We start from the raw sequence: 57671 nt of genomic DNA on the forward strand, positions 1-57671 counted from the left end.
GCACTGGATCCCCCGCTCCCGCCCCGACCAGGTGTCCGCGTGGATCACGGAGTTCGTGACGTCCGTCGAAGGCGGCCGGACCCCCGTCCGGGCGACCGGGAAGCACGCCGACCGGTTCGGCGGACAACTCGTCCTCGTCACCGGCGCCGGCAGCGGCATCGGACGGGCCACCGCGTTCGCCTTCGCCGAGGCCGGCGCGCGCGTGGTCGCCGTCGACCGGGACGCCGAGTCCGCCGCCCGCACCGCCGAACTGTCCCGGCTGCTCGGCGCCCCCGAGGCCTGGGCGGAGACCGTCGACGTCTCCGACGAACAGGCCATGGAGGAACTCGCCGCCAAGGTCGCCGCCGAGTACGGCGTGGTCGACGTCCTGGTCAACAACGCCGGCATCGGCCTCGGCGGCCCCTTCCTCGACACCACCACCGAGGACTGGAAGAAGGTCCTCGACGTCAACCTGTGGGGCGTCATCCACGGCTGCCGCCTCTTCGGCCGGCAGATGGCCGAGCGCGGACAGGGCGGCCACATCGTCAACACCGCCTCGGCGGCCGCCTACCAGCCCTCCCGCGCACTGTCCGCCTACGGCGCCTCCAAGGCCGCCGTCCTCATGCTCAGCGAAAGCCTGCGCGCGGAACTGGCGGGCCGGGGAATCGGTGTCTCGGCGATCTGCCCCGGCTTCGTCAACACCTCCATCACCTCCACCGCGCGCTTCGCGGGCGTCGACGCGGACGAGGAGAAACGCCGCCAGAAACGCACGGCCCGCCTCTACGAGCTGCGCAACTACCCACCCGAGAAGGTCGCCGACGCCGTCCTCGGAGCGGTCGTGCGCAACCAGGCCGTCGTACCGGTCACCCCCGAGGCCCGCGCCGCGCTCGCCCTGTCCCGGTGGGCGCCGAGGGCACTGCGGGCGATCGCACGCCTGGAGCCGCCGCGATGAGCCACCGGATCGCCCCGCGCCGGGTGGCCTTCGACTGGTCCCGCACCCCCTTGCACTGGATCCCCGGCGAACCCACCGCCACCCACGTCATCAACGTGCTGCACCTGCTGCTGCCCGCGGGGGAACGCTGGTTCGTGAAGGTCTTCAAGGAGGGCCTGCCGCTGGTCACGGACCCCGGACTCCGCGCCGACGTCAAGGGGTTCATGGGGCAGGAGGCCACCCACAGCGTCCAGCACACGCACGTGCTGGACCACTTGGCGGCGCAGCGGCTCGACACCGCCGCCTTCACCCGGCACGTCGACTTCCTCTTCGAGCGGCTGCTCGGCGAGCGCCCACCCCTCGACGCACCGGTCCCCGCGCGGGAGTGGCTGCGGTTCAGGCTGTCGGTCGTGGCCGCCGTCGAGCAGTTCACGGCGGTGCTCGGCGACTGGGTCCTGGCCGCCGACGGCCTCGACCGGGCCGGCGCCGACGAGGTCATGCTCGACCTGCTGCGCTGGCACGGCGCCGAGGAGGTCGAACACCGCGCCGTCGCCTTCGACATGTACCAGCACTGCGGCGGCACCGGGGCACCCCGCTACGTCCGCCGGGTCGCGGGCATGGCGGTGACGGCCCCGGTGATGCTGTACCTGTGGGTATGGGGCACGGCCTACCTGATGCGTCACGATCCACAGTCGGCCGGGCGGCTGCGCTACTCCCTCAAGGAACACGAGAAGGCCGTACGAAAGGGTCTGCTGCCGGCCTGGCGGGAACTGGGCGCGGCCGTACCGCGCTACCTTCGCCGGTCCTACCACCCGTCGCGGGAAGGGTCGTCGAGCCGCGCGGTGGAGTACCTGAAGCGGTCCCCGGCGGCGAAGGCGGCCTCGTGAGCGACACCCCCGCCTACCGGATCGAGGACCTCGCCCACCTCAGCGGCGCGACCGTCCGAACCATCCGCGCCTACCAGGACCGCGGACTGCTCCCCCGACCCGAGCGCCGCGGGCGCGCCAACCTCTACACCGACACCCACCTCGCCCGGCTGCGGCAGATCGCCGACCTCCTCGACCGCGGCTACGGCCTGGCCTCCATCAAGGAGCTCCTGGAGGCCTACGACTCCGGTCGCGGCCTGGGCGGGATCCTCGGCCTGGTCGCCGAGGTCGACGGCCCCTGGACCGACGAGGAGGCCGTCCGGGTCTCCCGCGCCGAACTGGACGCACGCTTCGGCGGCACCCCCGACGAGGCCGCGGTCGCCGAGGCGGTGGAGCTCGGCGTGCTGGAGCCAGTGCCCGGTGACGAGGACTTCTTCCTCGTGCCGAGCCCTCAAGAGCTCGCCGTGGCAGTCGAGTTGCACGCCGCAGGAGTGCCGCTCTCCGCGATCTCGGGCCATCTGCGGGAGTTGAGGGGTCAGGTCGAGCACATCGCCTCCCGTTTCCTGGAGTTCACCACCGAGCACGTCTTCGCCCGCTACCTCGAAGGCCCCCACCGGCCGAGCGACTCCGACGCCGCCGAGGCGGCCTCACTCGTACGACGGCTGCGACCCCTCGCACAACGGACCGTGGACGCCGAACTCGCCCGCGCCATGAGGGTGTTGGCGGTACAGCACCTCCGGCAGCACCTCGGTTCGGGAGAGTCGCAGGACGGGCGTCCCGTGTCACGTTCCGTGGCCGTTCCCGAGGAGACGATGCGGGCGGTGGAGGAGCTGGTTGGGGCGGAGCGGGTGGCGGAGTTCTTTGCGCTGGCGGCCGAACGGGAGGTGCGGGCACGGAAGTTGGATGCGCTCACGTCAACTGGACGGCCCCCGATCGATCTTGACGAAGTGGACTGACATGACAGGGAGTTGTCCACAGAAACTCCAAGTAGCCTGTGGATAACTACAGTTGGTTGTGGATCAAACATCGGCGCCAAAATCATTCGCGTGATTCACGTCTCTCCCGGCACCCTGGCGAGATGAATGAGAACAAGCCACGCGAGGGAGACGAGAGACGCACCGTGAAGGTGTCGAAGTACCTCTCGAAGCATCTGCGCCACCAACCGGAACGGATCGGGCTCACGCTCGACGAGGCCGGCTGGGTCGAGATCGACGAGCTGATCGCCGCGGCCGCCGCACACGGCTTCCGTTTCACCCGCGACGAGCTGGACCACGTGGTCGCCGCCAACGACAAGCAGCGCTTCGCGGTCGAGGGCACCCGCATCCGCGCAAGCCAGGGCCACAGCATCGACGTCGACCTGGGCCTGCCACCGGCGACCCCGCCGCCGTACCTCTACCACGGGACCGTGGGCCGCTGCCTGGACGCGATCCGCGCCGAGGGACTGCGGCCCATGAACCGGCACGACGTGCACCTGTCGGCCGACCGCGAGACCGCGACCCGGGTCGGTGCCCGCCGCGGCCGCCCCGTCGTGCTCTCCGTCGACGCGCAGGCCATGCACCGCGACGGCCACGTCTTCCACATCAGCGCGAACGGGGTGTGGCTGACCCAGGCCGTGCCACCGCGCTATCTGCGATTTCCCCAGCCGCACTGAACCAGGTGGGAGATGATCGACGCCATGGATCACGGCACGAACCACCTCCCCACCACTGAGGCAGCCGTCACCGCGCTCCGCTCCCTCGCCGCCGAGTACGGGCTCACCTTCGAGGTGACCCACGACATCGGGGCCGACCAGACCTCCCGCCGCAGCGCCGCGGGCGTCGGCGTCACCACCGACCCGGACGGCACCCTGCCCCACGAGGCGTACGTCGAACTCGGCGGCCGGCCCCAGGTGGATGTGCGCCTCTTCCCTGACGACGACGCCCTGATCACCGTCGACGGAGTCGAGTGCCCCGACGTCGCCCGCGACGACGTCCCCGCGTTCCTCCGCGCCCTCTACGACGGCCACGCCTGGGTGAAGGCACGCCGCTTCCCGCCCAGCCACTTCCTGATGGTGCCGCTGCCGGGTGACCGTGTGCACAAGGAGTTCATCACGGTGAGCCTCAGCCCTTGGCTCAGCGCCCGCACCCAGTGACCGTGCGTCACTGTTTCACGTGAAACACGGCTCGGCGCATACGCTCGGACACATGAGTCTGCGCCTGAGCACCGTGATCCTCCCGTACCGCCGCTGGAACGAGGGGGGCCGCGAGGCATGGCAGCGCGCGGAGCAGCTCGGCTTCCACACCGGGTACACCTACGACCACCTGTCCTGGCGCACCTTCCGCGACGGGCCCTGGTTCGGTGCCGTGCCCACCCTGACCGGCGCCGCGGGCGTCACCGACCGGATGCGCCTGGGCACCCTGGTGACCTCACCGAACTTCCGCCACCCGGTGACCCTCGCCAAGGAACTGATCACCCTCGACGACATCTCCGGCGGCCGCGTCACCCTCGGCATCGGCGCGGGCGGCACCGGCTTCGACGCCACCGTGCTCGGCCAGGATCCGTGGAGCCCGCGCGAACGCGCCGACCGGCTCGCGGAGTTCGTCCCGCTGCTCGACCGCCTGCTCAGCGAGGACTCCGTGTCCTATGACGGCGACTTCTACTCGGCGCACGAGGCCCGCAACCTCCCCGGCTGCGTCCAGCGGCCCCGGCTGCCCTTCGCCGTGGCCGCCACCGGGCCCCGCGGTCTCAAGCTCGCCGCACGCCACGGGCAGGCATGGGTGACCACCGGCGACCCGAAGCTGTACGAGAACGGGACACCCGAGCAGTCCGTCCAGGCCCTCAGGGGCCAGATCGACAGGCTCACCGACACCTGCGCGGCGCTCGGCCGGGACGTGAGGACCCTGGACAAGATCCTGCTCACCGGTTTCACCCCCGACCGTGGCCGTCCGCTGGACTCCCTCGACGCGTTCGTCGACTTCGCGGGCCGCCACCGGGAGCTCGGTTTCACGGAACTCGTGATCCACTGGCCGATCCCCGACTCGGTCTTCGCCGCCGACGAGAAGGTCTTCGAGCAGATCGCCATGGAGGCACCGGCACAGGTGGGCTGAGACAGCCGCACCGGGACATGTGAGGTACGCCCCGCGTCATCTATGTCTCACCTGTGCGGGCACCCGCACGGTCGTGCACGCATATGCGGGAGAATGAGCGGGTGACCTCAGCGACTCGACAGCCCGAGACCCCGGCCGCCGACATACCGCCGCGCCTGATCGCCACCGATCTCGACGGCACTCTGCTGCGCGACGACAAGTCGGTGTCCCCCCGCACGGTCGCGGCCCTCGCCGCCGCCGAGGAGGCCGGCATCGAGGTCTTCTTCGTCACCGGCCGCCCCGCCCGCTGGATGGATGTCGTCAGCGACCACGTCCACGGCCACGGCCTCGCCATCTGCGGCAACGGCGCCGCGGTGGTCGACCTGCACGGCGGCCCCGGCGCCCACCGGTTCGTGAAGGTGCGCGAGCTGGCCCGGGAGAACGCGCTGGACGCCGTACGCCTGCTGCGCGAGGCGGCGCCCGGCACGGTGTACGCGGTGGAGCAGACGTACGGCTTCTACCAGGAGCCGGACTATCCCAAGCTGCACATGGAGATCCCGGACAACCTCGCGCCCGCCGAGGAACTGCTGGCCGAGGACGGTCCCGGTGCCGCCGAGCCGATGCTGAAGATCCTCGCCTACCACCCCTCGATCGACCCGGACGCCTTCCTCACCCTTTCCCGCCTCGCCATCGGCGAGCGTGCCAACGTCACCCGGTCCAGTCCCAGCGCCCTGCTGGAGATCAGCGGCCCCGGGGTCTCCAAGGCCAGCACGCTCGCCCTGTGCTGTGCCGAGCGCGGCATCTCGCACGAGCAGGTCGTCGCCTTCGGGGACATGCCCAACGACATCGAGATGCTCACCTGGGCGGGACAGTCGTACGCGATGGGCAACGCCCACCCCGACGCGATCGCGGCCGCCTCGGGCCGGACCGTCGCCAACAACGAGGACGGGGTGGCCGTCGTGATCGAGCGCATGCTGGAGCGTATGTAGGAGTCGCGGCCGGCCGAGGGGCCCCGCGCGGCCGGCCCGGGCGCCCGGACGCGGTCCTGTTCAAGGCGTACGGCTGGGGGACAGGTTGCTGCGCACGGGTCAGTGCGGCACCCGTTGGGAGCCGGCCGTCCTCAGTGGGCGGTCACCAGGAGCTCCGACTCCGCCTCCCGCTCGGCCATCCCCCGCAGCGGTCCCTCGGCACCCGCCAGCTCCCGGTAGGAGCCGCGCTGCACGATCCGGCCCTCGTCGAGTACGACCACCTCGTCCACCGACTCCAATCCCGCCAGGCGGTGCGTGATGAGGAGTGTCGTACGGCCCTCGGTGGCGGCCAGCAGATCGGCGGTGAGCGCGTCGGCGGTGGGCAGGTCGAGATGTTCGGCGGGCTCGTCCAGCACGAGGACGGGGAAGTCGGCGAGCAGTGCCCGGGCCAGCGCTAGCCGCTGGCGCTGACCGCCGGACAGCCACGCCCCGTGCTCGCCGACCAGGGTGTCCAGCCCGTCGGGCAGACTCTCCGCCCAGTCGAGCAGGCGGGCCCGCCGCAGCGCGTCCCGCAGTTCCTCCTCGCTCGCGTCCTTCCTGGCGAGGAGGAGGTTCTCGCGCACCGAGCTGTCGAAGAGGTGGGCGTCCTGGGCGCACAGCCCCACCAGCCGCCGTACGTCGTCGCTGGGCAGCCCGTAGGCGTCCACGCCTCCCAGGGTGTAGGTACCGGCGTCCGCGTCCAGGAAGCGCAGCAGCACCTGCGCGAGGGTCGTCTTGCCGGAGCCGGAGGCGCCGACCACGGCGATCCTCCGGCCCTCCGCGAGGGTCAGGTCGAGGCCCGCGAGCGCGTCCCGGTCCTGGCCCGCATGCCGGGTGGTCACTCCCCTGAGGACGACGGGGAACGGCGAGGCGGGTGCCTGCCGGGCGTGCTCCGGCTCCCGGACCGGCTCGGGCGCGTCCAGCACCTCGTGGACGCGCTCAGCGCTCCTGCGCACCCGCTGGCGGTACTGCACGGCGAGCGGCAGTCCGAGGACGGCCTCGAAGGCGGCCAGCGGAGTGAGGACGACGACGGCCATGGTGACCCCGCCGAGCCGGCCTGAGGCGACCGCCTGGGCGCCTACGAGGGCGGTCGCGGTGACGGTCAGGCCGCAGATCAGGGCGGTGAGGCCGTCACCGAGTGCGGTGGCGGTGGCGGCGCGGGAGGCGATCCGGGTGAGGACGCCGTCGGCCTGCCGCGCCTCGGCTGTACGGGCGGGCAGGGCACCGGCGACGGTCAACTCGGCGGTCCCGGTGAGGAGGTCGGTCACCCTGGTCGACAGTTCCCCGCGGGCGGGGGCGAGTCTGCGTTCGGCGCGGCGGGCCACGGCTCCCGTGACGAGCGGGACCCCGACGCCGGCGGCCAGCAGGCCCAGGGCCAGCGCGGCACCCGCTTCCGGCAGCAGCCAGGCCGTGAAGCCCACGGAGGCCGCCGACACCACGACGGCGGCAACGGCGGGCAGCAGCCAGCGCAGCCAGTAGTCCTGGAGGGCGTCCACGTCGGAGACGAGCCGCGAGAGCAGATCACCCCGGCGGGCCGTGCGCAGACCGGCGGGCGCCAGCCGCTCCAGGCGCCGGTACACGGCGACCCGGGTGTCGGCGAGCATGCGCAGAACGGCGTCGTGCGACACCAGCCGCTCCGCGTACCGGAACACGGCCCGCCCGATCCCGAAGGCCCGGGTCGCCGTCACGGCCACCATCAGGTACAGCACGGGCGGCTGCTGTGAGGCCCGCGAGATGAGCCACCCGGAGGTGGCCATCAGTCCCACGGCGCTGCCGAGGGCGAGGCTGCCGAGCAGCAGCGCGAGCCCGAGCCGGCCCCGCCGGGGGCCCGACATGGCACGGACGCGGGCGAGAACACCGCGTGCCTCTGCTGCCCGCTCGATCGTTCCGGGCTCGGCCTGAACGCGGTCGCCCGGAACGGGGTCGCCGTCCTCCACCACGCGGGCCGTGGACGTCCTGGCGGTGGCGTCCACAGGCGCCGGCGCCGCGGGCTCCTTGAGCCGCACCACCCGGTCCGCCACTCCGAGCAGCGCCGGCCGGTGCACCACCAGCAGCACCGTGCGCCCGGCCGCCAGCCGCCGTACGGCCGCCACGACCTCCGCCTCGGTCGCCCCGTCGAGCGCCGCCGTCGGCTCGTCCAGGAGCAGGACCGGCCGGTCCGCGAGGAACGCCCGGGCCAGCGCGAGCCGTTGCCGCTGCCCGGCGGACAGTCCGGACCCCTCCTCGCCGAGCACGGTGTCGGCACCCAGCGGGAGCGCGTCGACGAACCCCAGTGCCCCCGCGTCCCCCAACGCCCGCCGCACCGCGGCCTCGTCGGCGTCGGGCCGTGCCAGCCGGACGTTCTCGGTGATCGTCCCCGCGAACAGGTGCGGCCGCTGCGGCACCCACGCGACGCGCGACCGCCACTCCTCCAGGTCGGCCTCGGCAAGATCGGCTCCTCCGATCCGCACCCGGCCCTCGGCCGGCCGCACAAAGCCCAGCAGGACGTTCAGCAACGTCGACTTGCCCGCCCCGCTGGGCCCGACCAGCGCGACCGTCTCGCCCGGGGCGACCTCGAAGGACACGTCCGTGACGGCGTCCCCGGAGCGGCCGGGGTACCTGACCGTGACCCGCTCGAAGGCCAGCGCACCGGCGGGCACAGCGACCGTGCCCGATGCCGGCACCGGTGTCTCCAGCACCGAGAAGATCTCCTCGGCGGCCGCCAGCCCCTCCGCTGCCGCGTGATACTGCGCGCCCACCTGCCGCAGGGGCAGATACGCCTCCGGGGCCAGGATGAGGATGACCAGGCCGTCGTACAGGTGCATCTCACCGTGCACGAGACGCATCCCGATCGTCACGGCGACCAGCGCCACCGAGAGCGTCGACAGCAGTTCGAGCGCGAAGGAGGAGATGAAGGCGATCCGCAGGGTCCGCATGGTCGCCTGCCGGTACTCGCCGGTGATGCGCCGGATCGACTCGGCCTGCGCCTTGGCCCGGCCGAACACCTTCAGGGTCGGCAGCCCCGCGACGACGTCCAGGAAGTGCCCCGACAAGCGGGACAGCAGCCGCCACTGACGGTCCATCCTGGATTGCGTGGCCCAGCCGATCAGCACCATGAAGACCGGGATGAGGGGCAGGGTGCCGACGATGATGGCCGCCGAGACCCAGTCCTCGGTCACGATCCGTGCCAGCACCGCCACCGGTACGACCACCGCAAGGCCCAACTGCGGGAGATAGCGCGAGAAGTAGTCGTCGAGGGCGTCGACACCCCTGGTGGCCAGGGCGACCAGGGAACCCGTCCGCTGTCCGCTCAGCCACCCCGGGCCCAGCGCGGTGGCCCGCTCCAGCAGGCGTCCTCGCAGCTCCGACTTCACCGCTGCGCTCGCCCGGTGCGCGGCCAGCTCGGTGAGCCACGAGACGAGCCCCCGGCCGGCGGCGACGGCCGCCAACAGCAGCAGGGGAGTGCGGAGTTCAGCGACCGCCAGACCGTGCTGGAACGCGCCGACCACGATCTCGGCGATGAGCATCGCCTGGGCGATGACCAGCAGGGCGCCGAGAACGCCCAGGCCGACCACGGCCACCAGGAAGAGGCGGGTGGCCCGGGCGTAGCGGAGCAGACGCGGGTCGATCGGTTTCACGTGAAACACACCCTCTTCTCAAGGGGCACGTTTCACGTGAAACATGCCCCATCGGGCTCAGTGCGCGGCTTCGGCGATGTGCTGGGTGCCGATCCGCTTGCGGAACACCCAGTAGGTCCAGCCCTGGTAGAGCAGGACGACCGGCGTGGCGATCCCCGCGCACCAGGTCATGATCTTCAGGGTGTACGGGCTCGACGAGGCGTTGGTGACTGTCAGGCTCCAGTCCGCGTCGAGCGAGGACGGCATGACGTTCGGGAAGAGCGTCAGGAAGAGCATGGCCACGGCGGCCACGATGGTGACACCCGACAGCGCGAACGACCATCCCTCACGGCCCGCCTGGTTGGCCACCAGGGCGGCGACCAGCGCGGCCACGGCCACCACGAGCGCGACGAGGCTCTTGCCGTCACCGCTGTCGACCTGCGTCCACAGCAGGAAGATCGCTGCCAGCGCGGCCGCGGTGACACCGACCCGAGTCGCCAGCCTCCGTGCCCGCTCCCGGATCTCGCCGACCGTCTTCAGTGCCGTGAACACGGTGCCGTGGAAGGTGAACAGGGTCAGCGTCACCAGACCGCCGAGCAGGGCGTACGGGTTGAGCAGGTCCCAGAGGGAGCCGACGTACTCGAAGTTCCGGTCGATCTTCACCCCGTGCACGATGTTGCCGAAGGCCACGCCCCACAGGAACGCGGGGATGAGCGAGGTCCAGAAGATCGCGGTCTCCCAGTTGCGCTGCCAGTTCTCCTCGGGCCTCTTGGCCCGGTACTCGAAGGCGACACCCCGGACGATCAGGCAGACCAGGATGACCAGCAGCGGCAGGTAGAAGCCGGAGAAGAGCGTGGCGTACCAGTCGGGGAAGGCGGCGAAGGTCGCGCCGCCCGCCGTCAGCAGCCACACCTCGTTGCCGTCCCAGACCGGGCCGATGGTGTTGATCAGGACGCGCTTCTCGGTCCGGTCGCGGGCGAGCAGCTTGGTGAGGACACCGACTCCGAAGTCGAAGCCCTCCAGGAAGAAGTAGCCGGTCCACAGGACGGCGATGAGCACGAACCAGACGTCGTGAAGTTCCATGACTCGATCTCCCTCGGCCTAGTACGAGAAGGCCATCGGCTTGTCGGCGTCACGGGTGTCGCCGCCGATCTTCGTGGGCGGGTTGAGGTCGGCCTCGGTGAGCTCGGGCGGGCCGGCCTTGACGTACTTCACGAGCAGCTTGACCTCGACGACGGCGAGGATGGCGTACAGGGCCGTGAAGACGAGCATCGAGATGAGGACCTCGGCCTGGGAGACGCCGGGGGAGACCGCGTGCCGGGTCTGCAGGACGCCGTAGACGACCCACGGCTGGCGGCCCATCTCGGTGAAGATCCAGCCCCAGGAGTTGGCGATCAGAGGGAAGCCCAGGGTCCAGATCGCCACGAGCCAGTACAGCCTGCCGAGCTTGGGGCTGAGGGCCTTGTTCTTGAACAGGACCAGGTGCGGTACCTCGTCCTCGCCGACCCTCAGGTGCTGCGGGAGCATGAACTTCTTGCGGGTCAGCCAGAGTCCGGCCAGGCCGATGGCGAAGGACGCCATGCCGAAGCCGATCATCCAGCGGAACGCCCAGAAGGTGACGGGGATGTTGGGCCGGTAGTCCCCCGGCCCGTACTTCTGCTGCTCGGCCTTGTTGACGTCGTTGATGCCGGGGATGTACGAGGTGAAGTCGTCGTTGGCGAGGAAGGACAGCAGGCCCGGGATCTCGATGGCCACGCTGTTGTGGCCCTTCTCCACGTCGCCGTAGGCGAAGATCGAGAAGGGGGCCGATTCCTGGCCGTCCCACAGGGCCTCGGCGGCCGCCATCTTCATCGGTTGCTGCTTGAACATGACCTTGCCGAGCGTGTCGCCGCTGATCGCGGTGAGCATGCCGGCGACGACCACGGTCACCAGACCGAGGCGCAGCGACGTCTTCATGACGGGGATGTGCTTCTTGCGGAACAGGTGGAAGGCCGCGATGCCGACCATGAAGGCACCGCCGGTCAGGAAGGTGGCCGACAGGGTGTGGAAGACCTGGGCGAGCGTGGTGTTCTGGGTCAGCACCGCCCAGAAGTCGGTGAGTTCGGCGCGGCCCTTCTCCTTGTTGATCCGGTAGCCGACCGGGTGCTGCATCCACGAGTTGGCCGCGAGGATGAAGTACGCCGACAGGATCGTGCCGATCGAGACCATCCAGATGCAGGCCAGGTGGATCTTCTTGGGCAGCTTGTCCCAGCCGAAGATCCACAGGCCGATGAAGGTCGACTCGAAGAAGAAGGCGATCAGGGCCTCGAAGGCCAGCGGGGCACCGAAGACATCACCGACGAAGCGCGAGTAGTCGGACCAGTTCATGCCGAACTGGAACTCCTGCACGATGCCGGTGACCACGCCCATCGCGATGTTGATCAGGAAGAGCTTGCCCCAGAACTTGGTGGCCCTGAGGTACTTCTCGTTCTCCGTCCGCACCCAGGCGGTCTGGAGGCCCGCCGTGAGGGCGGCCAGGGAGATCGTCAGGGGCACGAACAGGAAGTGGTAGACGGTGGTGATGCCGAACTGCCAGCGCGCCAGGGTCTCCGGCGCCAGAGCCAGGTCCACGTCGCCGCTCCTTACCTCACAGGCTTGTGGAACAAATGCGTGCGAAGCGTTCGCTTGTGAAAGCGTTCACATTCACAAGCTAGTATGCCGTACCTGCTTTCGATAAACGAAGGGGGGTCCCCGGTCAGCTCTGGGGACCCCCTGTGGCACTTCTCTGACCTGCGCGGACGCCAGGCCGGTGTGAGCTAGAGCTCCTTGCGGAAGCCCTCCGCCACCTTCAGGAAGATGTCGTTCGCCTCGGCCTCGCCGACCGTCACGCGTACACCCTCGCCCGCGAAGGGCCGTACGACCACACCGTGCTGCTCGCACGCGGCCGCGAAGTCGACCGTGCGCTCCCCCAGCCGCAGCCAGACGAAGTTGGCCTGGGTCTCGGGCACGGTCCAGCCCTGGGCGCGCAGCCCCTCCACCACCCGGTTGCGCTCGCAGACCAGCGAGCCGACCCGGCCCAGGAGTTCGTCCTCCGCCCGCAGCGAGGCGATCGCCGCCTCCTGTGCGAGCTGGCTCACCCCGAAGGGCACCGCCGTCTTGCGCAGGGCCGCGGCCACCGGCTCGTGGGCGATCGCGAAGCCGACCCTGAGCCCCGCGAGGCCGTACGCCTTGGAGAAGGTCCGCAGCACACAGACGTTCGGCCGCGTGCGGTACAGCTCCACACCGTCCGGCACCTGCGGGTCGCGGATGAACTCGCGGTAGGCCTCGTCCAGCACCACCAGCACGTCACTCGGCACCCGGTCGAGGAATCGTTCCAGCTCGGCCCGCCTGACGACCGTGCCCGTCGGGTTGTTGGGGTTGCAGACGAAGATCAGCCGGGTCCGGTCGGTGATCGCGTCGGCCATCGCGTCCAGGTCGTGCACATCGCCCGGCGTCAGCGGCACCCGTACCGAGGTGGCACCGCTGATCTGCGTGATGATCGGGTACGCCTCGAAGGACCGCCACGCGTAGATCACCTCGTCGCCCGGCCCCGAGGTCGCCTGGATCAGCTGCTGGGCGACGCCGACCGAGCCCGTGCCGGTCGCCAGGTGGGAGAGCGGGACGCCGAAGCGCTCGGACAGCTCCTCCATCAGTCCCGTGCAGGCCATGTCCGGGTACCGGTTGAAGGAGGAGACCGCGGCCGTCACCGTCTCCAGCACACCCGGCAGCGGCGGATACGGGTTCTCGTTGGAGGACAGCTTGTAGGCCACCGGACCGCCGGCGGCGGCGGGCTTGCCCGGCTTGTACGTGGGAATACCCTCCAGCTCGGCGCGCAGCTTGGGGCTCGTCTCGCTCACCGCAGTCCTCCTCTGGACCACCGACACATGACCACCGGACATGGCGGCCGACTCGGGCAGCCGGCTTCCAATACTGCTCACCTTATGAGGATTGGGCGCCGCTGCGTACAGGTGAGAGCCAACCTCATCCGCCCCACGGGCATCAGGGGCATCACCGTACGAAGGCAGACGAATCAAGGGGCGCGGTCACATATATCTATGCGCCGGTGGCTCGCGCCGTAGCGCGCGTCACCCGTGAAGGTGAGTTGAGACCTCTTCGAAACATCGGGGACTTGGCAGGCCCATGCGTGCCGACGAGTTACGTAGTGCCATTGGATCGTTTAACTGGCTTTGTTTCAAAGGTAGTTGGCAGTATATGACCTTGCAGAAACGTGCCTGTCAACGCGTGCATATGCGTCCGCCCTACCCCACCGCATGAGCCCTACTATCGGCTCGCCATGACAGCAGCAGGGAAGCACCAGGTGAGCCGCGCGGAAACCTCACGTCGAGGCAGTCGGCCGGGCCGGGCGGGCATCAGAGACGTGGCCGCCGCCGCCGGAGTCTCCATCACGACCGTCTCCGACGCCCTGAACGGCAAGGGCAGGCTCCCGGACGCCACCCGCCGCCATGTCAGGGAGGTCGCCGACCGACTGGGCTACCGGCCCTCGGCCGCGGCCAGAACCCTCCGTACCGGCAAGTCGGGACTCATCGGCCTGACCGTGACGACGTACGGGGATGAACCTTTCACCTTCACCGAGTTCGCCTACTTCGCCGAGATGGCGCGGGCCGCCACCTCGGCCGCGCTCGCCCGCGGTTACGCCCTCGTCATCCTGCCGGCGACCTCCCGCCACGACGTGTGGTCGAACGTCGCCCTGGACGGCACGGTGGTCATCGACCCGTCCGACCAGGACCCGGTCGTCAGCGAACTGGTCCGGCAGGGACTGCCGGTCGTCTCCGACGGCCGCCCGGCCGGCGCGCTCCCGGTCACCGCCTGGGTCGACAACGACCACGAGGCCGCCGTCCTCGGCATCCTCGACCACCTGGCCGACGCCGGCGCCCGCCGCATCGGCCTGCTGACCGGGACGACGACGGACACGTACACCCATCTGTCGACCACCGCGTACCTGCGCTGGTGCGAGCGAGTGGGACAGGACCCGGTCTACGAGGCCTACCCGGCGCACGACCCGTGCGCGGGCGCCGTCGCCGCCGACCGGCTGCTCGCCCGCCCGGACCGGCCCGACGCCGTCTACGGCCTGTTCGACCCGAACGGCACGGACCTGCTGGCCGCCGCCCGCCGCTACGGGCTGCGCGTCCCGGACGACCTGCTGATCGTCTGCTGCAGCGAGTCCACCGTGTACGCCAGCACCGAACCGCCCGTCACCACGCTCTCCCTCAAGCCGCGCCGCATCGGCACAGCCGTGATCCAGCTCCTCATCGACGCCATCGAAGGGGTCGAATCGGACCAGCCGGTCGAGCAGGTGATACCGACCGAACTGATCGTGCGCACCTCCTCCCAGCGGCGGGCCCCGCGCACGACGGTCAGCCCGCCGCGGTCGCCCGAGGAGGAGTAGGGAGCCGGGAGGCTCGGGCTCGGGTCACGGCGAACCGGCGGCTCCGGTCGGCCCGGACGGGCGTGGCGGTGCGGGGGGGTGCACGGCGGTGCGACTCACGGAGGTGGGGACCGGCGGCGTCGCGCCCGCCGTCAAACCAGCGGGGCGATCTGCCGCCTCCCGCGTCGGTGACCCTCTTCGCCGGGCTCCTGCCGAAGCGGAGCGTCAGGCAGGGGTCGAAGCCCTGCCCAAACGGGGCGAATGCCGCGGTGAACAGGAGTCTTGCTCCGATTCACCACCCCTGGGTCATCACACGGCGCGATCCGCATTCCTATGATGGGCCCACGACACCGCGGGGCCGCTGCGACCAGGCAGTCCGAAGCGGTGCAGATGCGGCGCGATGGTGGAGGGGTCTGATGACTCAGGGGGCCGGTCAGGGACCCGAGGTGGAGCGCACGGCGGTGCTGCGCGACTTCCGGGTGCCCGCGTACGTCAACGAGACCGGTCCGTACGGCCACAGCGCGCACCCCGGGGACGTCGTCCCGGCCCACGAGGAGGCCTACCCCGAGGGGTACACCCCCACCGAGCAGGACCTGCCCGTCATCGACCCAGGCGACGGGCTCCAGGCGGCCGCCGACCCCGCCGAGCAGGCGGCGGACGGTCCCGGTCCGCTGTTCGTCGTCGGCGACGTCCACGGCTACCTCGACGAACTGATGGCCGCACTCCACGAGAAGGGCCTGGTCGACGCCGCGGGCAACTGGTGCGCGGGCACCGCCCGGCTGTGGTTCCTCGGCGACTTCACCGACCGCGGCCCCGACGGCATCGGCGTCATCGACCTCGTGATGCGGCTGTCCGCGGAGGCCGCGGCGGCGGGCGGCTACTGCAAGGCCCTCATGGGCAACCACGAGCTGCTGCTCATCGGCGCCAAGCGGTTCGGCGACACCCCCGTCAACTCCGGCGCCGGCACCGCCACCTTCCAGGCGGCCTGGCTGCTCAACGGCGGGCAGAAGACCGACATGGACCGCCTCCAGGACCACCACCTGCAGTGGATGGCCCGCCTCGACGCCGTCGAGGAGGTCGACGGCCATCTGCTCGTGCACTCCGACACCACCGCCTATCTCGACTACGGCGACTCGATCGAGGCGGTCAACGACACCGTCCGCGAGACCCTCACGCGCAATGACGCGGACGAGGTGTGGGACCTGTTCCGCAAGTTCACCAAGCGCTTCTCCTTCCGCGACGAGGGCGGCGCCGACCACGTGCGCTCCCTGCTCGACACGTACGGCGGCAACCGCATCGTCCACGGCCACAGCCCGATCCCCTATCTGCTCGGCGAAGTGGGCTCCGAGGACGACAAGGAGGAATCCGGTCCGGTCGTCGAGGGACCGCACGTCTACGCCGACGGACTGGCCATCGCGATGGACGGCGGAGTGACCATGGCCGGAAAACTGCTGGTCCAGCAACTGCCCCTGGATATCTGAACCTTCACCGGGCAGACCTTCCCCCAGGACGGACCGACCGTCTGCCGCGCAGGCCAGAGGCCAATTTCTGGAAACCCCCTGTCACCCTGCGCCGTGACCGCTCTACCATCTGCTTATCCGTAGCAGGCTCCCCTCCGTTTCTGCCCGACGGCTCGTTGGCATGCGAGCCCCAAGCCCTACGGAGCATCGGGGGATGCACATGAACAGCGTTCCGCAGCACCTGCACAGCGAGGACCGCCAGGACTACGAGCGGATCCTCGATGAGGCGCTGCGCTCCGCACCACACCGTCCCGAACTGGCCGCGGTCGGACAGCGGCTGAATCCCGAACAGCTGCGCACCATGGCGCTCAACGCGACCGCGCTCATCACGGCGGCCGCGGCGACCGAGTACCAGCACTACGTGAAGGTCCGCGAGGAACAGCGCCGTCCCGCGACGCCGTCCACCCTGTCGTCCGCGCACGAACCCGGTCCCGCCGACTCGGGCACGGGTGCGATGGGGCTCGCCACCACCATGGGAGAGGTCGCCGAGACCGCCGGTGCGGGCGCCGTCGCCGTCGCCGCCGTCCTGACGCCCGTCCTCGCCGGAACCGCCGCGGCGATCTTCCTGCTCGTGGGTTACATACTCCAGATGCTCAGCCCCCCGCCGGCGTTCGCCCACGCCATGATCACCATCGGATGGGTGTTCGGCGCACTGACCGCGGCCGCGATCCTCGTCGCCGCCGTCGGTCTGCTGATCACCGCACTGCGCAACCGGCCCTCACCGGACGCGGGGTACGGCGAACTGAGCGAGGAGGTGGCCCGGGCCAGGGACGCCTGGCGCGAGGCGCTGCTGGAACGCGGCCTCCTCCCCTTCCTCAGGGAGGCCCTGGCCGATCCCGGCACCGCCGCCGCACTGCACCACACGGCACCGCCCGCACCGACCAGCCGGATGCCCAGCCTCGGCTACGACCGCCCGGGCTTCAGCAGTCCGGACGACGGGGCCTCCGGTGCCCGCCCGAGCTTCACCAGCCCGGACTACACCAGCCCGGACTTCGGGGGGCCGGAACACCAGCCGGAGTGACACCCGGCACCGCCCCTCGGCTTGCGCCCCCACCCCGGGGAGCGCAAGCCGAAGACCCGGCCGCGAGCCGCTCCGCCGCCGCAGACCTTCTGAGCCGTGCGCTCCTTGGCTCTCCGTCTGACGGTCGCCGTGGCGGCAGACGCCTTGGGAAGTCGTCATCGAGCGCGTCTTCAGTCCCGACTGGGCAGTTGCCACTCCGCCCGTTCCGGAAGAGCGATGATCGCGATGCTCTCCGGTTGGGCCACCGCCAGGCGGGTGCCGTCCGGGTGCAGGGCGGCGACAGGCGTCGGAACGTGAGTGACCCCGTAGCTGCCCTCTCTCAGGGACACCTCCACGGTGGGCCATTCCGCCGCCACGGCGCCCGTCCTGACGTCGATCAGCCGCGGACTGCCGTGCAGCGATACGACCGTGTCGCCCCGCGCGATCAGAGTGCCGAGGGGGAGATCGGCCCTGTTGCGGTGGATCCACCGCCCTGCCGAGAGCGACCACACCCCCAACTGGCCTGGGCCCAGGGCAGGCGTCTCCTCCTCGTCGCGGAACTCACCCCCGGTCGCCACGGCCAGGCGGTCACCGTCGAGCCAGCAGGCCGAGACGACCTCCGCCGCGACGCCGGGGTCCGATGGCAGCACGCCAGGGCCGTCGAGCACAGCGGGGTCCGCCAACGAGCCGACCAAGTCGAAGACTTCGACGATCCCGTACGGATGCCACAGCCAGCCGGCCGACAGCAGGTGCGTGCCGCCCGGGCTCACGGCGAGCCGCGAGTGGAAGACGTCCTTCGGACGACGTTCACCACCGGTGAGCCGCTCTCCCGACTCCGCGTCCTCGATCTCGAGGACGTTGTACTCCTCCGGGCAGTGGACCAGAACCTCGCGGCCGTCCGGCAACACCCCGAGCGCCACCGGATAGTCGAAGGCATCGGCTTGGTAGTCACTGCGGTTCAGCTCACGGACGACCCGATCACCCTCGAGCAGCAGTGCCTCGGTACCGCGCTCGGCATGGACGACGGAGTAGCTGCCGGACGGGGAGACGACGCTCCGGTCGAAGGAGGACCCACGGTCGACGGAGGTACGCCGCTCCACGCCGTCCGGGCCCCACCGCCGGCCACCCACCGCATCGACCAGATCATCGCCGTCCCACACCAGTGACTGCGGCTCGGTCGTCGCCTTCAGAACGATCAGGACTCCGCCCTCCCCTCATCTCTTCCCCACCGCAGGGGCCCTCCTCGATCTCCTCCTGACTGTCGCCGTGACGGCGGCGGATGTCCTGGGAGATCTTCATCGACGGCAGGATCAGCCCACATGTGGCCGACATCGGATCTCGCTTCTCGATGCGTAATCGGATACTCCCTGGTCACCTACTGCCTAGATCACTAGCCTCGGCTTCTCATCCACACCTGCCCGGGGGGACTCATGCAAGCGCGCACAACACGGCTGATGACAAGAGCCGCAGCAACTGCCATAGGAATCTTCCTCGCGTCAGGGTGTGGCACGGCACAGGAGCCTAAGAGCGTTGCGGAAGCCTCGTCCGCCACGGCTTCGGACAAAACCGCGGTGGCGCCCCTGACGATGGCGCAACTCAAGGACCTCGCCTTCAAGGACGGAGAAGTCCCGCAAGCCCACGAGCCCATCGAGGTGCAGGAACCTCAGCCACAAGGAAGCGGACGATCCTTCCCGCCTGTATCCGTACCCGCCTGCCAGCCACTCATCGACATCCGCAATGGCAAGAGGTCATCGGCTCACGTCTTCCAGATCTTCAATTGGAAGAAGAACATCATGGGCGGCAGCTCCACGCTCGCCTCCTATGAGGAGGACGAGGCCGAACAGCGCTTCGCGGAACTCAAGAAGGCCCTCGCCGCCTGCCGGTCCTACGAGGGCGAGGGCTACGTCGGACCGTTCAAGGTGAAGGTGACCCCGGAGACACCGCCGCAGGTCGGCGAAGAGGCGGTGGCCTTCTGGGAGACCATCCCCGTGGGGCCGGAACAGCCCGAGGCCCGCAACGAGCAGTTCATCGTGGTCCGCACAGGGAACACCATCGCCGCGTTCTCCGAGCGCAGCGTAGGCGCGCGCCTGTCTTTCCCCACCGAGCTGATCAGTCGGCAAGTGGAACGTCTGCACAACGCTCAGCGACCTTGATCACAGGCGCAACGGCCGGCCGACGCCCCGGTAGGCATCGGCCAGCCGTATCTTCCCAGGTCAGTCCGCCAGAGGCAGGTACACGCGATTGCCGCTCGCCGCGAACTCCTTCGCCTTCTGGGCCATGCCCTCCTCGATCTCCGCCTGACTGTCGCCGTGACGGCGGCGGATGTCCTGGGAGATCTTCATCGAGCAGAACTTCGGCCCGCACATGGAGCAGAAGTGAGCCGTCTTGGCCGGCTCGGCCGGGAGGGTCTCGTCGTGGAACTCCCGGGCCGTGTCGGGGTCGAGGGCCAGGTTGAACTGGTCCTCCCAGCGGAACTCGAAGCGGGCGTCGGAGAGGGCGTCGTCCCACTCCTGGGCGCCCGGGTGCCCCTTGGCGAGGTCGGCCGCGTGGGCGGCGATCTTGTAGGTGATGACCCCCGTCTTGACGTCGTCCCGGTTGGGCAGGCCCAGGTGCTCCTTGGGCGTGACGTAGCAGAGCATCGCGGTGCCCCACCAGGCGATCATCGCGGCACCGATGCCGGAGGTGATGTGGTCGTAGGCCGGTGCGACGTCGGTGGTCAGCGGGCCGAGCGTATAGAACGGGGCTTCATCGCAGATCTCCTGCTGAAGGTCGATGTTCTCCTTGATCTTGTGCATCGGGACGTGCCCCGGGCCCTCGATCATGGTCTGTACGTTGAAACGCTTCGCGATCCGGTTGAGTTCCCCGAGCGTGCGCAACTCCGCGAACTGCGCCTCGTCGTTGGCGTCCGCGATCGAGCCGGGCCGGAGACCGTCGCCGAGCGAGTACGTGACGTCGTAGGCGGCGAGGATCTCGCACAGTTCCTCGAAGTTCTCGTACAGGAACGACTCCTTGTGGTGCGCCAGGCACCACGCCGCCATGATCGAACCGCCGCGCGAGACGATGCCCGTCTTGCGGTTCGCGGTCAGCGGTACGTACGGCAGGCGCACGCCCGCGTGGACCGTCATGTAGTCCACGCCCTGCTCGGCCTGCTCGATGACCGTGTCCTTGTAGATCTCCCAGGTCAGCTCCTCGGCGCGGCCGTCGACCTTCTCCAGCGCCTGGTACAGCGGCACCGTGCCGATGGGGACGGGGGAGTTGCGCAGCACCCACTCGCGGGTGGTGTGGATGTTGCGGCCGGTGGACAGGTCCATGACCGTGTCGGCGCCCCAACGGGTCGCCCAGGTCATCTTCTCGACCTCCTCCTCGATGGAGGAGGTCACGGCGGAGTTGCCGATGTTGGCGTTGACCTTCACCAGGAACCGCTTGCCGATGATCATCGGCTCGATCTCCGGGTGGTTCACGTTCGCCGGCAGGACCGCGCGTCCCGCCGCGATCTCCTCGCGGACGACCTCGGGCTCGACGTTCTCCCGGATGGCCACGTACTCCATCTCGGGGGTGATCTCGCCGCGGCGGGCGTACGCGAGCTGGGTGACCGCCTGGCCGTCACGGCTGCGGCGCGGCTGGCGGGACCGCCCCGGGAAGACCGCGTCGAGGTTGCGGAGGCCGCCCCGGGGTGAGGTGTGCTTGATCCCGTCGTCCTCGGGGCGCACGGGACGACCCGCGTACTCCTCTGTGTCCCCGCGGGCGATGATCCAGTTCTCCCGCAGCGGCACGAGGCCCCGGCGGACGTCCGTATCGGTGAGCGGATCGGTGTACGGGCCGGACGTGTCGTACAGCGTGACCGACTGCCCGTTGGTGAGGTGCACCTGGCGGACCGGCACCCGCAGATCGGGGCGCGAGCCCTCGATGTACGCCTTGTGCCAGCCGATGGACTTCCCGGCCTCCGCGTCGAGCTGATCGGAGGCAGGCGTGCGCGCGTCCTTGATGGTCATGAGACCTACTCCCTACGCCGGCATTACCCGGTAACAGGTTCGGCGGTCGACGCAGCGGTTTCCGTCCGCCGACGTTTCGTGGGGAACGTCACTTGCTTGACATGACGTTCCACGTGAAACATCGCTGGGACGGAGGTCAGCGCCCTCTCAGCCCGGTGCTCCGAGCTCCCGCGTGTACAAAGGTGGCTCCACGCTAGCGTCAATTCGGGCGCGGTGAACAGAGGGCCCCTGTCGTTCTTGCGATGATCGGTCGGTGACCACGACGCATCAGTCCCCTTACCCGCCTCCCGAGCCGCCGCGCCGACCGGGCTCCGGAAACGGCCCTGGGCACGGGCCGGGACATGGACCTGAGCACGGGTCCGGGCATGGCCCCGGGCATGGTCCTGGCAGTGGCTCCCGTGGCGGTTTCGGAGGCGCTGAGGGCAGCGGAGCCGGCGGCACCGGTGACAGCGGCGGCGGCAGTGGCGGCGGCGAAACCGTCGGGGCCAGTGGCTGGTACGAGCATGAGCATCGCGGCGGGCAGGGCGGCGGTCAGGGGCAGGGGTACGGCCAGGGTCAGGGGCCGAGTCACGGCCGGCGTCCGGGTGCGGCTTTCGGCGGCCAGGGCAGTGGTGGGGCTGGTGGCGGACACGGGCAGGGTCCCGGAGACACGCACGGGTACGGTCCGGGAGCAGGACGCGGTTACGGGCCCGGGGGCGAGCGCGGGCCTGGTGACGGGGGCGAGCGCGGTGACGGGCACGGTTCGGGCGACGGGCACGGACACGGACACGGGAGCGGACCAGGTTCCGGTGGTGGCGGGCACGGTCACTCGCACAGTCACAGTCATGGACCGGCGGCTCCCGTCTCCAAGCACCTGCGCAAGGTCATCGCGGCGATCCTCATCCCGTTCGGCATGGCAGTGGTGGTGGGGCTCGTGGTGCTCTGGCCCGGAGGCGCCCCGGCACACGAACGCACCGGGGTCGGCTTCGACCGGCAGACGCAGCAGGCCACCGTCAGCAAGGTCGTCAGCGTCGACTGCAAGTCGGTGAACGCCTCGGGGGAGACCCCGACCGGGGACACCTCCACCGCCGAGGGCTCGTCCGCCGAGCAACAGGCGAACGGGACCTGCAAGAAGGCCACGATCCGGGTCGACACCGGCAAGGACAAGGGCCGCACCTTCACGGAGATCGTCCAGCCGGACCAGTCCCGGCAGTTGCACGAGGGCCAGAAGGTCGTGGTCGCGTACGAGCCCTCCGCGCCCAGGGACTTGCAGTACTCGGTGACCGACGTGAGCCGCCGCTTCCCGATGGGGCTGCTCGCCGGCATCTTCGCGCTCGCCGTCGTGGTCGTCGGGCGGCTGCGCGGAGTCATGGCGCTGGTCGCGCTGGCCATCAGCTTCATGGTGCTGAACTTCTTCATCCTGCCCGCGATCCTCCAGGGCTCGAACCCGCTGCTCGTGGCGGTGATCGGGTCGAGCGCCATCATGCTGATCGCCCTCTACATGTGCCACGGCCTGTCGGCGCGTACCTCCGTGGCGGTGCTGGGGACGCTCATCTCGTTGGTGCTGATCGGCGTCCTCGGCTCGCAGTTCATCGGCTGGGCGGCGCTGACGGGCAACACGGACGACAACACCGGGCTCATCCACGGGCTGTACCCGGCGATCGACATGAGCGGTCTGCTGCTCGCCGGCGTCATCATCGGCTCGCTCGGTGTCCTCGACGACGTGACCGTCACCCAGACATCAGCGGTCTGGGAGCTGCACGAGGCCAACCCGGCGATGGGCTGGCGCGGGCTGTACCGCGCCGGAATCCGGATCGGCCGCGACCACATCGCATCCGTCGTCAACACCCTGGTCCTCGCCTACGCCGGTGCCGCGCTGCCGCTGCTGCTGCTCTTCTCCATCGCGCAGTCAAGCGTCGGGACCGTCGCCAACAGCGAGCTGGTGGCGGAGGAGATCGTGCGCACGTTGGTCGGCTCGATCGGCCTCGTCGCCTCGGTACCGGTCACCACGGCCCTCGCCGCCCTGGTGGTCTCGGCCGACCGACCGGGAGCGGGAACGGAGACGGCGGGGACGTCCGCGCCCGTACCGGCGACGAGTGCGAGCGCGGGCACGGCCGACGGCCGGCCGGCCGCGGGATGGGGTGGCGGGAAGGGACGACGGCGCAGGCGCTGAGTCTCCCGTGTCGCGGCAGGGCGGCGCAGGCGCAGGGACCCTGTGCCGCGGCGGCAAAGCCGCATAGGACCTTCTGCCACGGCGGCGCCGACGTTCAGCAGAAGCGTTCCTGCACCCTCCCCTCCCGCGCTGAAGCGTTACGTCACCAAGTTGCCGAAGGAGTCAGCCGGCGCTCTGCTCCTCCGCCAGGATCCGGTCCAGCGCCTCGTCGAGATGTGTGTCGAAATCGGCCAGCGCGGCCTCCTGGCCCAGCGGCACCAGCTTGTCGGTGCGGTCGAGGAACGCGATGATCGGCGCCGTCGACGAACGGAACAGGGCCTGATCACCGCCGACCTGGAGTCTGATCAGGACGTCACCCAGCAGGTCGGGACCGGCGGGCGAGACCCGCACATCGCCTTCCCCGCAGGGGCGCCCCACCCCGTCGATCAGCAGCTCACGACCAAAAGCCCAGGTCACCGGAGCATCGCCCGGGAGATGGAAGGTCAGCCGCACCGCATAGGGATCGCAGGCCTCGTAGCGCAGTTCCACCGGAATGCGGAAGGAGAGCTCCTCCGACACGAGGAAGCTCATCATGACCTCTGCCTGTACGGACTCGCGCATCGCTTACCCCGTCATCTGCCTTTGTCGGCCGGAAATGATCCCTCTGACACTGGAGGCATCTTGCTGAACGTGTACGGCAGATCACAAGGAGTGAGTTTTCAGATACTGATAGAGATCGCCAGTGACCCCATCAACCGGCTGATTTCTTCTTGTAGTTGCTGGGTGGCGGCCATCAACCGGTCCGCCTGATGGGCAGGCAGGGAGATGGCCATCGTTGCCGCAGCGTTACCCACCGTGATCGGAATCGCCGCGCACACCGTCCCCAGCGCGTACTCCTGACGCTCGATCACCGGCCCCATGCGCGCGGTCCGTTCGAGACGCCGGAGCAGGCTGTGGCCGTCGCGCACCGTGTACGGCGTGATGGACTGCACCGGGTACCGGTCGAGGTGGTCGCGCCGGGCCTCGTCGTCGAGCTGGGCGAGCAGACACTGCCCGATGGCGTGCGCGTGCGCGGTCTCACGGAAGTCGGCCCACTCCTCGACCGCCGGACTCCCGGGGCTGTCGGAGACACAGAGGACCTCGATCTCGCCGTCCCGGTACTGCGCGTAGTACACCGGTACGCCGATCAGGTCGCGCCAGTGCGCGAGCGCCTCGACGACGGTGCTGCGACGTTTCTGCTCGGCTCCACTGCTGCTCAGGCGCACGGCTGCCTCCCCGAGGAAGAACAGACCCTTGTCGCGGCGCAGATAGCCCTCGTGCACGAGGGTGCGCAGCAGGTGGTACGCCGTGGGGAGCGCCAGTCCGGTCTCGCGGGCGAGCTGCTTGGCGGGGGCTCCCTGCTCGTGCTGTGCGACGGCTTCGAGCAGGCGCATCGCACGCTGGACGGACCCGATCAGGGTGGCGGAGTGGGGCTGTTCCGGAGCTTCGGAGGAGGCCGCCGCGTGCCGCTGGACGGGAGCTGACGGTCGTACGGAAGCGGAGGGCTGCACGGGGGCCGACGCCCGCGCAGGAGTCGTGGACCGGCCGGGGATGATTGGCCGGCCGAGTTCGGATGACGGGTTGGCAGCGGATGACCGGCCGGAAGCGGCTGCTCGGCCAGGAGTGGATGACCGGCTGGGAGCGGATGCTCGGCCGGGAGTGGATGAGCTGGGAGCGGATGACTGGACGCTGCGTGCTGACCCCTGCCCCGGAGTTGCAGACCGCCCCGGAGGTGTCGGCGGAGCGGGAGTCGCCAGCTGCGCGGGAGCCACGGGCCGGGCGGCGGCGGGAAGGACGGGATCCACGGGCCGAGCGGACGCCGCGGCCTGGGCGGGGCCGACCGGCCCCCCAGGAACCGTCGGTCGTCCTGCGGCCGTTGACCGTGCCGAAGCCGTCGGCTGGGTCGGAGCCGTCGGCTGTGCAGGAGGCGTCGTCGAGCGGGCGTCGGTCTGTGCGGGTGCGGTGTCAACCGTGGCCAAGGGGCACTCCCGGAGCGCGAGGGGCAGCCCGTGCGGGGAACACGGGAGGGGGTGTACTCCGCTCGCGGGGTCGTCCCCGCGTCGAGTTCCGGACTTTAACGGTCCGCCACCGCACGTATACGGCCCGTCCGCGAAACTTCCCTCCCCCGAGGGAACGAGGGATTCCTGTTACCGCTCGCCCCGCCCGCTCCGGACGCTCACCAGTCGCTGCGCGACGAGGAGCTCGACATGAACTTCCGTACGACGTAGACGAGTCCGCCGACCAGGGCCACGAAGACCAGCAGCTTGAAGAGCAGGCCGATGACGAAACCGACGACGGTGGCTATCAGTCCGCCGAACACCACCAGGGCGATGACCGGCACCGCGACCCACTTCACCCACCACGGCAGCCCCGCGAAGATCGCTCCCATCGCACTCAACCTCTCTGCAGTCCGGCACCGTCCGGTCCCTCTGGTACCGGATCCACCAATGTCCTGCACCCGATGCTAGGGCCGCGAGGTGCCGCCGCGGGGGCCTCGCACCCCTTGTCCTCCCCTGATTGATCCCCTAGGGAACCCCGAGGCCACGAGTCAGCTCTCCGGGGGAGAGAACACCACCATCACCCTGAGGTCCTCGCTGATGTGGTGGAACTTGTGGGCGACACCGGCCGGCACGTACACCACGCTGCCGCGCGCCACCTGGGTCGTCTCCATGCCCACGGTGATCGCGGCGCGGCCGCTGACCACGAAGTAGACCTCGTCCTGGTGGTGCGGCTGCTGCGGGTCCTGCGCGCCCGCGTCGAGTGCGTACAGGCCGACCGACATGTTCCGCTCCCGCAGGAACTGGAGGTAGGCGCCGTCGTTGGCGGCGCGCTCCGCCTCCAGTTCGTCCAACCGGAATGCCTTCATCGACTAAGTCCGCCCTCGTCAGTGCCCGTGACCGATCTCTTCTGTCACGATCAGACACATGAAGAATTTCCTAGTCAAGACGATCGCCAACGCGGGTGCTCTGGCGGTCGCCGTCTGGCTGCTCGACAAGATCACCCTGACCGGTGGCAGCACCGGCAAGAAGGTCTGGACGCTGATCCTCGTCGCCCTGGTCTTCGGCCTGGTGAACTGGCTGGTCAAGCCGGTCGTGAAGGTCCTGACCTTCCCCCTGTTCATCCTGACGCTCGGCCTGTTCACGCTGGTCGTCAACGCACTGATGCTGCTGCTGACGTCGTGGCTGGCCGACGTGCTCAACCTGAGCTTCCACGTCGAGGGGTTCTGGACCGCCGTCCTGGGCGGCCTGATCATCTCGATCGTCTCCTGGGCCCTGCACATCGTCCTGCCCGACGAGGACTGAGGAGGCATGACCTACCGCGTCTGTTTCGTCTGCACGGGCAACATCTGCCGTTCCCCGATGGCCGAGTCGGTCTTCCGCGCCCGCGCGGCGGAAGCCGGCCTGGACGGCCTGGTGGAGGTCGACAGCGCCGGTACGGACGGCTGGCACGAGGGCGACGGCGCGGACCCGCGCACCGTGTCCGTCCTGGAGGAACACGGCTACGACGGCGCCCACACGGCCCGGCAGTTCCAGCCCTCCTGGTTCTCCCGCCTGGACCTCGTCATCGCCCTCGACGCCGGTCACCTCAAGGCCCTGCGACGCCTCGCGCCCACCCCGGAGGACGCCGGAAAGGTGCGGCTGCTGCGTTCGTACGACCCCGCCGCGGGCGCCGACCTCGACGTTCCGGACCCGTACTACGGGGGCCCGGACGGCTTCGAGGAGTGCCTTGAGATGGTGGAGGCGGCGAGCGAGGGTCTGCTCGCCGAGGTGCGTGAGCTGACGAAAGGACGGGTGGCATGAGCGACAGGGCTGCGGGCCAGGGGGAGGGCACGCGCGCGGTGCGGGCCGGACTCCCCGAGGCGGTCAAGAACGAACCGACCCTGCCCGGTCCGGCCTTCGCCGCCCACTTCCACCTGCCCGGCGAGGTCGACGGCCCGTACACCTACGGCCGTGACACCAACCCGAGCTGGAGCCTGCTGGAGCGCGCCATCGGCGAACTGGAGGCGCCCGGCCAGGACGGCGTGGAAACGCTGGTCTTCGCCTCGGGCATGGCCGCCATCTCCGCCGCGCTCTTCTCGCAACTGCGCGCCGGGGACACGGTCGTCCTGCCCAGCGACGGCTACCAGGTGCTGCCCCTGATCCGCGCCCAGCTGGAGGCGTACGGCATCGAGGTGCGCACCGCTCCGACCGGCGGCGACGCCCAACTCGACGTCCTCGACGGCGCGCGGCTGCTGTGGATCGAGAGCCCCTCCAACCCCGGCCTGGACGTGTGCGACATCCGGCGCCTGGTCGAGGCGGCACACGCGCGTGGTGCGCTCGTCGCCGTCGACAACACGCTCGCCACACCGCTCGGACAGCGGCCGCTGGAGCTCGGCGCGGACTTCTCCGTCGCCAGCGGCACCAAGCAGCTCACGGGGCACGGAGACGTCCTCCTCGGATACGTCACGGGCCGCGAGGGCGAGGCCATGGACGCCGTCCGCCGCTGGCGGAAGATCGTCGGCGCGATCGCGGGGCCCATGGAGGCCTGGCTCGCGCATCGCTCGATCGCCACGCTCCAGATGCGCGTCGACCGGCAGAACGCGACCGCGCTCGTGCTCGCCCGGGCACTGCGGGAACGCCCCGAGGTGACGGGCCTGCGCTACCCGGGCCTGCCCGACGACCCCTCGCACAAGATCGCGTCGCAGCAGATGCGCCGCTACGGATGCGTGGTCTCCTTCACGCTGCCCACGCGCGCGCGTGCCGACCGTTTCCTCGACGCACTGCGGCTCGTCGACGACGCGACGAGCTTCGGCGGGGTGCGCTCCACGGCCGAGCGGCGCGGGCGCTGGGGCGGGGACGACGTGCCGGAGGGATTCATCCGCTTCTCGGTCGGGGCGGAGGATCCCGAGGACCTGGTGGCGGATGTGCTGTGCGCGCTGGACGAGTCGGCCGACTGACCGTTTCAGCAGGGTCCCCACGGATGCACAGCCATGCACGGCTCCGCACAACGGACGGTCCGAGCCTCCCCCCTCGTGGCTCGGACCGCCCCGGTTCCGCGCGCGAAGAACCGCCCGACCAAGGCTAGTTGACTCTCTGTCAGTGTCCAATCACAGTAGCGACAGAGACCTATCGACATATTTATAGTTGGGCCCCTGCTCCCGGGGCCGGAACTGGGGCGGGGAAGGGGACGTCACCATGGACCTGGCCTTGCTGCGCACCTTCGTGACGGTGCACCGGGCCGGTTCCTTCACCCGCGCCGCCGCGCTGCTCGGACTGTCGCAGCCGGCCGTCACCTCCCAGATCCGCACCCTGGAACGGCAGTTGGGACGCCCCCTGTTCTTACGGCAGGCCCGCGGAGTGACCCCCACGACCATCGGCGACGAGCTCGCCCACAAGGCCGCGCCTCACCTCGACGCCCTGGTGGAGATCACCGAGATCGGACTCGATGACGAGTCGTCCCTGCGCACACTGCATCTGGCCGGACCTCCGGAGTTCACCGCCGAGCGGGCGCTGCCCGCCCTCACCGAGCTGACCGGCGAGGACGGCCAGGGCTTCGCGCTACGGGCCTCCTTCGGGAACGCCGAGGAGACCCTGGAGGGCCTGGCCGCCGGGCATCACGATCTGGCCATCAGCACGGCCCGTCCTCGGGGCGCGCTGCTCACCGCGAGCACGCTCTGCGACGAGGAGCACGTCCTGGTCGCCGCCCCGGACTGGGCCGGCCACCTCGGGCCGGAGAAAACGGTCGGCATCCGTCCCACTGCCAAACGGGCCCTCGCGTTCGAGGACGTCCCCGTGATCGAGGTGCACGAGTCGCTCCCCTTCGTCTCGCGCTACTGGGCCTCCGTCTTCGATTCCCGCCCCGCCGCACCGGGCACCGTCGTCGTCCCCGATCTGCGCGCCGTCCTCGCCTGCGCCATCGCGGGCGCCGGGCTCGCGGTGCTGCCGCGCTATCTGTGCGCGGCCGCCCTGGAGCGCGGTGACGTCGTCGCGCTGCACGAGCCCGCGGTGCCCCCGCTGCGGACCTACTTCCTGGTGGTCCGCACCGGAACGCTGGCCATGCCTCATGTCGCACGGGCACACGAATGGCTGCTGCGGGCTGCCGCCGACTGGTGTTGAGCTGGGGTTTCGCGTCCTTCACCCCGTGGACTCAGCCGGTGACCCCGCGCGATGTTTCACGTGGAACCATCCGGGCCACATACCCCCCATGACCGTCCGACCCGTGGTCAAGCGCACCGCCCGTGCCGTCCTCCTCGACGGCGATGATCTGATCCTGATCAAGCGCACCAAACCCGGCATGGATCCCTACTGGCTGACTCCCGGCGGAGGAGTCGAGCCGACGGACACGACCGTCGTCGACGCCCTGCACCGCGAGGTGTACGAGGAACTCGGCGCCAAGATCACCGATGTGGTCCCCTGCTTCGTGGACACCGTCGAACACATCGGCGACGACGGTGGCGCGACCGGAGTGAAGGTGCAGCACTTCTTCGTCTGCCATCTGGAATCGATGGACCCGTCCCTGCGTCACGGCCCCGAAGTGGAGGAGCCCGTCGGGGAGTACGAGATCGTCCGGGTGCCGTTCACCCGCGTGGGGATCGCCTCCGTCCACCTGGTCCCGCTGTCCCTGCGCCACTATCTGGACGGCAACATCGAGGGCGTACGGGCCATGCACGCACCGGACCTGGGCTGACCTCTCGGCGGGTCACCGGGCCAGGACGAGTTCCTCCACGGCGTCGTGGCGTATGCGTTCCGACGGGATTCCGATGGCTGTGAGCGTGTCCACACCGTTGCGGATCATGGCGGGCGGACCCGAGAGATAGGCGTCGTACTCGTGCCAGGGACCGTACGCGCGTACGGCGTCCGGGAGCCGGCGACGGGCCTGTCGGTCGACGACGGCCCGTACCGACAGCCACGGGTGGGCCTGCTGGAGCCTGAGCATCGTGTCGATGTCGTACAGGTCGTGATCGGTGCGGGCTCCGTAGAAGACTTCGACGGAGCGCCGTGCGCCGTGTTCGGCCAGGTCCTCGACCAGCGCCTTGATCGGAGCTATGCCGGTACCGCCACCCAGACAGAGCAGCCCGCTGTCGGTGGTGTGGTCCACGGTCATGGACCCCGTGGGCGGACCGAGCCGGATGGTGTCGCCGGGGCGGGCCCGGTGCACCAGGGCGTTGGAGACCCAGCCCGCGGGCACGGCCTTCACGTGGAACGACAGCAGGCCGTCCGAGCGGGGCGCGGAGGCGAACGAGTAGTGCCGCCAGATACGCGGCCACCACGGCGTCTCCAGGCTCGTGTACTGGCCGGCCAGGAACGGATAGGGCTGATCGGGCCGGACGGTGACGACGGCGACGTCCGGGGTCCTCAGCTCGTGGGCCACGACTTCTGCGTGCCACCAGGCCGGGGCGCGCAGTTCGTCCGCGGCCGCCGCGTCGATCATCACCTGCGAGATCGTCGTGTACGCCCGGACCCAGGCCGCTTCGGTCTCCGCGTCCCAACTGGCGGAGGCGTACCTGCTCAGCGCTCCGATGAGGCACTCCCCGACCGCCGGGTAGTGCTCGGCACGGGTCCCGTACTTGCGGTGGCCGCGCCCCAGGTCCTGTAGGTAGGCGACCAGGGCCGGGGTGTTGTCGATGTGCTCGGCCGCCGTCAGCAGCGCCCTGAGCAGGCGATCCCGCTGGGCGTCCATGGCTGCGGGGAACAACGGGCGCAGATGGGGGTGGCGTACGAAGAGCAACGCGTAGAAGTACGACGTGACCTTCTCGGCGACCGGGGTGACCTCGGCCATGGTCCGGCGGATACGGACGGCGTCCGGGGAGGGCTGAGTCTGCAGTGTCGGAGACGTGTGCGGAGGTACTGGAGGGTGTATCCCGTCCGGTCGCGTCGGGGCGCTTGTTTCCCCGGCTGGTACCTCGTCCCCGCGGTCGGCTCCCGGACCAGGCGGCACTGTTCCGTGAGCCGAGATGCCGGGCGGCGCTGAGGCCTGCGTCGGCCGGCTCGTCCGGGCAGCTGTCGGGGCTCCGGGAACGGTGCCCGGTCCTGGCCCGCCCATCAGGTGCGGTGGGGCCGGCAGATTTCTCTCCACCGCCTCTGGTCCGGCATCTGGCGCTCCCGCCGTCGGCTGCTTGCGTGCGGTGAACCAGCCGCCCTCGCCCCCGGAAGGCCCGTCGTCGGCCGACATGCCGGTGGGAGCGTCCATGGTGTGCCTCGCCTCGAACGTCTTTCGGTCGGTCTGCGCACTTCCTCGTTCGGAAAATGCCTGCTGTCCCCCGTGGACGGCTTGGTGGACGTGCGTGTGGCAAAGACCGCAGCGTCTCCCCGCAGCGTCCCACCGCGTATGGGCGCCCTGGCCGCATAGGCACGAATGCGGGTCTTCGATCTCCCCGTCCCGTTAGGCTGCATTGCCCGCTCTCGGGCCCAGGTCGCTCGCATCTCGGTACGGACGGGAGCCGGAGTCGACCTCTACCGGTCGACGTTCCGCACACCGTCAGTCAGCCTGGCGCACCAATTCATAGGCTTCCCACAGGTCCATGCCGGTGTAGGAATGGGTCGAGACGTCGGACAGATGATGGTCCGCATTGACCGCCACCGAGAGCGGCACCACGGAGAAAAGGTCCTTGTCGGAGGCTGAGTCACCATAGGCGACGCAGTCGGCCCGGGTCACTCCGAACTGCTCGCACAGCCGGTCCGCGATCAGGACCTTGGCGGCCGCGTTGAGTGCTCCGGCAGGATCCACGGGCTCGGTGAAGGGGACGGCCGGAAAGCGTGACCCGTACGTGGCATGAGCTCCCCAACTGGTGAGCCGTTCCACGAAGAAGGACGGCGAAAGGGATACGACCGCGCAGTAATCGCCCTGTTCCCTGATCTCCGCCCAGACCTCGCGAATGCGGGCCAGCCATGGGGCACCCTCGAAAGCCGCGACGACATGTGCTTCGGTCAGGGACGCCCACAAGGCGTACACCTGCTGCGCGTATTCGGACGGGTCTATCAGTCCGGCCCCGATCGCCTGGTCGAGTGCCACCGTCTCGGCCTCGAGTCCGAGCTGCCGGGAAATCTGAACGGGTGCGCTGCTTCCGTGCAGCAAAGTGCCGTCGAGGTCGAAGAGATGAAGTCTCGCCATGTCCTTGAGGCTAGTGGCCCGCTTGGGGCAATGGTTCATGAGAACGGTAAGGCGTCATGCTGCTCTCGTCGGACGCCGGACGATCGCCGTACTCCGATGTTTCACGTGAAACACCCGGAATCCGATCACCCGTTGCGCCCTCGGCCACCACATGGCCAAAAGCTCGTACGAGCCCCAGGAAACAGGTGGACGCCGAGGGTCCTCGTCGGACAGCCTGACCTGCGTGCCGACTCCTTCTCTCGCCGCCCTCCCCATCCGTCGTCTGACGCTTCGTGATCTCACCGCCTGCGCGGACCTGTCCGAGGACCGGGGGTGGCCACGCGAGGAGCACAAGTGGGGTCTTCTCCTCTCGGCCGGAAAGGGCTACGGCATCGATGATCCCGACGGAGGACTCGTCACCGCCTGCGTGGTCACGGAGTACGGCCCCTACAGCGAGCCCGATCTGGGAGCGATCGGGATGGTGCTGGTCGCCGAACGGCACGCTCGACGAGGGATCGGCCGTCGGCTCATGCGGCACGTCCTCTCGGTGATGGGCACCACTCCGCTGACCCTCCACGCGACGCCGTACGGCCGCCCGCTCTACGAGGAACTGGGCTTCAAGGTCACCGGCCGGGCGGAGATGCTCCGCGGACACTTCATCCCGGGCGGCCCGGTACCGACGACGAGCACGCGCGCGGCCACCGCCGAGGACCTCGCCGCGGTTCTCCGGCTCGACGAGGAGGTGCTCGGCACGGATCGCACGCACCTCATCACCCGACTCCCCGCCTTCGCCGACCAGTTCCGTGTCGCCGAGGAGAACGGCCGGATCATCGGGTACGCCGCCGCATGGCCCAACATGGACACCCAGGTGGTGGGCCCACTGGTCGCCCGTGACACCGACACCGCCAAGGCCCTCGTCACGTCGCTCGCCGCCGGCACCGACCGCCCTCTGCGCACCGACATCGACGTGCGCCACGAAGAGCTGCGGACGTGGGCCCGGGAACGCGGTCTGGCGTCGGCCGCTTTCAACTCGGTCATGACATACGGGATGCCGGAGCTGCCGGGTGACTGGAGCCGCCGGTTCGCCCCGCTGACGGTGGCCGCGCTCTGAGGTATGCGACGGCGCCGGTGCCCCGGACTTCGGGGAACCGGCGCCGTCGTCATGCCCGGCCGTGGAGCACGCGACTTCAGTGGTGCACCGCGCTCCGCTGTCCTGCGGGAGTCGCCCCCGCGACCACGGCGCTGGGGGCGCTGTCCCGGCGTTCCAGAGCGGCCGAGACGAAGGCGAGGAGGAGAGCACCCGTGGCCAGGGCAGCGCCCACCCAGTTGGGGGCGGTGTAGCCGAAGCCGGCCGAGATGACCAGACCGCCGAGCCAGGCGGAGAGGGCGTTGCCCAGGTTGAAGGCCCCGATGTTGACGGCCGAGGCGAGCGTCGGGGCCTCGTGCGCCTGGTCCAGGACCCGCTTCTGGAGCGGCGGGACGGTGGCGAAGCCGAGGGCGCCGATGAGAGCGATCGTGACGCCGGCCAGGACCTTGTCGTGCGCGGTGAACGTGAAGAGGGCGAGTACGACGGCCAGGGCGCCCAGGGAGACGTACAGCATGGGCATCAGGGCCCGGTCGGCGTACTTGCCGCCGACCAGGTTGCCGCCGACCATGCCGAGGCCGAAGAGGACCAGCAGCCAGGTCACCGAGCCGTCGGCGAAGCCCGCCACGTGGGTCATCATCGGCGCGATGTAGGTGATGGCGGCGAAGACACCGCCGAAGCCGAGGACGGTCATCGCCATGGCGAGCAGCACCTGGGCGTTCTTGAAGGCGGCCAGTTCGTGACGCAGACGCACACCCTCCGGCCGGGGCACCTCGGGAACGAGCTTGGCGATGCCGGCAAGGCCGACGACCCCGAGGCCGGCGACGATCCCGAAGGTGAGACGCCAGCCCGCGCTCTGACCGATCAGTGTGCCCAGCGGGACGCCGACGACATTGGCGACGGTCAGGCCGGTGAACATCGTCGCGATGGCTCCGGCCCTCTTGTCGGGAGCCACCAGGTCGGCGGCGACGACCGAGCCGATCCCGAAGAAGGCACCGTGGGCGAGGGAGGCGACCACCCGGCCGATCAGCATGACGCTGAAGGCCGGGGCGAGCGCGGAGAGCAGGTTGCCCACGATGAACAGCCCCATCAGCAGCATCAGCATCCGCTTGCGGGAGATCTTGGTACCGAGGGCGGTCATCAGCGGGGCGCCGAACATGACGCCGAGCGCGTAGCCGGTGACCAGGAAGCCGGCGGTGGGGATGGAGACCCCGAAGTCGTCCGCGACCTCGGGCAGCAGCCCCATGATCACGAACTCGGTCGTTCCGATTCCGAAGGCCCCGATCGCAAGGGCCAGAAGCGCGAGCGGCATGGGGGGTGACACCTTCCCAGACGATTGCAGGAGCATGTTGCGCACGTTCACAATAATTGCATGCGCGCTATATTTGCAAGCGACGGCAATCTCGAACCGTCGCTACTCTCTGTCGAGGCAGAGGAGGAGGTAATCAGGCCCCATGACCGCCACTGACCCCGCGCTCACCGCCCTCGCCCAGGGCTGGTGCGCGCTCTCCCTGCTGCACGGACGGATCGAGGCACACATCGAGAAGGCCCTCCAGTCCGCCCACGACCTCAGCGTCCGCGAGTACTCCCTGCTCGACGTCCTGGGCCGCCAGCACGACGGCGAAGGCGGACACCTCCAGATGAAGCAGGTCGCCGACGCCGTCGTCCTCAGCCAGAGCGCCACCACCCGCCTGGTCACCCGCCTCGAGGACCGCGGCCTGCTCTCCCGCTACCTCTGCCCCACCGACCGCCGCGGCATCTACACCGACGTCACCGACACCGGCCGCACCCTCCTCGAACAAGCCCGCCCCACCAACGAGAAAGCCCTGCGAGAAGCCCTCGACCAAGCCGCCACCAACCCCGAACTCACCCCCCTCGTCAGAGCTTTGGAAGCCCTCCGCACTCCGGCGGCGCCCGGGAACGAGTCCCCCTCGTAGGGTGCGGACATGGCAGATCTTGAGATTCGGCCCGCCAGGGCGGACGACGTCCGCGCGATCGTCGGCATGCTCGCCGATGACCCCTTGGGTGCCCAGCGCGAGTCCCCGGACGACCTGGGGCCCTATCTGACCGCTCTGGAGCGTCTCTCCTCCGACCCGAACCAGCATCTGGTCGTCGCCGTGCGCGAGGATCGCGTGGTCGGCACCCTGCAGCTCACCGTCGTTCCGGGGCTGTCCCGGCGCGGCGCCACCAGGTCGATCATCGAAGGGGTCCGCATCCACGCCGATGAGCGCGGCAGCGGACTCGGGTCCCGGCTCATCGAGTGGGCGATCGAGGAATCCCGCCGTCAGGACTGCCGGTTGGTGCAACTGACGTCAGACAACACCCGCACGGACGCCCACCGCTTCTACGAACGGCTCGGTTTCACGGCCTCCCACGTGGGCTTCAAGCTGGCCCTGTGATCTCCCGCAGGGCCGTTTCCTCGCGGCGCAGCAAGGCGCTCTGTTTCACGTGAAACAGAGCGCCGCTAGGTGCAGGGCTTCGCCGGGCACGCGCCCGCCGGGCAGGGGACCTAACCGATGCCTCGCCACCCCGCCGGATCCACTCCACCGGGCACGGAAGCCGCCTCGTCGTACGGCTGCCGCGTGAACACGAACGAGCCGAGGTCGAGGTGGTCCACGCTTCCGTCAGGCCGCCGTACGGCCTTCAGGACCTCGCCGTGGAAGTAGCCCTCCAGACCGGTCCAGGTGCCGTCACCGTTGGCCCGGAATCGCGAGCGCCGGCCTGCTCCCGACAGAGGCTCCAGCGAAGCGAGTCCATCCGCTGTGAGCCGTAGGGCGAATCCGTTCGTTCCCCAGTACCACTGGCCCGCCAACTCCAGTGCGGGCGAGTCGGCCTCGCGCATCGGGCGCCACGGCGCGGGAATCCTGGGCTCGGCCTCGGCGACGATCCGCACGAGATCGGCCCCCACGACGGACAACAGGGGGCCGGAGGTGCAGTTGGCGAGCACGACCGCGGCGACATCGTCCGCCACACTGATCGTGAGATTCGCGAGAAAGCCCGGCAACGAGCCCGAATGACCGACGAGCAGCCGCCCGTCACGGTGCTGGACCTGCAACCCGAGCCCGTAAGAGGCACCGTCGACGAGCTCGGCCGCCCCGGCCGGCGCCGCGGGCGTCCGCATCCCCCGCACGGTCTCCGCGCACAGCACCCGGTCGTCGCCGTTCGCCAGGAAGACCGCGAAGCGCGCCAAGTCCGCCGTGGTGGACCAGAGTTGCCCGGCAGGAGCCATCCGCCCCAGATCCTCGGAGGGTTCGGGAAGCATCACATCGGCCCACGGATGGACCGCCCACCCGCCCGCATGCGGTGCTTCGGGACGGACCGTCGTGCGGGTCAGCCCCAGAGGCGCGAGTACTTCCCGCCGGAGCACCTCCTCCCAAGGAGCCCCGCGCAGTCGCTCGACGAGTGCTCCGAGCAGGGTGTAGCCGGGGTTCGAGTAGTGGAAGAGGCGTCCCACCGGATGCAGCAAGGGCTGCTCGCCCAGCACGTCGGCGAGTTCGGGGCGCAGATCGCCCGAGGTGCGCTCCCACCAGGGTGCCGGGGACTCGGCCGCCAACCCACCGGTGTGGGCGAGGAGTTCGGCGACGGTTGCCTCCCCCGCTCCCGTGCCGGGCAGGTTCTTCTCCAGCGGATCGCCCAGGTCGAGCAGTCCCTCGTCCCGCAGTCGCAGGACGAGGACGGCGGTGAAGGTCTTGGTGATCGAGCCGATGCGGTACTGCACGTTCTCGTCCGGGCCGTGCCCGTCCACCGAAGTGCGTGCACCGCGCCACACGGTCCGTCCGTCCCGCACGACCTCCGCGACCAGTGAGGGCGCACGCCCCTCCGCCTGAGCCACGGCGATCCGGTGCAGCAGCGCCCGGCGCGTGCCGGGAAGCAGCTCTTCCTGAGATGTCGTCATGCCCCCAGTCCATCCCGTGGAGCGCACGGGCGTCGACTTCATTAGCCCTGGGAGCGTCATGACGGCGGCCCGGCGAGCTGCTGCCGTCGGCGTGACCCGGGCCTCAGGTCTGGGCCATGTCCACGAAGCGCGAGTAGTGGCCCTGGAAGGCGACCGTGATCGTCGCCGTGGGGCCGTTACGGTGCTTGCCCACGATGATGTCCGCCTCGCCCGCGCGGGGCGACTCCTTCTCGTAGGCGTCCTCACGGTGCAGCAGGATCACCATGTCGGCGTCCTGCTCGATGGATCCGGACTCACGCAGGTCGGACACCATGGGCTTCTTGTCCGTGCGCTGCTCGGGACCACGGTTGAGCTGCGAGAGCGCGATCACCGGGACCTCCAGCTCCTTGGCGAGGAGCTTGAGGTTACGGGACATGTCCGAGACCTCCTGCTGACGGCTCTCGGAGCGCTTGGAGCCACCGGCCTGCATCAGTTGCAGATAGTCGATGATCACGAGCTTGATGTCGTTGCGCTGCTTCAGTCGCCGGCACTTCGCCCGGATCTCCATCATTGACAGGTTCGGGGAGTCGTCGATGTAGAGCGGCGCGGAGGACACCTCGGGCATCCTGCGCGCCAGCCGGGTCCAGTCCTCGTCCGTCATGGTGCCCGAACGCATGTGGTGCAGGGCCACCCGCGCCTCGGCCGACAGCAGACGCATCGCGATCTCGTTGCGCCCCATCTCGAGGGAGAAGATGACGCTGGCCAGGTTGTGCTTGATGGAGGCCGCGCGGGCGAAGTCCAGCGCGAGCGTGGACTTTCCCATGGCGGGTCGGGCCGCGATGACGATCATCTGGCCCGGGTGCAGGCCGTTGGTGAGCGAGTCGAGGTCGGTGAAACCGGTGGGAACACCGGTCATCTCACCGCTGCGGGACCCGATCGCCTCGATCTCGTCGAGCGCGCCCTCCATGATGTCGCCGAGCGGCAGGTAGTCCTCGCTGGTGCGCTGCTCGGTGACCGCGTAGATCTCGGCCTGGGCGCGGTTGACGATCTCGTCGACGTCGTCGTCGGCCGCGTATCCCATCTGGGTGATGCGCGTGCCCGCCTCGACCAGACGCCGCAGGACCGCCCGCTCGTGGACGATCTCCGCGTAGTACTCGGCGTTCGCCGCCGTCGGCACGGTCTGGACGAGGGTGTGCAGATACGATGCGCCGCCGACCTTGTTGATCTCACCGCGCTTGGTGAGTTCGGCGGCGATGGTGATGGGGTCGGCCGGCTCGCCCTTGGCGTAGACGTCCAGGATCGCCTGGAAGATCGTCTCGTGGGCGGGTTTGTAGAAGTCGTGGCCCTTGATGACCTCGACGACGTCCGCGATGGCGTCCTTGGACAGGAGCATGCCGCCGAGGACGGACTGCTCGGCGTCCAGGTCCTGGGGCGGGACCCGCTCGAAGGCCGTGCCTCCGCCGTCCCAGTCGCCGGTGTCCCTGCCGCGTTCGTGCTGTTCGTCGCGCCCCCGGCCCCCGTCGCCGCGGCGGCGCGAGGAAGGGAGACGATCGCTGGGACCGCTGTCGGCCCACGGGTCGTCCAAGGGCTCGGAAATACTCACCGAGCCACCTCCTCCCGTCCGCCGAGCGGACCTCGCCGTGCTTCTCAGTTCTACGGCACGGCACTGACAAATGAGACGCCCAACTCCGGTTCTGGCGCGTCGGGTTTGTGATGGTTTCCAAGCCGACGGACGGAGCGGGCGCCGGACCACGGTAGGCCCGCGGGCACCGTCAGCCAATCTGGTTATCCACAGGCCATGTGGACGACGGCCCGGATGCTGTGGAGAACTCCTCAAAACCTGTGCACGACCCGGTGGACAGCCCTGTGAACAAGCTCCGGACCTTTCCGAAAGAGCTGCCCTGACCTGCTCTTTCGCCGTCCACCGGCTGTGCAGAAGAAAAACTTTCCCGGTCGGCGCAAGATCAGTTCGAACTGTACACAGCGGCGCACACGCCCTGAACACACGTAAGGGTTCAACCCGGATTGCATCTCTTACCTGTGGACGATTAGATTGGTGCACATGACACAGGCGTCCGCGACCCCCAAGGCCACCCGGCGACAGCACGACCGCGAGATCGTCGCACTCGCCGTTCCGGCCTTCGGCGCGCTCGTCGCCGAGCCCCTCTTCGTCCTGGCCGACAGCGCGATCGTCGGCCACTTGGGCACCGCCCAACTCGCCGGTCTCGGCATCGCCTCAGCCCTTCTCACGACGGCCGTCAGTGTCTTCGTCTTCCTCGCCTACGCCACCACCGCGGCGGTTGCCCGCCGCGTGGGAGCGGGCGACCTCCCGGCCGCCATCCGTCAGGGCATGGACGGCATCTGGCTGGCACTGCTGCTCGGTGCCGCTGTCATCGCCGTCGTCCTGCCGGCCGCACCGTCGATCGTGGAGCTCTTCGGTGCCTCTGACACCGCCGCTCCCTACGCGACCACCTATCTGCGGATCTCCGCCCTCGGTATCCCGGCCATGCTGGTCGTGCTCGCTTCGACCGGGGTGCTCCGTGGGTTGCAGGACACCAGGACTCCGCTCTACGTCGCCATCGCCGGCTTCGTGGCCAACGGCGCTCTCAACGCGGTTCTCGTCTACGGTGCCGACCTCGGCATCGCGGGCTCCGCCTGGGGCACCGTCATCGCCCAGTGCGGCATGGCCGCCGCCTATCTCGTGGTCGTGGTCCGCGGCGCCCGGAAACACGGCGCGTCCTTGCGTCCCGACGCCACGGGGATCAGGGCCTCCGCCCAGGCCGGTGTCCCGCTGCTGGTCCGCACGTTGTCCCTGAGGGCGATCCTGATGATCGCCACGGCCGTCGCAGCCCGCCTGGGGGACGCCGACATCGCGGCCCACCAGATCATCCTGTCCCTGTGGAGCCTGCTGGCCTTCGCACTGGACGCCATCGCCATCGCCGGCCAGGCCATCATCGGTCGCTACCTGGGGGCGGAGGACACAGAAGGAGCCCGCCAGGCATGCCGCCGGATGGTCGAGTGGGGCATCGCGGTCGGAGTCGCACTCGGTGTGCTGGTCGTGCTCTCCCGACCGCTTTTCCTCCCCCTGTTCACCGGTGACTCCACGGTCAGGGACGCCGCTCTGCCCGCTCTGGTGATCGTCGCTCTCTCCCAGCCGATCTGCGGAGTGGTCTTCGTCCTGGACGGCGTGCTGATGGGAGCCGGAGACGGCCCCTACCTCGCCTGGGCCATGGTGATCACTCTGGCCGTCTTCGCTCCGATAGCCCTGCTCGTGCCCGCACTGGACGGTGGACTCACCGCCCTGTGGGCAGCGATGACGCTGATGATGGTGATCCGCATGCTGACACTCTGGCTGCGGACCCGTTCGGGCCGCTGGCTCGTCACCGGCGCGACCCGCTGACCGTTTCACGTGAAACGCGATGGCCCGCCACGTTTCACGTGAAACACCCTGAGCTCCACGCTTGCGCCACAGCATGCAAGAGGGGCCGTACCCCGACGGGTACGGCCCCTCTCACCACTGCTCAGACAACCGCTGGGGTCGTCAGGCCGCGACGACCTCGATGTTGACCTTGGCGGCAACCTCGGGGTGCAGACGCACGGACGTCTCGTGGGCGCCCAGGGTCTTGATCGGCGAGCCCAGCTCGATACGGCGCTTGTCGACCTCGGGGCCACCGGAAGCCTTGATCGCGGAAGCGATGTCGGCCGGGGTGACGGAACCGAAGAGACGACCGGCGTCGCCGGAGCGGACGGCCAGGCGGACCTTGACACCCTCGAGCTGGGCCTTCACCTGGTTGGCCTGCTCGATGGTCTGGATCTCGTGGATCTTGCGAGCGCGACGAATCTGCTCGACGTCCTTCTCGCCACCCTTGGTCCAACGGATCGCGAAGTTCCGCGGGATCAGGTAGTTGCGAGCGTAACCGTCCTTGACGTCGACGACGTCGCCCGCGGCACCGAGGCCGGAGACCTCGTGGGTGAGGATGATCTTCATTAGTCGGTCACCCTTCCCTTATCGCGCGGTGGAGGTGTAGGGCAGCAGCGCCATCTCACGGCTGTTCTTGACAGCCGTGGCGACGTCACGCTGGTGCTGCGTGCAGTTGCCGGTCACGCGGCGGGCACGGATCTTGCCGCGGTCGGAAATGAACTTCCGCAGCATGTTCGTGTCCTTGTAGTCCACGTACGTGACCTTGTCCTTGCAGAAAGCGCAGACCTTCTTCTTAGGCTTGCGCACAGGCGGCTTCGCCATGGTGTTTCTCCTGTGTGATCAAGAAGTGTGGGTACGACCCACCCCTCGGCCCGAGGCCTAGAAGGGGGGCTCGTCCGAGTAGCCGCCGCCACCGCCGCCGCCGCCGGAGTTTCCACCCCAGCCGCCGCCACCGCCGCCCTGGTTGCCACCGGCGGGAGCGCCGGTCGCCCACGGGTCGTCGGCGGGAGCGCCGCCGCCCTGCTGACCGCCGCCGGAGCCACCGCCCCAGCCGCCGCCACCCTGGCCACCGCCGCCGCCGTAACCGCCCTGGCCACCACGGCCGGCACCGCCGGCGGTCTTGGTGACCTTGGCCGTGGCATTGCGCAGGCTGGCGCCGACTTCCTCGACGTCCAGCTCGTAGACCGTGCGCTTGACGCCCTCACGGTCCTCGTAGGACCGCTGCTTCAGCCGGCCCTGCACGATGACGCGCATGCCTCGCTGGAGCGACTCGGCGACGTTCTCCGCCGCCTGACGCCAGACCGAGCAGGTCAGGAACAGGCTCTCGCCGTCCTTCCACTCGTTCGTCTGGCGGTCGAAGGTGCGGGGGGTGGACGCGACACGGAACTTCGCGACCGCCGCACCGGAAGGGGTGAAGCGCAGCTCGGGGTCGTCGACAAGATTGCCGACGACCGTGATGACGGTCTCGCCTGCCATGGGGAACCTCTCGGCGGGTTTGCTCTGGCTGCTTGGTTGCTGCTACTCGAATCCCGGGATCAACTGAGCGGGAGAGCTCAGTGGGTCTCGGGGCGGAGGACCTTGGTCCGGAGGACCGACTCGTTCAGGTTCAGCTGGCGGTCGAGCTCCTTGACGACCGCAGGCTCGGCCTGCAGGTCGATGACCGAGTAGATGCCCTCGGGCTTCTTCTTGATCTCGTACGAGAGCCGACGACGGCCCCAGGTGTCGACCTTCTCCACCTTGCCGTTGCCCTCACGGACGACGGAGAGGAAGTTCTCGATCAGGGGGGCGACAGCGCGCTCCTCCAGATCGGGGTCGAGGATGACCATCACCTCGTAGTGACGCATGTGGAACCCACCTCCTTTGGACTCAACGGCCACGGTCGTTCCGTGGCAGGAGGGTTGTGATGCGTACGCAACGGTATCGGCCGCCACTGACAATCGAGGCTTCCTCGCGGTAGTCCCGGTCGTGACATGGGCAGACACCGTGCAGACGGTACAGACTACCCGCACACCGGCTTCCGGTTGAAATCCGGCCCCGGGCACGGTCACTCTGTACACATCGGGTGTGTATGGCGCTACGATGCGCCGCCTTCCGCAGGAGGTGCCCTATGGCACAGGCAATGCGACCCAACACCGCCGGAGGCCTTTTCGCCACGGACGGAAAGCCCCACCCCCTCCAGGACACGCTGCTCGCGGTGACCCTGGTGCTGGGCGTCACGGCCTTCGTCTCGGCGATGTTCCACAACCTGCACCTGCTCAGCTCCTGGACCGGCCTGGTGGGCATCCTCACCGGCGCGTACGGCCAGTGGATCTCGGAGACCACCCGGGAGCGCTTCGGACTGATCCTGGGCCTCGGCGCGGCCGCGGTCGGGTTCTTCCTCGGCATGGCGCACGGCGGCCTCTTCGGCGGGGTCATCAACTGACGCCACGGGCACCGTCCCCCGACACCACCCAAAGCACCACGGAACGCCTCGGCGGCCTCTGAGCCGGGGCGCAGGTTCCGTACGCCCAGCCGGGGCGCTCCCCGGGCGCAGTAGGCTTCGGCGCGAGAGCCGGAGCCCCTGTACCCATGGGGACACACCAGCCCGAGGAGCGCCCCGAATGAGCCTGACCCTGAGGACGATCAGTCGCGAGCAGCATCTGGCATACATCCAGAGCCTGCCCTCGGCGAGCCACATGCAGGTTCCTGCCTGGGCAGACGTCAAGGCGGAATGGCGCTCCGAGAGCCTCGGTTGGTTCGACGAGAAGACCGGCGAGCTGGTCGGCGCGGGTCTCGTCCTCTACCGCCAGCTCCCCAAGATCAAGCGTTACCTCGCCTATCTGCCCGAGGGCCCGGTCATCAACTGGTTCGCGCCGAATCTGACCGAGTGGCTGGAACCGATGCTCGCGCACCTCAAGCACCAGGGCGCCTTCTCCGTGAAGATGGGCCCGCCGGTGATCATCCGGCGCTGGGAGGCCACCTCCATCAAGGCAGGCATCCAGAACCCCGACGTCAAGCGCCTGCGCGACATCGAGGCCGACTTCATCGAGCCGCGCGCCTTCGAGGTCGCCGACAAGCTGCGTCGCATGGGCTGGCAGCAGGGCGAGGACGGGGGAGCCGGCTTCGGTGACGTGCAGCCCCGCTACGTCTACCAGGTGCCGCTCGCGAACCGCTCCCTGGAAGAGGTCCACAAGAACTTCAACCAGCTGTGGCGACGCAACATCAAGAAGGCCGAGAAGGCCGGCGTCGAGGTCGTCCAGGGCGGTTACCAGGACCTCGAGGAATGGCAGCGGCTGTACGAGATCACGGCGGTCCGTGACCACTTCCGGCCCCGCCCGCTGTCGTACTTCCAGCGGATGTGGACGGCCCTCAACACCGAGGACCCCAACCGGATGCGGCTGTACTTCGCCCGCCACGAGGGCGTGAACCTGTCGGCCGCGACGATGCTGATCGTCGGCGGGCACGTCTGGTACTCCTACGGCGCCTCCGACAACATCGGGCGTGAGGTCCGGCCCTCGAACGCGATGCAGTGGCGGATGCTGCGTGACGCCTACGCGCTCGGCGCGACCGTCTACGACCTGCGGGGCATCTCCGACTCGCTGGACGAGACCGACCACCTCTTCGGTCTGATCCAGTTCAAGGTGGGCACGGGCGGCCAGGCCGCCGAGTACCTCGGCGAGTGGGACTTCCCGCTCAACAAGCTGCTCCACAAGGCCCTCGACATCTACATGTCGCGCCGCTGACGTCGCGTTCTTCGCTTCAATAGCTCGCATACCTCTGATACACCGCAGCCACTAGAAAGGTTCCGGGTCCGGCCATGGCGCTCACGCTCTACGTCGACACCGCGCGCTGGCGGGCGCACCACAAGCACGTGCAGGAGCAGTTCCCGGGCCTCGTCCCGGTCTGCAAGGGCAACGGCTACGGCTTCGGGCACGAGCGGCTGGCGGAGGAGGCCACCCGGCTGGGCTCGGACGTCCTCGCCGTCGGCACGACCTACGAGGCCGCCCGGATCAAGGACTGGTTCGGCGGTGACCTGCTGGTGCTGACGCCGTACCGACGGGGCGAGGAGCCCGTGCCGCTGCCCGACCGGGTCATCCGTTCGGTGTCGTCCATCGACGGGGTCTACGGCCTGGTGGGTGCCCGCGTGGTCATCGAGGTGATGTCCTCGATGAAGCGGCACGGCATCAGCGAGCAGGACCTGCCGCAACTGCACGCCGCCATAGAGAACGTCCGCCTGGAGGGCTTCGCGATCCACCTGCCGCTGGACCGCACCGACGGCTCGGACGCCGTCGAGGAGGTCATCGGCTGGATGGACCGGCTGCGCGCGGCCCGGCTGCCGCTGCACACCATGTTCGTCAGCCACCTCAAGGCCGAGGACCTCGCCCGGCTGCAGCAGCAGTTCCCGCAGACCCGCTTCCGCGCCCGCATCGGGACCCGGCTGTGGCTCGGGGACCACGACTCCACCGAGTACCGCGGCGCCGTCCTGGACGTCACCCGCGTCTCCAAGGGTGACCGCTTCGGCTACCGGCAGCAGAAGGCGGCTTCCGACGGCTTCCTGGTCGTCGTGGCGGGCGGTACGTCGCACGGGGTGGGTCTGGAGGCCCCGAAGGCCCTGCACGGCGTCATGCCGCGCGCCAAGGGGGTCGCCCGGGCCGGCCTGGCCACGGTCAACCGGAACCTTTCTCCGTTCGTCTGGGGCGGCAAGCAGCGCTGGTTCGCGGAACCGCCGCACATGCAGGTCTCCATCCTGTTCGTGCCCTCGGACGCCCCGGAGCCGAAGGTCGGCGAGGAGCTGGTGGCCCACCTGCGCCACACCACCACCCAGTTCGACCGGATCGTCGACCGCTAGAACACGTCGAGAACCGCACGGGAAAAGGCCGTACACGGGGTGCCGTGTACGGCCTTTCATGTGTGGGTGCCAACCGGCGTACGCCACACGGGTGCTGTTCGCTCAGAGCGAACGATCGCCGGCCTCCCGGTCGCTGCCCCAGTCCACCGGTCCGTCGAAGTGGGCAGCGTGCCGGGGCGGATGGGCGGCGGGACCCAGCACGAAGACGTCCTCGGCCCTGTCGAGCACGCCGCCCGAGGGGTCGTCGTCGCCGGCCCGGCGCACCACGTCCCGTTCCGGCATGAGGATGTCGCGCACGACCATCGCGCACAGGTAGGCGGTGCCCAGCAGATGCAGTCCGATGGCCCAGTGGTAGCCGTCGGTCGGCAGGCCCTTGTGGGCGTTTCCGCTGGTCGTGTACGCGAGGTACATCCAGATCCCGAGGAAGTACGCCACCTCGCACGCCTGCCAGATGAGGAAGTCGCGCCACTTCGGCCGGGCCAGCACCGCCAGCGGCACCAGCCACAGGACGTACTGCGGTGAGTAGACCTTGTTGGTGAGGATGAACGCGGCGACGATCAGGAACGCCAACTGGGCGAAACGCGGCCTGCGGGGAGCGGTCAGGGCGAGCGCCGCAATGCCCGCGCAGCAGAGCAGCACCAGCAGCGTGGCGAGCGTGTTGACGGTGTCGGTGCTCAGCGGGTCGCCTGAGTTCTGGGCCAGGATCAGCCAGAAGGAACCGAAGTCCACGCCCCGCTCCTGGCTGAACGTGTAGAACTTCGACCAGCCGTCGAAGGCGAAGAGCATCACCGGCAGGTTCACCACGAGCCAGGAGACGGCCGCGCCGCCCAGGGCCTTGCCGAAGTCCCGCCACTTGCCCGCCCGCCAGCACAGCACGAACAGCGGCCCGAGCAGGAACACCGGATAGAGCTTGGCGGCCGTGGCGAGCCCCAGGAGGACCCCGAAGGCGAGCGAACGGCCCCGCGCCCACATCAGCATCGCGGAGGCCGTCAGAGCGACCGCCAGCAGGTCCCAGTTGATGGTGGCGGTCAACGCGAAGGCGGGTGCCAGAGCGAGCAGCAGACCGTCCCACGGTCGGCGGGCGTGGGTACGGGTCACGCAGACGACGATGACGGCCGCGCAGGCCATCAACATTCCGGCGTTGACCATCCAGTACCACTGTTCCTGGTCCTGGATGCTGCCGCTGCCCGGCGTGAGCCAGGCGGCGACCTCCATGAACACACCGGTCAGCACCGGGTATTCGAGGTACTGCATGTCGCCGGGGAGCTTGTCGAAGTACGGGACGAGCCCGTCGGCGAAACCGCGTCCCTGGTAGAGGTGCGGGATGTCCGAGTAGCACGCGTGGGTGTACTGGGTGCTGGCTCCGAAGAACCAGCCGCCGTTGTAGCAGGGCGCCTTCTGGACCAGGCCGAGCGCGAACACGCCGATGGCCACGAGCACGATGACCCGGACGGGCGTCCACCAGGAGGTCCCCAGCAGCGCGTGCCGCCCGAGAGGACCGCCGATGAACTCGCTGCCGTTCCTGGAGACCTCGTCGTCCTGGGTCGGACGCACCGGGTCGGACTCGTGCACGCTCGCTGGCGTCGATTCAGCACTGGGCATGCGGCCCATCCTGCCGTACAAGGCTAGGAGTACGCCGAGGGCCGCCGCACCTGGTGGGTGCGACGGCCCATGTTTCACGTGAAACACCCTCGACGGGGCATTTGGTGGCTAACCGCCCGATCCTCCGAAGAGGCCCCCATTGCCGTTGCCGTTGGTGTTGCCGCCGTTCCCCTCGGTCGATGTGGCCGTGGGCGTCGAGGTGACACCACCGTCAGTACCGCCGTTGTCCGTGCCGCCCGTTTCCTCGCACTGCCAGTCGAACCGGCAGGTCTCGGTAGCCGTGGGCGTCGGTGAGACGGGCGTCTGGCTGGGCGTCGGGGTCGGGGTCGGGCTGGGCGACTCGGTTTCGGTGGGCGTCGGGGTGGGCGTCGGGCTCGGCTCCTCGTTGACGATCTGGCCGATGGGCTCCGGCGTCGGGAAGTCGATCGCCTTCTGGCCCTTCAGCGCCTTCTCCATGTAGTCGTGCCAGATCTCGGACGGGAACGACGCACCGTGGATCTTCTCCTGGCCGCCTGTTCCGTACATCTCGAGGAACGTGCGGTTCTTCTTGGTCTCGTCGTCGTCCAGTCGGAACATGGTGATCGACGTGGAGAGCTGCGGGGTGTACCCGACGAACCAGGCGGACTTGTTGCCGTCAGTGGTACCGGTCTTGCCGGCCACCTCACGACCGGTCAGCTGGGCGTTGGTACCCGTACCGTCCTCGACGACGGTCTTGAGGACGTCGGTGACGTTGTCGGCGACCTTCTTCTCGAACGCCTGCTTGGGCTGCGCCTTGTGCGTGAAGACGTCGCCGTCCTTGCTCGTGACCCTCTCGACGGAGTACGGCTCGTTCTGCTTGCCGCTGGCCGCGAAGGTCGCGTACGCGCCCGCCATGCGGATCGCGCTGGGGTCGGAGATGCCGATGGAGAAGGACGGGTAGTTGGTGCCGGCCAGGCTGTTCTCCTTGAGGCCCGCGTCCATGGCCGACTCCTTCACCTTGTCCAGGCCGACGTCCATGCCGAGCTGCACGAAGGCGGAGTTCACGGACTCCCGCATCGCCTCACGAAGGTCGATCTGGTACTTGGGCGGAGAGCCGTAGGACTGCCTGCCGTCGTTCTCCTGGAGCCACTCCTTGCCCTCCTCGTTCTTCCAGATCGAACCGTCGTAGTTCTCGATCTTGAGGTTGTTCTTACCGCTGAACAGGCTCTTCGCGTTGACGACCGTGCGCTCGTCCTGCGCCTGGCTCTCACCGAGGTCGGGATCGCGCACGCCCCACTTCATCGCCGCGGCGAGCACGAACGTCTTGAACGTCGAGCCGACCTGGGCACCGGTGGAGTCGCAGTTGTTGGTGAAGTGGGTGGTTGCGTCCACGCCGCCGTAGCAGGCCCGGATCGCCCCGGTGGCCGGTTCCACCGACGCCCCGCCGAACTGGACGTAGGTGTCCTTGTCCGGGCGCTTCTTGGGGTCGATGTTCTCCTTGCGGACCTTCTTGACCGCTGCCTCGAGCTCACCGACCTTCTTCTTGTCGAAGGTCGTGTAGATCGAGTAGCCGCCCTGCTGAAGCTGGTCGGCGCTGATGATCTTGTTGTTGATCAGGTACGCCTTGGCGAGGTCGACCAGGTAGCCGATCTGCCCCTTGAGCTGGGTGTTGGAACGGGGGTTCTGCCACTTGGGCAGCGTGGTGTACTTGGCCCGCTCCGCCGCGCTGAGGTGGCCGTACTCGACCATCTTGTTGAGGGTGTCCTGCATCTGCCGCAGGGCCCGCCTCTGGTTGGCCTCAGGTGTGGCCTGCGTCGCGTCGATGGAGGTCGCGCCCGCCGGGTCGTAGTACGTGGCGCCCTTGAGCATGGCGGAGAGGAAGGCGCACTCACCCGGGTTCAGGTCCTTGGCGTCCTTGTTGAAGTACGCACGCGCGGCTGCCTGGATGCCGTAGGCGTTGCGGCCGTAGTACGCGGAGTTCAGGTACCCCGCCATGATCTCGTCCTTGTTGACCGTGGCGCCCACCTTGATGGAGATGAAGATCTCCTTGAACTTGCGCGTGACGGTCTGGGACTGGTCGTTCAGGCGCGCGTTCTTGACGTACTGCTGGGTGATGGTGGAACCACCCTGGGTGTTGCCGCCCCTGGCCATGTTGAACACCGCGCGGGCGATGCCCTTGGGGTCGATGCCGCTGTCGGTGTAGAAGGTCTTGTTCTCCTGCGAGACGACGGCGTACTGCATCGCCTTCGGGATCTGCGCGAGGTTGACGATCTGGCGGTTGGTCTCGCCACCGGTGGAGACCATCTCGGTGTCGTCGGACCAGTAGTAGACGTTGTTCTGCGCCGTCGCGGTCTCCGCGACGTTCGGAACGCTCACGAGGGCGTACCCGACGCCGGCGACCGCCACCAGGCTGCCGATGAAGCCGATGAACAGGCCCGTCACCAGCTTCCAGGACGGCACCCAGCGGGCCACGCCGTACTTGCCCGCGCGCGGGTAGTCGATGAAGCGTTTCTTGCCCGGGTCGGAAGCGCGTCCCCGGCCGGCCGGCGCCCCGCGCCTGCCGGCGCGAGCAGGCTCCGCCCCTCTGCGGCGGCCCCCGCCGCCCGTGCTTCTCTGGGCCGCACGGCGGGCCTCGGCACGGCCGCCGTACGGACGGTCCTCGCCTCCCGGACCGTGGGATGCCGAATCCTGGGAGCTGCTCCCATAGGAGTCGGCAAGAGACCCGGTGGCGCCTCGCGGAGCCGCGCGGCGACCGGAGGACGAGCCGGACTGGCCGCGTCGGGCCGCGGCACGTCCGCCTCCCTGCGGCTGCGGCGGTTTGCGACGGTGCTCGCTCATCGAACGACTACTCCTCGGGCAGGCGCACCCTTGCGCGCCTGGAAACGGCGGCTGGTTTCCGGTCCCCCCGAAGTACGGATGTGGTCGGTCGCGCATTCATCCGTACCGCACCGGGACAGCAACGCCCCCCAGGCGTCACTTGGTTCCCGGTGGTGTGCATGCCGCACAGACTACGCACCGTCAAAACCTGCTGAGCCCCGAAGTTCACCTCAAATCCGGCAACTTGGCTCGCATGAATCATTGATGTGATCCCGTTCACCGTCCTCCCACTTGTCGCTGCCGGAAGGGCGTTCTATCGTCTTGATGTATCGAGTCGATACATCGGTGCGAGACAGTGACGAGGAGGCGACGATGAGCCGGCGTTCCGGGATCCTCGAATTCGCCGTGCTCGGCCTGCTCCGCGAGTCCCCGATGCACGGCTATGAGCTGCGCAAACGTCTCAATACATCCCTGGGCGTGTTCCGAGCCTTCAGCTACGGCACGCTCTACCCCTGCCTCAAGACGCTGCTCGCCAACGGCTGGTTGATCGAGGAACCGGGGAACACCACCGAGGACGCCCTCGCCGCACCACTCGCAGGGCGTCGCGCCAAGATCGTCTATCGGTTGACGGCGGAAGGTAAGGAGCACTTCGAGGAGCTGCTCTCGCAGACGGGTCCCGACGCGTACGAGGACGAGCACTTCGCCGCTCGTTTCGCCTTCTTCGGGCAGACCTCGCGCGACGTCCGCATGCGAGTCCTCGAAGGCCGGCGCAGCCGGCTGGAGGAGCGCCTGGAGAAGATGAGTGCCTCGCTGGCACGCACCCGGGAGCGCCTCGACGACTACACACTCGAGCTCCAGCGCCACGGGATGGAGTCCGTGGAGCGCGAAGTGCGCTGGCTGAACGAGCTCATCGAGAGCGAGCGGGCCGGCCGGGACCTCAAGGGCCCCGGCCGAGGCGAAGCCGCTCGCGACACCACAGAGGGAGCGCCGGGCGTCCTGCCCCGGCCCGGGGACACCCCCGGTCCGGATACGCCCGGCGACACCGCCACGTGAGGTCCCTGCCAGGGCCTCACTCGTACACACAGGGAGCAACCGGAATGGGTTCGGTTCGCGTAGCCGTCGTCGGCGTGGGCAACTGCGCTGCGTCGCTGGTTCAGGGAGTCGAGTACTACAAGGACGCCGACCCGGCGTCGAAGGTCCCCGGGCTGATGCACGTCCAGTTCGGCGACTACCACGTGCGTGACATCGAGTTCGTCGCGGCGTTCGACGTCGACGCGAAGAAGGTCGGTCTCGACCTCGCCGATGCCATCGGCGCCTCCGAGAACAACACCATCAAGATCTGCGACGTGCCGAACACCGGCGTGACCGTCCAGCGCGGCCACACCCTTGACGGTCTCGGCAAGTACTACCGCGAGACCATCGAGGAGTCCGCCGAGGCCCCGGTCGACGTCGTCCAGGTCCTCAAGGACAAGCAGGTCGACGTCCTCGTCTGCTACCTGCCCGTCGGTTCCGAGGACGCGGCGAAGTTCTACGCCCAGTGCGCCATCGACGCCAAGGTCGCCTTCGTCAACGCCCTCCCGGTCTTCATCGCCGGCACCAAGGAGTGGGCGGACAAGTTCACCGAGGCGGGCGTCCCGATCGTCGGCGACGACATCAAGTCCCAGGTCGGCGCGACCATCACGCACCGCGTCATGGCGAAGCTGTTCGAGGACCGCGGCGTCGTCCTGGACCGCACGATGCAGCTCAACGTCGGCGGCAACATGGACTTCAAGAACATGCTTGAGCGGGACCGCCTCGAGTCGAAGAAGATCTCCAAGACGCAGGCCGTCACCTCCCAGATCCCCGACCGGGACCTCGGCGAGAAGAACGTCCACATCGGCCCGTCCGACTACGTGGCCTGGCTCGACGACCGCAAGTGGGCGTACGTCCGCCTCGAGGGCCGCGCCTTCGGCGACGTCCCGCTGAACCTGGAGTACAAGCTCGAGGTCTGGGACTCCCCGAACTCCGCCGGTGTCATCATCGACGCCCTGCGCGCCGCGAAGATCGCCAAGGACCGCGGCATCGGCGGCCCGATCCTGTCGGCCTCCAGCTACTTCATGAAGTCCCCGCCGGTCCAGTACTTCGACGACGAGGCCCGCGAGAACGTCGAGAAGTTCATCAAGGGTGAAGTCGAGCGCTAAGGCTCACTCAAACGCTCCTGCCAGGGCCGTAGAGGGTCCCCGGGCTGTATCGCCCGGGGACCCTCGCCGTATGTGAGGCTGTGCCCCATGTCCGTCGTCCGCGATCTGCGTGTCCTTCTCCGCTTCCGGGACTTCCGGCGCCTGCTCTCCGTGCGCCTGCTCTCCCAGGGCGCGGACGGCGTCTACCAGATCGCGCTCGCCGCCTACGTCGTGTTCTCCCCGGAGAAGCAGACCTCGGCCACGGCGATCGCCTCCGCGATGGCGGTCCTGCTCCTCCCGTACTCCTTGGTGGGCCCGTTCGCCGGCGTCCTCCTGGACCGCTGGCGCCGCCGCCAGGTCTTCCTCTACGGCAATCTCGTACGCGCCCTGCTGGCATCGGTGACAGCCGTCCTGATGCTCGGCCATGTCCCGGACTGGCTCTTCTACGTCTCCGCCCTCTGCGTCACCGCCGTCAACCGCTTCGTCCTGTCCGGCCTGTCCGCCGCACTGCCCCGTGTAGTGGACGAGGAACGTCTGGTGATCGCCAACTCCCTCTCCCCGACGGCCGGAACGCTCGCCGCCACGACGGGCGGCGGTCTCGCCTTCCTCGTGCGACTCCTGGTCGCCGACTCCGACGCGGCCGTGGTGCTGCTGGGAGCGGGCCTGTACCTGTGCGGTGCGCTCGCCGCGCTGCGCATGCCCCCGGAACTGCTCGGTCCCGACCGCCAGTTGCTCCGACCCCGCCTCGGTGACGCCCTCACCGGCACCGCCCGCGAGCTGACCGCAGGCGTACGACACCTGGCCGCACCCGCACGTCGTCCGGCCGCCCGGGCGCTCGGAGCGATGTCGGTCATGCGGTTCTGCTACGGCGCTCTGCTCGTCATGGTGCTGATGCTCTGCCGGTACGCCCTGACGTCCGACCCGGACGACGGACTGGCTCTGCTGGGACTGGCGTTGGGCATCTCCGGCGCAGGCTTCTTCGTCGCCGCTGTCATCACCCCTTGGGCCGCCGGCAGACTCGGACCTGAGCGCTGGATCGTCGTGTGCGCGGCGACCGCCGCGATCCTGGAACCTGCCCTCGGGCTCCCCTTCGCCACCGTCCCCATGCTCGTCGCGGCGTTCGTACTGGGCCTGATCACGCAGGGCGCCAAGATCGCCACGGACACGATCGTGCAGTCATCCGTCGACGACGGATTCCGGGGTCGGATCTTCTCCGTCTACGACGTCCTGTTCAACATCGCTTTCGTGGGCGCCGCAGCCATGGCCGCCCTGATCCTGCCGCCGGACGGCCGCTCGGTGGCCTTGGTGGTCACCGTCGCCGTCCTCTACGCAGCGATCGCGGTCGCGATGACGAAGCAGCGACAGATGGCGCCGGAACGATGAAGGGGCGGTGTTTCACGTGAAACACCGCCCCTCGATGCACTCGGGGTCATGTTTCACGTGAAACATGACCCCGTTTCACAGCCTCAGCCCTGAGCTGCCCACCACTCCTTGAGCGCGGCCACCGCTTCGTCGCGCTCCATCGGCCCGTTCTCCAGCCGAAGCTCCAGCATGTGCTTGTACGCACGGCCCACAGCGGGGCCGGGTGCCACACCGAGGATCTCCATGATCTGGTTGCCGTCGAGGTCGGGCCTGATCGAGTCCAGCTCCTCCTGCTCCTGAAGCTGGGAGATCCGCTCCTCCAGACCGTCGTAGGCACGCGACAGCGCGGCTGCCTTGCGCTTGTTCCTGGTCGTGCAGTCCGAGCGGGTCAGCTTGTGGAGCCGGTCGAGCAGAGGGCCCGCGTCCCGCACATAGCGGCGCACTGCCGAGTCCGTCCACTCTCCGGTGCCGTATCCGTGGAACCGGAGATGCAGTTCGACGAGCCGGGAGACGTCCTTCACCAGCTCGTTGGAGTACTTGAGCGCCGTCATCCGCTTCTTGGTCATCTTCGCTCCGACCACTTCGTGGTGGTGGAACGAGACCCGGCCGTCCTTCTCGAAGCGGCGGGTGCGCGGCTTGCCGATGTCGTGGAGCAGCGCGGCCAGGCGAAGGGTCAGATCGGGCCCTTCCTTCTCCAGCGCGATGGCCTGCTCCAGGACGATCAGCGTGTGCTCGTAGACGTCCTTGTGCCGGTGGTGCTCGTCACTCTCCAGCCGCAGGGCTGGAAGCTCCGGCAGCACATACTCCGCGAGACCCGTGTCGACCAGCAGCGTCAGTCCCTTGCGTGGATGGTCGGACAGGATGAGCTTGTTGAGCTCGTCCCTGATCCGCTCGGCGGAGACGATCTCCAGGCGTCGGGACATCTCCGTCATCGCGGTGACGACCTCGGGGGCCACCGCGAAGTCGAGCTGCGCCGCGAAGCGCGCGGCCCGCATCATCCGCAGCGGGTCGTCCGAGAAGGACGCCTCCGGAGTGCCCGGCGTCCGCAGCACCCGCGCCGCAAGGTCGTCGAGACCGCCGTGCGGGTCGATGAACTTCTTCTCCGGGAGGGCGACGGCCATCGCGTTCACAGTGAAGTCACGGCGGACGAGGTCCTCCTCGATGGAGTCGCCGTACGACACCTCGGGCTTGCGGGAGGTACGGTCGTACGCCTCGGACCGGTAGGTGGTCACCTCGATCTGGTAGCCGTCCTTCTGCGCCCCCACCGTGCCGAAGGCGATCCCGACCTCCCACACGGCGTCCGCCCACGACCGCACGATCTTCAGCACGTCCTGGGGGCGGGCGTCCGTCGTGAAGTCCAGGTCGTTGCCGAGCCGGCCGAGCAGTGCGTCCCGTACCGAACCGCCGACCAGAGCGAGTGCGAACCCCGCCTCCTGGAACCGGCGGGCGAGGTCGTCGGCGACAGGTGCGACCTCGAGCGGTTGGTTCACCGCGTGGTCCTGCACCTGACTCGGGGCACTGAGCTTGTCTTCGTTGGCGTTCGGCACAACAGAAGAGGGTACGTGGCCCGGGCGTACCCGGGCGCCTCCATTAAACGTGCACAGACTCGCCATCCGGACCTGCACAAGGTCTGCTCCGGAGACCCACGCGCGCGCTCCCCTCTATACCTGCACATTCGGGACAGCGCGGCAGCGTCCTCCGATCTTGTGGAGCGGTCCGCGGCACTTCCCCTCAGCGCGCATCGTTACCATGCGTGGACGCACATTCCGACGACCACTGACGACGACGAGGGACGGGCGAGCGCGTGGCCGAGGCGGCAGACTTCCAGGGGACGAGTCCCTCACCTGCCCGCCGCTGGCTGCGGCGCACGGGGGCCCTGCTCGCAGGGGCTCCTCTGCTGGCCGGTCTGTGCCAGTTCACCGCCGCGGCGCCCGCCGAGGCCGCCGACAGCTCCGGGTCCGTCTCCGTCGCGGTCGACACGCTCAGCCCGAGTGCGCCTACGGAGGGTGACACGCTCACCGTGTCGGGGACGGTGACCAACAACGGCAAGCAGGCCGTCTCGGCCGCCCACGTGGGACTGCGGGTCGGCCCGGAGCTGAACACCCGCTCGTCGATCGACAGGGTCAGCGGAGACGGGGACTCGCTTCAGGGCGACACGGGCTCCGAGGTCGGCGGGAAGTACGAGGCGAAGTTCGCGAAGCTGACCCCCGGGGTGGCCCAGCCCTTCACCATCTCCGTCCCGGTCGACGACTTGGACCTCGGTGACGCCGGCGTCTACCAGTTCGCCGTCTCGGTGTCGGGCAGGACCGCGGCCCAGCCGTGGGACCAGCCTCTGGGCATCCAGCGGACCTTCCTGCCCTGGCAGTCCGACGAGGCGCACACGAAGACGAAGACGACGTTCCTGTGGCCGTTGATCTCCACCGTGCACATGACGGCGGAGACCGGCTCGAACGCCCAGCAGACACCGGTCTTCCTCAACGACGACCTCGCCGAGGAGATCTCGGCGGGTGGCCGCCTGGACCAGATGCTGTCGCTGGGCGAGAACCTGGACGTCACGTGGGTGATCGATCCGGACCTGCTGGCGTCCGTCGACGCGATGACCCGCAGCTACCGGATCCAGGGCGAGGGCGACACCACCACCGCCGGCACCCACCAGGCACTCGCCAAGCAGTGGCTGGCCCGGCTGCAGACAGCGGTGGAGGACAAGGAGGTCGTCGCGCTCCCCTTCGCCGATCCCGACCTCGCCTCCCTCGCCCACAACGGCACGAGCGTCACCGGCTCGCTCAGCCACCTCCACGAGGCCACCGACGTCGCCGCCACCACGGTGCGGACCGTACTCCACGTGACACCGAGCACCGACTTCGCATGGCCCGTGAACGGCGCGGTGGACCCCGCCATCGTCAAGGTCGCCACCTCCGCCGGAGCCGACAAGGTGATCGCCCGCAGCGACAGCCTCCAGGAGACCGCCGGACTGTCGTACACACCTTCCGCGGCCCGCCCCATCGGCGGCGGCACCACGGCGGTCGTCGCGGACGCGCGGCTGTCCACGGTCTTCCAGGGCGATCTGACGAAGGCCTCGTCCGCCACGCTCGCCGTGCAGCGCTTCCTCGCCCAGAGCCTCGCCCTCGACCTCCAGACGGACAAGCAGCGCAGCATCGTCGTCGCCCCGCAGCGCATGCCCACGGCCGCCCAGGCGGACGCCATGGCCGAGGCGATCACCGCGCTGCAGGGCGGCAACTGGTCGCAGTCCCAGAAGCTCACGGCGGCGGCCGCGGCCAAGCCGGACCCCGAGGCCACCACCAAGGTGCCCTCCGCGTCCGCCTACCCCGCCTCGCTGCGCAAGCAGCAACTGCCGAAGTGGGCCTTCCAGCAGATCGCCAGCACGCAGAACAAGCTCGACAACTTCAAGGTGATCCTCTCCGACCAGTCCCGCGTCGTGACCCCCTTCGGACGGGCCATGAACCGCGAGATGTCCACGTCGTGGCGGGGCCGCGCCACCGAGGCGAGCAGCTTCCGCGCGGACGTCGAGGCCTACCTGGACGAGCTGATCTCCCAGGTGAGCCTGATCGACAAGTCGGAGACCAAGCTCTCCGGACGCAGCGCCACGATCCCCGTGACGGTCCAGAACAATCTGGTGCAGGGAGTGGAGCACCTGAGGCTGCGGCTGACCTCGCTGAGCCCGAACCGGCTCGAGATCGGCGGCTCCTCCTACTACGAGCAGCAGGTCGAGGTCTCCGGCGGCCACAGCCAGACGGTGAAGTTCACCACGACGGCCAACGCCAACGGCAAGGCCTCGGTGATCGCCCAGTTGTACACCGAGGACGGCCAGCCCTACGGCGAGCCCGTCCGGTTCGACGTGAAGGTCACCGAGTTCACGGCCACGGTCATGCTGGTCATCGGTGGCGGCGTCCTGCTGCTGGTGCTGGCAGGATTCCGGATGTACACCCAGCGCAAGCGCGCGGCCGCC

General features: G+C 69.2%; 50 protein-coding genes, 1 pseudogene and 1 riboswitch (1 of these 52 running past the window's edge). Of the genes and pseudogenes, 28 read left to right on the forward strand and 23 right to left on the reverse strand.

All coding sequences use genetic code 11. The features are described 5' to 3' along the window. From AOJ26_RS00905 to AOJ26_RS00935, 7 genes are all read left to right on the forward strand, one after another. On the forward strand, window positions 1-931 hold a 931-nt coding region (locus AOJ26_RS00905; RefSeq protein WP_078959683.1), incomplete at its 5' end, for an SDR family oxidoreductase. Continuing rightward, a complete protein-coding gene (locus AOJ26_RS00910) occupies window positions 928-1797 on the forward strand; it encodes a metal-dependent hydrolase (protein ID WP_053846201.1) in 870 nt (289 codons plus the stop codon). The genes AOJ26_RS00905 and AOJ26_RS00910, both read left to right, overlap by 4 nt. Beyond that, window positions 1794-2732 carry a MerR family transcriptional regulator gene (locus AOJ26_RS00915; protein ID WP_053846202.1) on the forward strand — a complete coding sequence of 313 codons (939 nt, stop codon included), beginning with the start codon at window positions 1794-1796 and terminating at the stop codon, window positions 2730-2732. The genes AOJ26_RS00910 and AOJ26_RS00915 overlap by 4 nt, the downstream gene beginning before the upstream one ends. A gap of 122 nt (window positions 2733-2854) precedes the next feature. Continuing rightward, entirely contained in the window at window positions 2855-3427 is a 573-nt protein-coding gene (locus tag AOJ26_RS00920; RefSeq protein ID WP_053846203.1) for an RNA 2'-phosphotransferase, read from the forward strand. A 24-nt stretch (window positions 3428-3451) separates the two neighbouring features. After that, window positions 3452-3907: a hypothetical protein gene (locus AOJ26_RS00925; RefSeq protein WP_234358396.1), complete on the forward strand. Its 456-nt coding sequence runs from the start codon at window positions 3452-3454 to the stop codon at window positions 3905-3907. 52 nt (window positions 3908-3959) lie between these two features. Then, a complete protein-coding gene (locus tag AOJ26_RS00930) occupies window positions 3960-4862 on the forward strand; it encodes an LLM class flavin-dependent oxidoreductase (protein ID WP_053846205.1) in 903 nt (300 codons plus the stop codon). A gap of 83 nt (window positions 4863-4945) precedes the next feature. Continuing rightward, window positions 4946-5830, forward strand: a complete 885-nt coding sequence (locus AOJ26_RS00935; RefSeq protein ID WP_078959684.1) for a Cof-type HAD-IIB family hydrolase — start codon at window positions 4946-4948, stop codon at window positions 5828-5830. A gap of 131 nt (window positions 5831-5961) precedes the next feature. Here the strand turns inward: AOJ26_RS00935 and cydD are convergent, their stop codons facing one another. The 4 genes from cydD to hisC form a co-directional block, all read right to left on the reverse strand. Beyond that, window positions 5962-9465, reverse strand: a complete 3504-nt coding sequence (cydD, locus tag AOJ26_RS00940) for a thiol reductant ABC exporter subunit CydD (protein ID WP_053846207.1) — start codon at window positions 9463-9465, stop codon at window positions 5962-5964. Between the two features lie 57 nt (window positions 9466-9522). Next, a complete protein-coding gene (gene cydB, locus AOJ26_RS00945; protein ID WP_053846208.1) occupies window positions 9523-10527 on the reverse strand; it encodes a cytochrome d ubiquinol oxidase subunit II in 1005 nt (334 codons plus the stop codon). 18 nt (window positions 10528-10545) lie between these two features. Further along, entirely contained in the window at window positions 10546-12054 is a 1509-nt protein-coding gene (locus AOJ26_RS00950) for a cytochrome ubiquinol oxidase subunit I (RefSeq protein WP_053846209.1), read from the reverse strand. A gap of 185 nt (window positions 12055-12239) precedes the next feature. Beyond that, window positions 12240-13319, reverse strand: a complete 1080-nt coding sequence (gene hisC, locus AOJ26_RS00955; protein WP_053846210.1) for a histidinol-phosphate transaminase — start codon at window positions 13317-13319, stop codon at window positions 12240-12242. Window positions 13320-13756: 437 nt separating this feature from the next. Between hisC and AOJ26_RS00960 the strand changes: the two genes are divergently transcribed. From AOJ26_RS00960 to AOJ26_RS00970, 3 genes are all read left to right on the forward strand, one after another. Further along, window positions 13757-14869 (forward strand): LacI family DNA-binding transcriptional regulator, encoded by a 1113-nt coding sequence (locus AOJ26_RS00960; RefSeq protein ID WP_078959685.1) that lies wholly within the window; start codon window positions 13757-13759, stop codon window positions 14867-14869. A gap of 395 nt (window positions 14870-15264) precedes the next feature. Continuing rightward, window positions 15265-16329 (forward strand): metallophosphoesterase, encoded by a 1065-nt coding sequence (locus AOJ26_RS00965; RefSeq protein ID WP_053846212.1) that lies wholly within the window; start codon window positions 15265-15267, stop codon window positions 16327-16329. Window positions 16330-16522: 193 nt separating this feature from the next. Continuing rightward, window positions 16523-17389, forward strand: a complete 867-nt coding sequence (locus tag AOJ26_RS00970; protein ID WP_053846213.1) for a hypothetical protein — start codon at window positions 16523-16525, stop codon at window positions 17387-17389. Between the two features lie 170 nt (window positions 17390-17559). Here AOJ26_RS00970 and AOJ26_RS00975 read toward each other — a convergent pair whose 3' ends face one another. Next, complete coding sequence (locus AOJ26_RS00975) at window positions 17560-18468, reverse strand: hypothetical protein (protein ID WP_234358397.1); 909 nt, start codon at window positions 18466-18468, stop codon at window positions 17560-17562. Window positions 18469-18604: 136 nt separating this feature from the next. Next, window positions 18605-18688: pseudogene (locus tag AOJ26_RS45135) on the reverse strand (thiamine biosynthesis protein ThiC); the annotation flags it as partial. A 251-nt stretch (window positions 18689-18939) separates the two neighbouring features. Between AOJ26_RS45135 and AOJ26_RS41370 the strand changes: the two are divergent. Continuing rightward, on the forward strand, window positions 18940-19521 hold the full coding sequence (locus tag AOJ26_RS41370) for a hypothetical protein (protein WP_078959686.1): 582 nt from the start codon (window positions 18940-18942) through the stop codon (window positions 19519-19521). Between the two features lie 60 nt (window positions 19522-19581). On the opposite strand, the gene thiC is transcribed toward AOJ26_RS41370, so the two are convergent. Then, window positions 19582-21360: a phosphomethylpyrimidine synthase ThiC gene (gene thiC, locus AOJ26_RS00985; protein WP_053846216.1), complete on the reverse strand. Its 1779-nt coding sequence runs from the start codon at window positions 21358-21360 to the stop codon at window positions 19582-19584. Then, a riboswitch (TPP riboswitch) is annotated at window positions 21353-21542 on the reverse strand. (Overlaps the previous gene by 8 nt.) A gap of 710 nt (window positions 21543-22252) precedes the next feature. Between thiC and AOJ26_RS00990 the strand changes: the two genes are divergently transcribed. After that, complete coding sequence (locus AOJ26_RS00990) at window positions 22253-23512, forward strand: YibE/F family protein (RefSeq protein WP_053846217.1); 1260 nt, start codon at window positions 22253-22255, stop codon at window positions 23510-23512. Between the two features lie 162 nt (window positions 23513-23674). Here AOJ26_RS00990 and AOJ26_RS00995 read toward each other — a convergent pair whose 3' ends face one another. The 4 genes from AOJ26_RS00995 to AOJ26_RS01010 all read right to left on the reverse strand — a co-directional run bounded on the left by AOJ26_RS00995 (window position 23675) and on the right by AOJ26_RS01010 (window position 26396). Beyond that, a complete protein-coding gene (locus tag AOJ26_RS00995; RefSeq protein WP_053846218.1) occupies window positions 23675-24112 on the reverse strand; it encodes an SsgA family sporulation/cell division regulator in 438 nt (145 codons plus the stop codon). Window positions 24113-24210: 98 nt separating this feature from the next. Further along, complete coding sequence (locus AOJ26_RS01000) at window positions 24211-24924, reverse strand: IclR family transcriptional regulator domain-containing protein (RefSeq protein ID WP_053846219.1); 714 nt, start codon at window positions 24922-24924, stop codon at window positions 24211-24213. Between the two features lie 782 nt (window positions 24925-25706). After that, complete coding sequence (locus tag AOJ26_RS01005; RefSeq protein ID WP_053846220.1) at window positions 25707-25919, reverse strand: DUF5326 family protein; 213 nt, start codon at window positions 25917-25919, stop codon at window positions 25707-25709. A gap of 159 nt (window positions 25920-26078) precedes the next feature. Further along, window positions 26079-26396, reverse strand: a complete 318-nt coding sequence (locus tag AOJ26_RS01010; protein ID WP_007383239.1) for a cupin domain-containing protein — start codon at window positions 26394-26396, stop codon at window positions 26079-26081. A 58-nt stretch (window positions 26397-26454) separates the two neighbouring features. Between AOJ26_RS01010 and AOJ26_RS01015 the strand changes: the two genes are divergently transcribed. The 5 genes from AOJ26_RS01015 to AOJ26_RS01035 all read left to right on the forward strand — a co-directional run bounded on the left by AOJ26_RS01015 (window position 26455) and on the right by AOJ26_RS01035 (window position 30196). Continuing rightward, a complete protein-coding gene (locus AOJ26_RS01015; RefSeq protein WP_053846221.1) occupies window positions 26455-26832 on the forward strand; it encodes a phage holin family protein in 378 nt (125 codons plus the stop codon). A gap of 6 nt (window positions 26833-26838) precedes the next feature. Continuing rightward, window positions 26839-27330 carry a low molecular weight protein-tyrosine-phosphatase gene (locus tag AOJ26_RS01020; protein WP_053846222.1) on the forward strand — a complete coding sequence of 164 codons (492 nt, stop codon included), beginning with the start codon at window positions 26839-26841 and terminating at the stop codon, window positions 27328-27330. Next, window positions 27327-28466, forward strand: coding sequence for a cystathionine gamma-lyase (locus AOJ26_RS01025; RefSeq protein WP_053846223.1), 1140 nt, complete (start codon window positions 27327-27329; stop codon window positions 28464-28466). Before AOJ26_RS01020 ends, AOJ26_RS01025 begins: the two co-directional genes overlap by 4 nt. A gap of 238 nt (window positions 28467-28704) precedes the next feature. After that, entirely contained in the window at window positions 28705-29625 is a 921-nt protein-coding gene (locus AOJ26_RS01030) for a LysR family transcriptional regulator (protein ID WP_053846224.1), read from the forward strand. 88 nt (window positions 29626-29713) lie between these two features. Continuing rightward, window positions 29714-30196 carry an NUDIX domain-containing protein gene (locus AOJ26_RS01035; RefSeq protein WP_053846225.1) on the forward strand — a complete coding sequence of 161 codons (483 nt, stop codon included), beginning with the start codon at window positions 29714-29716 and terminating at the stop codon, window positions 30194-30196. 12 nt (window positions 30197-30208) lie between these two features. On the opposite strand, the gene AOJ26_RS01040 is transcribed toward AOJ26_RS01035, so the two are convergent. Further along, entirely contained in the window at window positions 30209-31699 is a 1491-nt protein-coding gene (locus tag AOJ26_RS01040; protein ID WP_078959687.1) for a globin domain-containing protein, read from the reverse strand. Window positions 31700-31987: 288 nt separating this feature from the next. Continuing rightward, entirely contained in the window at window positions 31988-32620 is a 633-nt protein-coding gene (locus AOJ26_RS01045; protein WP_053846226.1) for an HAD family hydrolase, read from the reverse strand. Between the two features lie 223 nt (window positions 32621-32843). Between AOJ26_RS01045 and AOJ26_RS01050 the strand changes: the two genes are divergently transcribed. Next, window positions 32844-33710, forward strand: coding sequence for a GNAT family N-acetyltransferase (locus AOJ26_RS01050; RefSeq protein ID WP_053846227.1), 867 nt, complete (start codon window positions 32844-32846; stop codon window positions 33708-33710). A gap of 76 nt (window positions 33711-33786) precedes the next feature. Here the strand turns inward: AOJ26_RS01050 and AOJ26_RS01055 are convergent, their stop codons facing one another. Beyond that, window positions 33787-34995 carry an MFS transporter gene (locus AOJ26_RS01055; RefSeq protein ID WP_053846228.1) on the reverse strand — a complete coding sequence of 403 codons (1209 nt, stop codon included), beginning with the start codon at window positions 34993-34995 and terminating at the stop codon, window positions 33787-33789. 142 nt (window positions 34996-35137) lie between these two features. Between AOJ26_RS01055 and AOJ26_RS01060 the strand changes: the two genes are divergently transcribed. Continuing rightward, window positions 35138-35620, forward strand: a complete 483-nt coding sequence (locus tag AOJ26_RS01060; protein WP_053846229.1) for a MarR family winged helix-turn-helix transcriptional regulator — start codon at window positions 35138-35140, stop codon at window positions 35618-35620. A 9-nt stretch (window positions 35621-35629) separates the two neighbouring features. After that, window positions 35630-36082, forward strand: coding sequence for a GNAT family N-acetyltransferase (locus AOJ26_RS01065; protein ID WP_053846230.1), 453 nt, complete (start codon window positions 35630-35632; stop codon window positions 36080-36082). A gap of 110 nt (window positions 36083-36192) precedes the next feature. Here the strand turns inward: AOJ26_RS01065 and AOJ26_RS01070 are convergent, their stop codons facing one another. Both AOJ26_RS01070 and dnaB read right to left on the reverse strand, forming a co-directional pair. Further along, on the reverse strand, window positions 36193-37578 hold the full coding sequence (locus AOJ26_RS01070) for a serine hydrolase domain-containing protein (protein WP_053846231.1): 1386 nt from the start codon (window positions 37576-37578) through the stop codon (window positions 36193-36195). Between the two features lie 103 nt (window positions 37579-37681). Beyond that, a complete protein-coding gene (gene dnaB / locus AOJ26_RS01075) occupies window positions 37682-39160 on the reverse strand; it encodes a replicative DNA helicase (protein WP_053846232.1) in 1479 nt (492 codons plus the stop codon). A 450-nt stretch (window positions 39161-39610) separates the two neighbouring features. On the opposite strand from dnaB, the gene AOJ26_RS01080 reads away from it, so the two are divergent. Next, window positions 39611-40957 carry an MATE family efflux transporter gene (locus AOJ26_RS01080; RefSeq protein ID WP_053846233.1) on the forward strand — a complete coding sequence of 449 codons (1347 nt, stop codon included), beginning with the start codon at window positions 39611-39613 and terminating at the stop codon, window positions 40955-40957. Between the two features lie 141 nt (window positions 40958-41098). On the opposite strand, the gene rplI is transcribed toward AOJ26_RS01080, so the two are convergent. The 4 genes from rplI to rpsF form a co-directional block, all read right to left on the reverse strand. Then, window positions 41099-41545 carry a 50S ribosomal protein L9 gene (gene rplI / locus AOJ26_RS01085; RefSeq protein WP_020134131.1) on the reverse strand — a complete coding sequence of 149 codons (447 nt, stop codon included), beginning with the start codon at window positions 41543-41545 and terminating at the stop codon, window positions 41099-41101. Between the two features lie 18 nt (window positions 41546-41563). Then, the gene (gene rpsR, locus AOJ26_RS01090) at window positions 41564-41800 is read right to left on the reverse strand and encodes a 30S ribosomal protein S18 (protein WP_003949403.1); all 237 of its coding nucleotides are present in this window, start codon (window positions 41798-41800) and stop codon (window positions 41564-41566) included. A gap of 57 nt (window positions 41801-41857) precedes the next feature. Further along, window positions 41858-42454: a single-stranded DNA-binding protein gene (locus AOJ26_RS01095; RefSeq protein ID WP_053846234.1), complete on the reverse strand. Its 597-nt coding sequence runs from the start codon at window positions 42452-42454 to the stop codon at window positions 41858-41860. Between the two features lie 77 nt (window positions 42455-42531). After that, the gene (gene rpsF / locus AOJ26_RS01100; RefSeq protein WP_007383258.1) at window positions 42532-42822 is read right to left on the reverse strand and encodes a 30S ribosomal protein S6; all 291 of its coding nucleotides are present in this window, start codon (window positions 42820-42822) and stop codon (window positions 42532-42534) included. 263 nt (window positions 42823-43085) lie between these two features. On the opposite strand from rpsF, the gene AOJ26_RS01105 reads away from it, so the two are divergent. The 3 genes from AOJ26_RS01105 (at window position 43086) to AOJ26_RS01115 (ending at window position 45806) form a co-directional block, all read left to right on the forward strand. Further along, a complete protein-coding gene (locus AOJ26_RS01105) occupies window positions 43086-43400 on the forward strand; it encodes a hypothetical protein (RefSeq protein WP_053846235.1) in 315 nt (104 codons plus the stop codon). Window positions 43401-43578: 178 nt separating this feature from the next. Then, window positions 43579-44700, forward strand: a complete 1122-nt coding sequence (femX, locus tag AOJ26_RS01110) for a peptidoglycan bridge formation glycyltransferase FemX (RefSeq protein ID WP_020134135.1) — start codon at window positions 43579-43581, stop codon at window positions 44698-44700. A gap of 74 nt (window positions 44701-44774) precedes the next feature. Continuing rightward, on the forward strand, window positions 44775-45806 hold the full coding sequence (locus tag AOJ26_RS01115) for an alanine racemase (protein ID WP_053846236.1): 1032 nt from the start codon (window positions 44775-44777) through the stop codon (window positions 45804-45806). A gap of 102 nt (window positions 45807-45908) precedes the next feature. Here the strand turns inward: AOJ26_RS01115 and AOJ26_RS01120 are convergent, their stop codons facing one another. Both AOJ26_RS01120 and AOJ26_RS01125 read right to left on the reverse strand, forming a co-directional pair. Continuing rightward, window positions 45909-47408 carry a glycosyltransferase family 87 protein gene (locus AOJ26_RS01120; RefSeq protein ID WP_053846237.1) on the reverse strand — a complete coding sequence of 500 codons (1500 nt, stop codon included), beginning with the start codon at window positions 47406-47408 and terminating at the stop codon, window positions 45909-45911. Window positions 47409-47516: 108 nt separating this feature from the next. Then, window positions 47517-50204 (reverse strand): transglycosylase domain-containing protein, encoded by a 2688-nt coding sequence (locus AOJ26_RS01125; protein ID WP_078959688.1) that lies wholly within the window; start codon window positions 50202-50204, stop codon window positions 47517-47519. Window positions 50205-50555: 351 nt separating this feature from the next. On the opposite strand from AOJ26_RS01125, the gene AOJ26_RS01130 reads away from it, so the two are divergent. The 3 genes from AOJ26_RS01130 (at window position 50556) to AOJ26_RS01140 (ending at window position 53725) form a co-directional block, all read left to right on the forward strand. Continuing rightward, complete coding sequence (locus AOJ26_RS01130) at window positions 50556-51236, forward strand: PadR family transcriptional regulator (protein WP_053846238.1); 681 nt, start codon at window positions 50556-50558, stop codon at window positions 51234-51236. A gap of 44 nt (window positions 51237-51280) precedes the next feature. Beyond that, on the forward strand, window positions 51281-52363 hold the full coding sequence (locus AOJ26_RS01135) for an inositol-3-phosphate synthase (protein WP_053846239.1): 1083 nt from the start codon (window positions 51281-51283) through the stop codon (window positions 52361-52363). 87 nt (window positions 52364-52450) lie between these two features. Beyond that, complete coding sequence (locus tag AOJ26_RS01140; RefSeq protein WP_053846240.1) at window positions 52451-53725, forward strand: MFS transporter; 1275 nt, start codon at window positions 52451-52453, stop codon at window positions 53723-53725. Window positions 53726-53808: 83 nt separating this feature from the next. Here the strand turns inward: AOJ26_RS01140 and AOJ26_RS01145 are convergent, their stop codons facing one another. Further along, window positions 53809-55251: a CCA tRNA nucleotidyltransferase gene (locus AOJ26_RS01145; protein ID WP_053846241.1), complete on the reverse strand. Its 1443-nt coding sequence runs from the start codon at window positions 55249-55251 to the stop codon at window positions 53809-53811. Window positions 55252-55508: 257 nt separating this feature from the next. Between AOJ26_RS01145 and AOJ26_RS01150 the strand changes: the two genes are divergently transcribed. Then, window positions 55509-57671 carry the 5' portion of a DUF6049 family protein gene (locus AOJ26_RS01150; RefSeq protein ID WP_053846242.1) on the forward strand. Its footprint extends 207 nt past the window's final position, so the window shows 2163 of its 2370 coding nt (coding positions 1-2163); its start codon is at window positions 55509-55511; the stop codon falls past the right edge of the window.

Source organism: Streptomyces sp. NRRL B-24085, from assembly GCF_001282115.1.
Lineage (GTDB): Bacteria > Actinomycetota > Actinomycetes > Streptomycetales > Streptomycetaceae > Streptomyces.

Coding starts and splice junctions, on each gene's coding strand:
- AOJ26_RS01060 (WP_053846229.1), top strand. CDS start 35,138: ATGACCGCCACTGACCCCGCGCTCACCGCCCTCGCCCAGGGCTGGTGC.
- AOJ26_RS01135 (WP_053846239.1), top strand. CDS start 51,281: ATGGGTTCGGTTCGCGTAGCCGTCGTCGGCGTGGGCAACTGCGCTGCG.
- AOJ26_RS00930 (WP_053846205.1), top strand. CDS start 3,960: ATGAGTCTGCGCCTGAGCACCGTGATCCTCCCGTACCGCCGCTGGAAC.
- AOJ26_RS00990 (WP_053846217.1), top strand. CDS start 22,253: ATGGCAGTGGTGGTGGGGCTCGTGGTGCTCTGGCCCGGAGGCGCCCCG.
- AOJ26_RS01065 (WP_053846230.1), top strand. CDS start 35,630: ATGGCAGATCTTGAGATTCGGCCCGCCAGGGCGGACGACGTCCGCGCG.
- AOJ26_RS01070 (WP_053846231.1), bottom strand. CDS start 37,578: ATGACGACATCTCAGGAAGAGCTGCTTCCCGGCACGCGCCGGGCGCTG.
- AOJ26_RS01130 (WP_053846238.1), top strand. CDS start 50,556: ATGAGCCGGCGTTCCGGGATCCTCGAATTCGCCGTGCTCGGCCTGCTC.
- femX (WP_020134135.1), top strand. CDS start 43,579: ATGAGCCTGACCCTGAGGACGATCAGTCGCGAGCAGCATCTGGCATAC.
- AOJ26_RS01105 (WP_053846235.1), top strand. CDS start 43,086: ATGGCACAGGCAATGCGACCCAACACCGCCGGAGGCCTTTTCGCCACG.
- AOJ26_RS00925 (WP_234358396.1), top strand. CDS start 3,452: ATGGATCACGGCACGAACCACCTCCCCACCACTGAGGCAGCCGTCACC.
- AOJ26_RS00935 (WP_078959684.1), top strand. CDS start 4,946: ATGCGGGAGAATGAGCGGGTGACCTCAGCGACTCGACAGCCCGAGACC.
- AOJ26_RS00960 (WP_078959685.1), top strand. CDS start 13,757: ATGACAGCAGCAGGGAAGCACCAGGTGAGCCGCGCGGAAACCTCACGT.
- AOJ26_RS00970 (WP_053846213.1), top strand. CDS start 16,523: ATGCACATGAACAGCGTTCCGCAGCACCTGCACAGCGAGGACCGCCAG.
- AOJ26_RS01095 (WP_053846234.1), bottom strand. CDS start 42,454: ATGGCAGGCGAGACCGTCATCACGGTCGTCGGCAATCTTGTCGACGAC.
- AOJ26_RS01020 (WP_053846222.1), top strand. CDS start 26,839: ATGACCTACCGCGTCTGTTTCGTCTGCACGGGCAACATCTGCCGTTCC.
- cydB (WP_053846208.1), bottom strand. CDS start 10,527: ATGGAACTTCACGACGTCTGGTTCGTGCTCATCGCCGTCCTGTGGACC.
- rpsF (WP_007383258.1), bottom strand. CDS start 42,822: ATGCGTCACTACGAGGTGATGGTCATCCTCGACCCCGATCTGGAGGAG.
- AOJ26_RS00995 (WP_053846218.1), bottom strand. CDS start 24,112: ATGCGCGAGTCCGTACAGGCAGAGGTCATGATGAGCTTCCTCGTGTCG.
- AOJ26_RS01010 (WP_007383239.1), bottom strand. CDS start 26,396: ATGAAGGCATTCCGGTTGGACGAACTGGAGGCGGAGCGCGCCGCCAAC.
- AOJ26_RS01030 (WP_053846224.1), top strand. CDS start 28,705: ATGGACCTGGCCTTGCTGCGCACCTTCGTGACGGTGCACCGGGCCGGT.
- AOJ26_RS01045 (WP_053846226.1), bottom strand. CDS start 32,620: ATGGCGAGACTTCATCTCTTCGACCTCGACGGCACTTTGCTGCACGGA.
- AOJ26_RS01125 (WP_078959688.1), bottom strand. CDS start 50,204: ATGAGCGAGCACCGTCGCAAACCGCCGCAGCCGCAGGGAGGCGGACGT.
- rpsR (WP_003949403.1), bottom strand. CDS start 41,800: ATGGCGAAGCCGCCTGTGCGCAAGCCTAAGAAGAAGGTCTGCGCTTTC.
- AOJ26_RS01140 (WP_053846240.1), top strand. CDS start 52,451: ATGTCCGTCGTCCGCGATCTGCGTGTCCTTCTCCGCTTCCGGGACTTC.
- rplI (WP_020134131.1), bottom strand. CDS start 41,545: ATGAAGATCATCCTCACCCACGAGGTCTCCGGCCTCGGTGCCGCGGGC.
- AOJ26_RS01040 (WP_078959687.1), bottom strand. CDS start 31,699: ATGGACGCTCCCACCGGCATGTCGGCCGACGACGGGCCTTCCGGGGGC.
- AOJ26_RS01120 (WP_053846237.1), bottom strand. CDS start 47,408: ATGCCCAGTGCTGAATCGACGCCAGCGAGCGTGCACGAGTCCGACCCG.
- AOJ26_RS00920 (WP_053846203.1), top strand. CDS start 2,855: ATGAATGAGAACAAGCCACGCGAGGGAGACGAGAGACGCACCGTGAAG.
- AOJ26_RS01115 (WP_053846236.1), top strand. CDS start 44,775: ATGGCGCTCACGCTCTACGTCGACACCGCGCGCTGGCGGGCGCACCAC.
- AOJ26_RS01000 (WP_053846219.1), bottom strand. CDS start 24,924: ATGCGCCTGCTCGAAGCCGTCGCACAGCACGAGCAGGGAGCCCCCGCC.
- AOJ26_RS00910 (WP_053846201.1), top strand. CDS start 928: ATGAGCCACCGGATCGCCCCGCGCCGGGTGGCCTTCGACTGGTCCCGC.
- AOJ26_RS01015 (WP_053846221.1), top strand. CDS start 26,455: ATGAAGAATTTCCTAGTCAAGACGATCGCCAACGCGGGTGCTCTGGCG.
- AOJ26_RS01025 (WP_053846223.1), top strand. CDS start 27,327: ATGAGCGACAGGGCTGCGGGCCAGGGGGAGGGCACGCGCGCGGTGCGG.
- AOJ26_RS00965 (WP_053846212.1), top strand. CDS start 15,265: ATGACTCAGGGGGCCGGTCAGGGACCCGAGGTGGAGCGCACGGCGGTG.
- thiC (WP_053846216.1), bottom strand. CDS start 21,360: ATGACCATCAAGGACGCGCGCACGCCTGCCTCCGATCAGCTCGACGCG.
- AOJ26_RS01005 (WP_053846220.1), bottom strand. CDS start 25,919: ATGGGAGCGATCTTCGCGGGGCTGCCGTGGTGGGTGAAGTGGGTCGCG.
- AOJ26_RS01055 (WP_053846228.1), bottom strand. CDS start 34,995: ATGCCGCTCGCGCTTCTGGCCCTTGCGATCGGGGCCTTCGGAATCGGA.
- AOJ26_RS01035 (WP_053846225.1), top strand. CDS start 29,714: ATGACCGTCCGACCCGTGGTCAAGCGCACCGCCCGTGCCGTCCTCCTC.